Genomic DNA, 57,671 nt, shown 5'->3' on the forward strand with positions numbered 1-57,671 from the left:
CTTTTTTTTAGTGTAAAAAAATACTCATTCATATATAACATACTACTTTTCAAAAATTAAAGTAGATAGTAATCTTCTTTATCTCCAATTCTTTCGGCAATTAATCCTATACTTTCGCTTTTAAACAGTTTTAGCATTTCTGCTCTAACCGAACAAAACTCATCATGAACAGGACAAGGACGATTATTTTCGTGCGCTGACTTACAGGTATTCATACCAATCAAGCAGTTTTCAAAAACATCTAAGCCATCAATTATTTTTACAATATCTAATAAAGTAATTTCATACGCATCCAATGCTAATGTAAAACCGCCATGTGGTCCTTTATTAGAAAGTAACATTTTTTGTTTTGCTAAAGTCTGCAGAATTTTACCAAGAAAGGGTGTTGGGATATCTAAATCCTTAGATATTTGTTTGATTCCAATTTTCTTACCTTCTTCCTGGTTAATTGCCAAATAGATAACCGAACGAACAGCGTACTTACAAGTATTAGATAGCATAATAAAAGATTTACAAATGCTAAATTACACAAATATCATAAAATGCAAATAACTAATTACATTCTTTTATAAAGCAACAATACTTAAATCTTCAAATAAAGAAAATAAGTATTAATGCTTTAATATAATAGTGAAGTTATTAGCAAGGTATTTTATCAATACGTTTTTGATGTCTTCCACCTTCAAATTCTGTTTCAATAAATGCATTAACAATATCAATTGCTTCTTGCTCAGAAATAAATCGGGCAGGTAATGAACAAACATTGGCATTATTATGAGAACGAGCTAATACTGAAATTTCTTTATTCCAGCATAACGCAGCTCTAATACCTGCATGTTTATTAGCCGTCATATTAATACCATTACCACTACCACAAACGGAAATTCCTAAATCTACTTCAGTAGCTTCAACAGCAGATGCCATAGGGTGAGCAAAATCAGCATAGTCACAACTCTCTGCTGAGTTAGTTCCAAAATCAATACATTTAATTCCTTTATCACTTAAAAAATTAATTAAATGTTGTTTTAACTCAACTCCTGCGTGATCAGCAGCAAATCCAATACTTGTAATCTTCATTTTTTTTGGCAAAGATAAAAAGAAAGTTCAACTAACATCTTATTAATATTTATATACTGATGAGAAAAAGAAAGGAATCCATATAATAATAAACCTTCTTAATCTACTTGTAGTAATACATAAATACTAAGTTCATTTTATACATAATCAGTTATCAACAGATATTAGTTAATATTAGATCTAATACTACTGTTTACTAGATATATAACTATATTTTGTAGCAATATTAATAAACTGTGGATAACGTGTGATTTGATGTTAATAAAATGTGAATTCAGAAATGAGAAAAATCTAAAAAAAGATTTGCACATAAATAAAACTTATACATGCAGTACATAACAAAAGCAAGGCAAGTTAATAAGCGATTATTTTAACAACAATTTCTAACAGTATTTTAACAGCTAAACTATACTTTCAACCGATAATCTTATTAAATTTGTACGCTATTAACAACATGTTAATAACCTTAGTTAATCTTTTGGTTTTTAAGAACTAATTAAGATTTTCTAATGTTAATAGAATATTAATATCTCTGAACTAAATGTTGAACAAGCAGTTTTACAAGCATATTTTAACATTTTTGTTAACGGTATTAACAGGCTATTATAATCATTATATATTATTAGAAATCTCTCTTTTATTTAAAAATAATAATGGAATTAAAATCTGATTGGCTTAAAAATGGATTCGTAAACGAACCAATTGAGGATATAGAAAATATTGAAGAAGCGTTCTTAAAACTGAAAAAAGAAAAGAATGCAGTATTGATGGCTCACTTTTATCAGGAAGATAAAATACAAGATATAGCAGATTTTGTTGGTGATAGTTTAGCACTTGCTCAGTTTGCTGCAAAAACGGATGCTGAAATAATTATGGTTGCCGGTGTTCACTTTATGGGAGAAAGTGCTAAAATTCTGTCCCCTGAAAAAACTATTATTGTACCTGATTTAAATGCGGGTTGTAGTTTAGCGGATAGCTGCCCTCCTGATGCGTTTGAGAAATTCATTAATCAATACCCAGACCATAAAGTAGTTACTTACGTAAATACTTCGGCAGAAATTAAAGCATTATCAGATATTGTTGTTACAAGTACTAATGCTAAAGCTATTGTAGACAGTTTTCCTGAAAACGAAAAGTTAATTTTTGGACCTGATAGAAACCTTGGTAATTACATCAATAGCATTACAGGTCGGGATATGATTTTGTGGGATGGAGCTTGCCATGTACACGAGAAATTTTCATTAGAAAAAATCTTAGATATTAAGAAAGAAAATCCAGATGCTGAAATCCTTGCTCATCCAGAATGTAAGAAACAATTATTAATGGTGGCTGATCACATTGGTTCTACTGCTGCTCTTTTAAAATATTCTTCAGACAATTCCTCAAATAAATATATAGTAGCAACCGAGTCTGGTATTATACATCAAATGCGGCTTAAGAGCCCAAATAAAACATTTATACCTGCTCCTCCTAACGATTCTACTTGTGCGTGTAATGATTGCGAATTTATGCGTTTAAATACAATGAGTAAATTGTATAATGCACTAAAGTTTGGATGGCCAAATATTGAAGTAAAAGAAGATATTCGTGTTAAAGCAGTAAAGCCTATCGAACGTATGCTTGAAGTTTCAGATAAACTAGGCCTATAATTTGATAAACTTCTTAGTTATCTGCAGTAATTTTGCTTTTTTTGTAGAAGACTTCTTTTAAATCTAGAAATGGAAAATTCTAATTCGTTAAATGTCTTATTGGTAGAGGATAATGTTTTAAATCAGAAATTGATTTTTTTAAACTTATCCAAATTCGGTTATAAAATTGATATTGCTAATAATGGTAAAGAGGCTGTAGATATGGTTAAATTACGACGTTATAATTTAATTATAATGGATTTAATGATGCCTGTTATGGATGGCCTTCAGGCAACTACAGAAATACGTGCTTATGAAAAGGAACTATCCTATGCTACACCAATTATTGGTTTAACAGCTAATACTTTTGATGCAGATAGAGAAAAATGTTTAGCACATGGTATGGATGAATATATGGCTAAGCCATTTGAGTTAGATTTATTTAATACTTTGGTAAAAAATTTAGGAATCACTAAATAATTAGATGGAAGATAATTTTGATATACGTGAAGAGGGCTACCAAAATATTGAAAAAGAAGTTGATAATAAGCTACGACCTTTAAGTTTCGATGATTTTCAAGGTCAAGATAAAATAGTTGAAAATCTGAAAATATTTGTTCAAGCTGCCTCTATGCGTGGAGAAGCTTTGGATCATGTTTTACTTCATGGACCACCTGGACTTGGAAAAACAACGCTATCAAATATAATAGCAAATGAATTAAATGTCGGCTTTAAAATTACTAGTGGACCAGTACTTGATAAACCGGGTGATTTAGCTGGTATTTTAACAAATCTTGAACCTAACGATGTTTTATTTATTGATGAAATACATCGATTAAGTCCTGTAGTTGAGGAGTATTTATACTCTGCTATGGAAGATTATAGAATTGATATTTTAATAGATAAAGGGCCAGGTGCAAGAAGTATACAAATTGAATTGAACCCGTTTACCTTAGTTGGAGCAACTACTAGAAGTGGTTTATTAACCAGTCCTTTACGGGCTAGATTTGGTATTAATTGCCATTTAGAATATTACGATAATAAGGTTTTGTCAGGTATAATAAACCGTTCTTCAGGAATATTGGATACTAGTATTACGAAGGATGCATGCAATGAAATATCTGGTAGAAGTAGAGGTACACCAAGAATTGCTAATGCTCTTTTAAGGCGTGTTCGAGATTTTGCTCAGGTAAAAGGAAATGGTGATATTGAAATAGAAATTTCCAAGTTTTCGCTAGAAGCATTAAATATTGACCAACATGGTTTAGATGAAATGGATCATAAAATATTAAATACCTTGATTGATAAATTTCAAGGTGGACCTGTGGGTATTACAACTATCGGAACTGCTATTGGAGAAGATAGCGGAACGATAGAAGAAGTGTATGAACCTTTTTTAATTAAAGAAGGATTTATAAAAAGAACACCTAGAGGGAGAATGGCAACTGCATTAGCTTATAAACATTTAGGTAAAGATTCTTTTAATCAGGAACAGTTTTCTCTTTTTTAATTTTTACAGTGAGTAAAATAAAATCTTTAGCTGGAGATACCATAGTTTATGGAGGAAGTACAATATTACTTCGCTTATTAAATTGGTTATTAATGCCATATTATATCCGTACAATGGATGGTGTTCAATATGGAATTGTAACGCAAGTGTACGGGTATATTGCTATTTTATTGGTTATACTAACCTATGGTTTCGAAACTAGTTTTTTCCGATTTGCTAAAGAAAGAGAATTTTCAAAGGTTTTTACTACAGCTATTACAAGTATAGTTTCTACTAGTGCTTTGTTTGTTTTTTTAGTTGTGTTGCTCCAAGATCAATTACATATTCTTACAGATAAAAAGTTATCATCTGAATTAATAGTAATCGTTGGTATATTAGTGGCTATAGATGCTATTTCTTCTATTATTTTCGCTAAAATAAGGTATGAAGGTAAGAGTGTTAGATTTGCTCTTTTAAAGCTTATTAACATTATTATTTTAATAAGTTTTAATTTATACTTTCTTTATTGGGTACCGCGTAATTTTGGTAATAATGGTTATCGAATAGTTGATTGGTTTAGTTATTCTGGTAATCAATCATTTTTTGTATTACTATCCAATTTAATTGCTTCTTTCTCGGTTTTAATACTCATTTTACCCGACTTGTTTAAGAAATTAAGTAGTGTAGATTTCTCCTTGCTTAAACAAATGTATAAGTATTCTTACCCCATATTAATTGTTGGAATTACTGGTATGGTTAATATGCAATTAGATAAGATTTTAATTCCTGAAATGATTGGTGGAGATGAAGGTTTGAAACAACTTGCTATATATGGAGCTAATTTTAAAATTGGCGTATTAATGGCCATGTTTACACAGTCTTTCAGATTGGCATTTGAGCCCTATTTTTTCAAGGACCATAAAAAAGGTAATATACAATATGCTAATATTCTTACTTATTTTGTATTATTTGGCCTCCTAATATTTTTAGGAGTTACTTTCTTTATAGATATCATTAATCTATTATTGACACAGGAATATATTGAAGGAAATATCGTAATCCCTATTGTTTTAGTTTCGCAATTATTAAGCGGAATTTATTTTACATTATCGGTATGGTATAAAGTTACAGATAAAACGGTTTTTGGTGCTTATATGGGTATTATAGGTAGTCTTATTACGATTGGGTTAAATGTTATATTAATACCTATTTTAGGTTATGTAGGCTCTGCTATAGCCGGATTAGTTTGTTTTTCTGTTATGGTAGTATTGAGTATTTACTGGGGCAAAAAGCATAGTAATATAAGATATGATTGGAATAAGGTTTTATCTTATACTATTATAGTTGCAGTTATATATGTAGTAGGAATTAAACTAATTCCTATTTCAGGTAACCTTTTATTCGATTTAAGCTCCATTTGGTACGATATATTCTTTTATGGCATGCGTATTGGTTTAATAATTGTATTTTTAGGGTTTGTTTATTTAAAAGAGTTCAGAATAAAAAATATATAGTTTTTACATGAGTTTAGCAGTTAGAATTATAAATAAAAGCTCAAATGAGCTTCCAAAGTATGCAACCAGTTTATCTGCTGGTGTAGATTTAAGAGCCGATTTATCAGATGATATTATTTTAAAGCCTCTTCAGAGAGTTTTAATACCTACGGGTTTATTTATTGAGTTACCAGAGGGATATGAAGCTCAAATTAGACCACGTAGTGGTTTAGCGTATAAACATGGAATATCTGTATTAAATAGTCCTGGAACTATTGATGCTGACTATCGTGGTGAAATAAAAGTCATTTTAGTTAATCTTTCTAATGATGAGTTTGTTATTAAAACTGGAGAACGTATTTGCCAAATGGTAATTGCTAAACATGAAAGTGTTCAATTTGAATTGGTGGATAGTTTGGAAAATACTGAGAGAGGTAGTGGGGGATTCGGACATACAGGTAAAAAGTAGATTATATGAGATATTTAATTATATCGTTGGTTCTATTAGTAGTTATCACTAGTTGTAGTACAACAAAAAATTCAGTTAACGAAAAACAAATCTTAACGGAAAGAGTATCTGTTTTAAGTCCTCAAAATAAAAGAAAGTTTGACTATTTCTTTTATGAAGGTCAACGTCTTAAAATGAATGGGGATTTAAATAAAGCTAAAACTTATTTTATCGAGTGTTTAAAAATCGATTCTTTGAGTGGTACTTGCTATTATGAGCTTGCTAATATAGCTATATCAGGTCAGGACTTTAAAGCCGCGCAAAACTTGCTTTCTAATTCAGTAAGGCTTTCTCCTAGTAATAAATGGTATAAGATTCTTTTAGGCGATTTATATCAACAGAATAAGGACTTACCAAATTCAATTAAAATCTATAAGAGTTTGGTAGAAGAATATCCTAATAATAATGAGTATACTTATGCCTTAGCCCAACTTTACTATAATAACAAGGAGCTTGAAAATGCGGTAAAGTATTACGATAAGCTCGAAAAAAGTGTAGGTATTAATGAGGTTATTTCTATAGAAAAGGAAAAGATATATTTAGAATTAGGAAAGGAAGGATTAGCTTTTAAAGAAATTGATCAGTTAATTAAGGATAATCCTTATGAAACTAGATATTACGGATTTCTTGGTGATCTGCATTTATACAATAAGGATTTTGATAAAGCTGAAGAAAGTTATAATAAAATTTTAGAATTGGATCCTGGTAATGGATTGGGGTATTTTTCAATTGCTAATATTAAGTTACAAAATAAGGATACTTTAGGTTTTATAACTAATTTCAAAAATGGCTTAAGCGATAAAGATTTAGCTTTAGAAGTAAAATTTCAAAGACTATTACCCCTTTTAATGGGTAAAGATTTTCAATCTTATGACCCCGAAGTTATAGGTGATCTTTTTTCAACGCTAACATCAATACATAAGGACGATTCACGAAGTTTTATTTACTATGCTAATTACCTTCAAAATAATAGTAATAAGGAAGAAGCTCTTGTTCAATATAAAAAATCCCTAAAACTGGATAATTCAAATCCTGCAGTATGGCAAGATATGTTCTTTATTCAAATAGACTTAGGTAAGTTCGATGAGCTGCTAATTGATTCTAAGGAGGCATTAGTTTTTTTCCCAGATCAACCATTATTCAACTTATTTAATGCTATGGGATATATGCAAAAAGAGGAATATGCTGAAGCTAAGGTTAGTTTGGAAAGAGGTTTAGCGCATGTTGGCGATAATGTTAATTTACAAGGTCAGTTTTATTCTTATTTAGGAGATGTTGAGCATAGTTTAGATAATTCGGAACAATCTTATATATACTACGAGAAAGCTTTAAAAGTGAATGAAAATAATGTGGTTGTTTTAAATAATTATAGCTATTATTTATCGGTAGAAAACAAAGATTTAGAAAAAGCGGAAAAAATGATCTCTAAATGTATAGAATTAGAGCCTGGTAACTCTACTTATTTAGATACCTATGCATGGGTTTTGTTTAAAAGAGGTCGTTATTTTGAAGCTAAATATATTATTGAAAGGGCTATAGATAATGGAGGTAATGAAAGTGACGTTATAGTTGAGCATTTTGGTGATATCTTATATAAGAACGGAAACGTAGAGGAAGCTTTAGTTCAATGGAATAAATCCTTAGAAATGGGTAATGAATCTGAAGTTTTAAAGAAAAAAATTGAGCTAGAGTCTTATGTGGAGAATGAGTAACTATCTTGTCATTTTATTAGTATTCTTACTTGTTTCATGTAAAAGTACAGAAACAGTTAGGGTTAAAAATGTTTCTAATATTTCGGACGCACAGCTTCGTAAAGAGGTTAAAAATAATGAATTACTTTTTGATAAATTATATTTAAAGAAACTTCAATTCTCTTTTGATGATGGAAAGGATAAGAAGTCTTTTAAAGGAAGTTTCGTTGTTCAAAAGGATAGTCAAATAATAGTCTCCATTTTTATATTGATGGGAAGAGAGGTTGTTAGAGCTAAGTTAGGATTAGAGGATGTAATTATTTTAGATAAGCATAATAAGATAGCTTTACATACTGATTATAATTATTTCAGTAAGAAGTATGGTATTGATTTAGATTTTTATTCGATACAAGCTATTTTAACTAATTCACTTTTTATCTATCCTTATAGCGACGATTATTATAATGATTTAAAAAAGTATAAACATCATGTGTCAAGTGATCATTATTCTTTTAAATCAATAAAAGATAAAAGGTTAGATAGATTAACTAAACGTAGTAGAAATAATATATTGGTACATGAAATAGACATAGATCCCGAATTGTATCGTATTTTAAATGTGTTTATTAAGGATTTTGAAAATAATCACTCTATAAGTATAAATTATAATCATTTTAAAAACTATGATTCGACTATATTTCCTGAAAAGATTAATATGAAAGCTACGAAGGGAAATGCTAAGTTTGAAGTAGATTTAAAATTAAACTATTTAGAAATAAACGATGGGGGTAGTCTTCATTTTAAAATTCCTTCGAGTTATAAAAGTAAAACGCTGTAGTTTTTTTTTATTACTGTTAGCCTTTGGTATTAACCTACAAGCGCAAAATAGTAATATCGAAAAATTAAAGAATGATCGATTACAATTCGAAAGAGATATAAAAAACGCTAAAAATTTACTGGTTAAGAAGGCAAATTCTCGTAAAAGTCTGCTTAATCAAGTGAATGTATTAAACGCCCAAATTAAGGCCCAAAATAACGTTGTTTCTAGTTATAAGGAGGAAATAAATCAAATCAATAAAGTAATTTCTAGTAATACTGAAGTTTTAAAATCTCTAGAGGAAGAAATTAGAAGTATTAAAATAGGTTATGAAAAATTAGTACTTGAGGCTAATAAACAAATGGGCTCTAATTATAATGAGTTTATGATTGTTTTTAGTGCTGAATCTTTTTCAGAAGCTTATAGAAGATTTCATTTAATGAAACAATATGCTTCGTATAGAAAAAAGCAGGGTAAGGTTTTAATAGAAAGTAAAAACAAATATGATAGTATCATCGCTATTAATCGACGTATTTTAATTGAAAAGGAAACTTCTTTTAATATTTTAAATAAAGAAATAGAAAATTTAAAATTGTCTGTAGCTAATAATCACAAATTAGTTTCGAGTTTAAAGAAGGATGAAAGGTGGTTAAAAAACGATATCAAAAAAAAGGAAACAGCTTCCAAAAAATTACAAGCCAGTATCGAAAGTTTAATTAAAAATGAAGTCAAAGAAACTAATTATGCTTTCAGTAATTTTAATGAAGCTAAAGGTAAATTAAATTGGCCTGTAGTCGATGGATTAATCACTAGCTATTTTGGTGAACATAATCACTCTGTTTTAAAGGGCGTAAAAGTTAAGAACAATGGTATTGATATAGTAACTGCTAAGGATAAGGCGGTAAAATGCGTTTACGAAGGTACTGTATCTACCGTTATTGCTATCCCTGGCTATAATAAAGCTGTTATTATTAGACATGGTAAATATTTAACGGTTTACGCTAATTTAGAGAAGGTCAATGTAAAAAATGGACAGGTAATAAAAAGTAATCAAATTATTGGCGAAGTATTTGTAGAACCCAAAGAAAATAATGGAACATTGCATTTTGAAATATGGCAAGAAAATAAAAAAATTAACCCAATTGGATGGTTAAAAAAATAGTACTTTCATATTTCAAATAAAATTGTATACTTTTGAGTAACTATTTAAGTGTTTTATAGTATAAGCAAATGTAAAATACTTAGAGAAAAAATGGATTTAACTGTGGAAAAAATCGTTTTAAATTCTGATATTAAGAATATTAGCATAGTTGAGAAATTAGTAGATGATTTATCAGCTGAATATAATATTAATACGGATATATATGGCAAATTGCTTTTAGCAGTTGTTGAAGGTGTAAATAATGCCATTGTACATGGTAATAAATTGGATACTAATAAAAATGTTAACCTAGAATATCAGGTTACAGAAGATATAGTAGAATTTATTATAGCGGATGAAGGTAAAGGTTTTGATTTTACTACTATTCCAGATCCAACGTTACCTGAGAATGTTGAAAAAACTCATGGTAGAGGTATATTTTTAATGAATCATCTTGCTGATGAAATCGATTTTGAAAATGAAGGAAGCAAGGTTAAGTTAACGTTTAATTTGTAAGTGTTAAATTATAATTACGAAGATGTATCTGATTTAAAATTGGATACAAAAGTATTATCACAATGGATAAATTCCATTATAAAGCAATATAACGGTATTTCGAGTGAAGTATCGTTTATTTTTTGTTCGGACGATTATATTCTTAATATAAATAAAGAATATTTAAATCATGACTACTATACGGACATAATCACCTTTGATTACTGCGAAAATAATAGAATAAAGGGAGATATTTTTATAAGTATTGATACTGTTCTTTCAAATTCTAAAAAATACAATGTTAGTTTTTTAAATGAATTATATCGTGTGATTATACATGGTATATTACATTTGTTAGGTTTTAAAGACAAAACTGAAGAAGATAATGCCAAAATGCATCAATTAGAAGACAATGCATTAAAAGTTCTCGAAACAATTTTATAATTTATATGTTTTTTTTAGTGTAAGTAATTGGATGCATGTACCTTTGTGTCCTTATTTTAATATATATGGATTTTAATTACGATATAATTGTAGTTGGCGCTGGACATGCTGGTTGTGAGGCTGCTGCGGCTGCTGCAAATTTAGGTTCTAAAACATTGTTAATTACAATGGATATGAATAAAATAGCTCAAATGAGCTGTAATCCTGCTATAGGTGGTATAGCAAAAGGGCAGATCGTCCGCGAAATTGATGCTTTAGGGGGTGGAAGTGGTATTGTTACTGATAGGTCATCTATTCAGTTCAGGTTATTAAATAGGTCTAAAGGACCAGCTATGTGGAGTCCTAGAGCGCAATGTGATCGTATGGTTTTTTCATCTCAATGGAGATCTATTCTGGAACAAACAGATAATTTATCTTTTTGGCAAGATACGGTTGTAGATATTAATTTTGAAGCTAATACTGTTAAGTCAGTTATTACAAAAATGGGAGTTGAGTTTACTTGTAAGTCTATTATTATGACTAACGGAACATTTCTCAATGGACTGATGCACATAGGACAGGTTCAAATGGAAGGAGGCCGTATAAGTGAACCGAGTTCTTATGGTTTATCTCATAAATTGTCGGATTTTGGGTTTACTACTGATAGAATGAAAACTGGAACCCCAGCACGTATTGATGCTCGTACTATTGATTTTTCTAAATGTGAGGAACAAGGAGGCGATGATACTTTTTATAAGTTTTCCTATTTGCCTGAGGAAAAAACTAAACTTAAACAGAAGAGTTGTTGGTTAACTTATACTAATGAGGCGGTTCATGAAGAATTAAGATTAGGTTTGAATAAATCGCCTCTATATGATGGTACAATTCTAAGTATTGGACCTAGATATTGCCCGAGTATAGAGACTAAAATTGTAACTTTTGCAGATAAGGATAAACATCAGTTACATCTCGAACCTGAAGGCGAAACCACAATTGAATATTATTTAAATGGTTTTAGTAGTTCATTACCTTTAGAGGTTCAGTTAGATGCTTTAAAGAATATTCCTGGTTTAGAAAAGGCTAAGATATTTCGACCAGGTTATGCAATAGAATATGATTTTTTTGATCCTACACAATTACATCATACGCTTGAAACTAAATTGGTTTCCAATTTATATTTTGCTGGCCAAATTAATGGTACTACTGGATATGAAGAGGCAGGGGCACAAGGTTTAATGGCGGGTATAAATGCTCATCTTAAATTAAATAATAAGAAAGAATTTATTCTTGGTAGAGATGAAGCATATATAGGTGTATTAATTGATGATTTGGTTACTAAGGGTGTAGATGAACCTTATAGAATGTTTACATCTAGGGCAGAATATCGTATCTTATTAAGACAGGATGATGCGGATGTTAGGCTTACTAAAAAGAGTTTTGATTTAGGTTTAGCGAATGAGAGAAGGGTAGAATTATTAGATGAGAAGATTAAGTTTCGCGACTCGGTGATTGAATTTTTATCTACGTTTAGTATAAAACCTAAGTTTGTTAATAGTTATTTAGAGAGTGTTAATACATCACCGTTAAAGCAAGCAGTAAAACTAAAAGATGTTTTATTGCGGCCACAAGTAAATATTTTTGATTTAATTAGAAATATAGAGCCGTTTGAAAAGCATTGTGCATCTATTCCAGAAAGTAGGAAAGAGGAAATTATAGAATCGGCTGAGATATATATTAAATATCAGGGTTATATTAATCGTGAAAAGGTAATGGCGGATAAATTATCCAGGTTGGAAAATCTTGAAATTTCTGGTCGTTTTAAGTATGAAGAATTAAAAACTATTTCTACCGAAGCTAGGCAAAAACTTTCTAAAATTAATCCTAAAACAATAGGTCAAGCAAGCCGAATTTCAGGGGTTAGTCCTAGCGATATTAATGTTCTTTTAGTTTTAATGGGTAGATAAAATATCGTTCCACGTGGAACAAATATTGTATATATGAAATTACGCGGTAAGATTGTAGATATTATAAATAGTAAAATTTATAATGGAGAGGTTAGCTTTGAGAATGGTAAAATTACAAATATCATTAAAATTGATGAAGAATGTGATTCATATATTTTACCTGGTTTAATAGACAGTCATGTTCATATAGAAAGTTCTATGCTTACCCCATCTCAATTTTCTAAATTAGTTGTTCCACGTGGAACGGTTGCCGTTGTAACGGATCCACATGAAATAGCTAATGTGATGGGAGTGGATGGTGTAGATTACATGATCAATGATGCATCTAAAACACCTTTAAAATGCTTTTTTGGTGCGCCATCTTGCGTACCTGCCACTTCGTTTGAAACAAGTGGTGCTGTTATTTCTTCTAAGGAAATAGCTCAATTATTAGAGCGTAATGATATTTGGTTTTTATCTGAGATGATGAATTTTCCTGGTGTAATTTATCAGGACGAGGAAGTGTGGAACAAGATAAATGCAGCTCATAAAGCAGGTAAAAAAATAGATGGACATGCTCCTGGACTAGTAGGAGAAGATTTAAAAAAATACACCAATGCAGGTATATCTTCGGACCATGAATGCGTATCGGTAGAGGAAGCTATTGATAAAATTGAGCAGGGTGTAACAGTACAAATTAGAGAGGGAAGTGCTGCTAAAAACTTTGATGTATTATCCCCTTTATTTGAAACTCATCCTGAGAATATCATGTTGTGTACGGATGATTCTCATCCTGATGAAATCATTAATAAAGGGCATATAGATAAAATTATTCGTTTAGGTTTATCTAAAGGAATAGATATTTTTAAGCTTTTACGTGCTGCTATTTTAAAACCTATAGAGCATTATAATTTACCTGTTGGATTGCTTAGAGAAGGTGATTCTGCTGATTTGATTGTCGTTGATAACCTTTCTGATTTCAATATTCAACAAACATTTATTAATGGTGAAAAGGTATTTGAGGATGGAAAATTGCAGTTTAATGTACCACAATCGGAAACGATCAATAATTTTAATATTTCCGAAATTAAGGAAGAAGATATTATAGTTGAATATAAAGTAGGCAAGGATATAAGAGTAATTTCTGCAATGGATGGTGATCTATTAACAGATGAATTCATATGGACTCCATCCAATGATAATGGTATTATTACATCTAGTTCGGAGAAAGATATTCTAAAAATAGTTATTTTGAATCGTTATAATTCAGCTCCTCCGGTGGTAGGTTTTATAAAAAACATTGGATTAAAACAAGGGGCTATTGCTTGTAGTGTTGCTCATGATAGTCATAATTTAATTGCGGTTGGTGTTTCAGATAAAGATATTGTATCCGCCTTAAATGAAATTATTAAACATCGTGGAGGTATATCGTATGCATATAATAGTGATATAGATATTTTACCATTAGAAGTAGCTGGATTAATGACGAGCAAATCGGGTATAGAAGTAGCGAAGAAATATCAATTAATGAATGAAAAAGCTCAGCAATTTGGATCAAAATTACATGCTCCTTTTATGACATTATCTTTTATGAGTTTACTAGTGATACCTAAATTAAAGATAGGGGACAAAGGACTATTTGATGTAAGTACCTTTTCTTTTACTAATTTATACGTTTAATGGATAAACTTATCAATCCTAAAATTGAATACTTAAAAGAAAAAATTACTGTTTTGCCATCCGATCCTGGAGTGTATCAATACTTCAATAAGGATGGTAAAATTATATATGTAGGTAAAGCTAAAAATTTAAAAAAGCGTGTTTCTTCGTATTTTGTAGGTAAAGCGGATAATGGAAAAACAGCGCTTTTAGTTCGTAATATTGCCGATATACAACACATCGTTGTCAACTCCGAAGAGGATGCTTTACTGCTCGAAAATAACCTCATTAAAAAGTATCAACCCAGATACAATGTCTTATTAAAAGATGATAAATCCTTTCCATGGATTGTAGTTAAAAATGAAAACTTTCCACGCGTTTTTTCTACTCGTCATATAATTAAAGATGGAAGTCTTTATTTTGGTCCATATACTTCAGTTGGTATGGTAAGGACTTTGTTAGACTTGTTTAAAACAACTTATCCACTTCGTAATTGTAAGCTTAATTTAGCACCTCAAAAAATAGCTGAAGGCAAGTATAAAGTTTGCTTAGAATACCATTTAGGTAATTGTAAAGGACCTTGTGTTGGAGAATTTGAAGAGGATATTTATAGAGATAATATTGATGCAATAAAAAATATATTGCGTGGAAATATTAATTCGGTTATAAAATATTTAAAGGAATTAATGCTTCAATACGCAGAGGATTTTAAGTTTGAAGAAGCAGAGGAAGTAAAACAGAAGATAAAACAACTCGATACTTACCAAAGTAAATCTACCGTGGTTAGTTCTAATATTAATAATGTAGATGTTTATTCTATTATTGAGGATGAAGAATCGGGATATGTCAATTTTTTAAAGGTGGTTAATGGAGCCATTATTCAAGCGCATACTATTGAGCTTAAAAAGAAGTTGAATGAAAGTTTACCTGAATTATTATCCTTAGCTATAACTGAAATTAGAGAAAGGTTGCATAGTACTTCAAGAGAACTTATTGTACCTATTAAACCTGATACTGATTTTGAAACTATAAAATTCATCATTCCTCAAAAGGGAGATAAGAAGAAGTTATTAGAATTATCTGAACGTAATGTAAAGTATTATCGTTTAGAAAAACTAAAACAGCAGTCCATCAGAAAAAAAGAAACACGAGAAGATAGAATTTTAAATACTATGCAAAAGGATTTAAGGTTAAAGGAACAACCGAATCATATTGAGTGTTTCGATAACTCCAATATTCAAGGCAATTTTCCGGTAGCAGCTTGTGTGGTTTTTAAAAATGCAAAACCAAGCAAAAAAGATTATCGTCATTATAATATAAAAACGGTGGTTGGACCAGATGATTTTGCAAGTATGGAAGAAATCATTGAACGTAGATATACGCGCTTAATTAACGAGAATGCTTCCTTACCTAAGCTTGTTATTATTGATGGGGGAAAGGGGCAATTAGGAGCTGCTATGAAGATATTTCGTCGATTAAAGATTGATGACAAAGTAGCTGTAATTGGAATTGCTAAACGATTAGAAGAAATATTTTTTCCAGGAGATTCAGTGCCTTTATATTTAGATAAAAACTCGGAGTCGTTAAAGATAATTCAACATGCCCGTAACGAAGCGCACCGTTTTGGAATCACCTTTCATCGTAATCAACGTTCAAAGGATTTTGTAAGTTCAGAATTGGATCGTATTGATGGGATAGGAGAGAAGACTGCTCAGAAATTATTAAGTGAATTCAAATCTGTAGAGCAAATTAAAAAGCTTTCCTTAGATGATATTGAATCAAATATAGGTAAAGCTAAAGGAAGGTTAGTGTGGGATTATTTTAAGCTTTAGCACCCACAGGTTGAATATATATCATTTCAATATTCAACCTATGAGTAAGATATTTGCTACCGTCTTACGGTTAAAATAGAGCATCAATTAGCTCTTCTTGTTTTAATTCGTCCCAAGATGAAAATACTGTAAAAGTTTTTTCTTTTATAGAATCCATTTGATGTAAACTTTCTTTTAATGCCGTTTCCAACTCAAGTATTTTATCCTTGTTATTTGCATTTGATTTAAGTCTAGCCTCTAATATATTTCCTTTGTTCACATTCAAAATAACTTCGTATCTTTTGCCAGAGATAGATTTAATACGCTTTTTAAGTTCGTACTTTGGACTATAACCGAAGTTCCATTCCCAGGTTCTAAATTTGGTTTCTACTAGTTTATCTATCGTTGTATAATCATCCTTGTTAAGCTCGTATTTGTCGCAATTATAGTTAGTAATGATATATTCCGATAACTCTTCAACAAAGGTGTCTACTTCTTTATCTTGCTTTAGATGGTCGTGTATATTGGTTACTTTACTACGTACAGATTTAACAGATCTATCCTTAAACTTCATAGGATCGTTTTTTAAGGATTGCGTTAATGATCCCAGCTGACTATTAAATAGAAGTGTGCCATGATGCATTACACGGCTTTTAAAAACATGCGAAGCATTTCCACTAATCTTACATCCTTCGATTAATATATCGTTACGACCACCAAAATGAGCATTAATATTTATCGATTTTAAAAACTCAACAATGGGTGTAGTATACTTTTTAAAGTTGACCAATTCTCCTTTTGCACCTGATGTAATAAAGCAGAAATTTATATTTCCAGGATCATGAAAAACAGTTCCTCCTCCAGATAATCTTCTGACCACTGGAATTTCATTTTCAGAAACAAATTTGTAATTGATTTCAGATAGGGCATTCTGGTGTTTTCCGACGATGATAGATTTATGATTTATGTAAAGAAAGAAAATATCTTCAGTAAAATTTTTAAGCAAATATTCTTCCGTGGCTAAATTTTGATATGGATCAGTTTTTTTACTCAATATAATGCGCATGTAGCTGTATCTTTTATAAGGAAAATAATTTCATCAAATTCTCAGAGCCTTAAAATATAAATTATCTCTGTTTTATAACTTTATAACTATCAGTAATACAGGGTTTAAATGGTGTTTTACTTGAGTTATTCTTTATAGCTATAAATATTTCATTCTAGGTTAAGTTTAGGCAATTTATCCTATTTTTATCCAAACTAACAAAATTAGGCTTACTAAAGTTTAATATCTAAAAAATAAGATATTTATATAGGTATAATTATAAATTAAACATAAATATGAAAGTTGTACTTCAAAGAGTTTCTGAAGCATCAGTTACCATAAATAATAATATTAACGCTTCTATAAATACTGGACTTTTAGTTTTACTTGGAATAGTGAACGAAGATGATAAAAACGATATTGAATGGTTATGTAATAAAATAGCTAATCTTAGAATTTTTCCGGATGAAGAAGGTGTGATGAATAAATCTTTATTAGATGTGGAAGGAGAAATGATTGTAGTAAGTCAATTTACGCTTCATGCTAAAACCAAAAAAGGTAATCGACCATCCTATATAGATGCAGCCAAACCTGATGTATCTATACCGCTTTATAAGGCCTTTGTGAGTAATATGGAACAGATTATAGGAAGGAAGGTGCAAACAGGCGAATTTGGCGCTAATATGCAAGTTTCGCTGATAAATGATGGTCCAGTAACTATTATTATGGATTCAAAAAATAAGACATAAAAAAAGAGCCTGAATAAAATCAAGCTCTTTTGTCTACAATGGTAATTGTTGATTGGGTAAACTTATCTTACCATTATTTTTTACTCGTATTAAATGAGGTTTTAATATTTGTAAATTTTATTCTGAGTACAAAATTGGTTAAAATTTAGATACAGACCAAATGGTCGGTTTAGTGTTTTTATGAAAGTGCCACAAAAATAGATAGATACGATATGTATATTAATGATAATTATAGAATGAAAAATATTTTCAATAGCTAATTAATGATTTATTTTTTAATATTTGTTCTCGCTATTTTTAGTAATTCATATATAATGTAATGATTTAATGACGATACAAGAAGCGCAAAATAAAGTAGATGAATGGATTAAAACCATTGGAGTTCGTTATTTTAGTGAGTTAACTAATATGACCATCTTAACGGAAGAAGTTGGCGAATTGGCCAGGGTGATGTCTCGTAAATTTGGAGAGCAATCTTTTAAGGAAGGGGAAAAGGATAATTTAAGCGATGAAATGGCCGATGTGTTGTGGGTGTTAATTTGTTTAGCTAATCAAACAGGCGTTGACTTAACGGAAGCTTTGCAAAAAAACATTGAAAAGAAAACCAATAGAGATATAGATAGACACGCAAATAATAAAAAGCTACAATAGAATGATGCAATCAGAAAATATATTAGAGGATTATCCTATTAATTTTAAGTTGGAGAATATTCAGCAAGAAATAGAAAGTATAACAACTAAAAGTGGGGATTTAAAGGATGATGTAGACGTACTTAAGTCTATTTTTAGTTGTATTGATTTAACTACTTTAAAGGAAACAGATTCTGCCGATTCGGTGACCGCTTTTGTTCAGAAAGTAAATGATTTTAAGGATAAATATCCTTCATTACCATCAGTTGGAGCAGTATGTGTATTTCCTGTTTTTGCACCTATTATTAAGCAATACTTGAAGATAGAAGACGTACAGAAAGCAGTGGTGTCTGCAGGTTTTCCATCCTCTCAAACTTTTTTAGATTTAAAGGTATTAGAAACCAAAAAAGCGGTAGATTTTGGAGCAAACGAAATTGATGTGGTAATATCTGTTGGTGAGTTTTTAGAAGGTAATTACGAATTTGTATATGAAGAAATTCGTCAGTTAAAAGAAGCTTGTGGAGACGCTCATTTAAAGGTTATACTAGAAACAGGAGCCATTAAAGAGCCTGAGTTAATTTGGAATGCATCCATCATAGCAATAGATGCTGGAGCTGATTTTATTAAAACAAGCACAGGTAAAATTCCAACTGCAGCTACCCTAGAAGCAGCGTTTGTAATGTGTAATGCGATAAAAGCTTATCATGCTAAAACAGGCAAAAAAATTGGCTTTAAGCCTGCTGGAGGCATTGCTGAAACAACAGAATCTATTGCATACTATTCGATTGTAAAAGAAGTGTTAGGAGAAGAGTGGACCAATAATAAAATGTTTAGGATTGGAGCCAGTCGTTTAGCTAATAATCTGTTAACAGATATTTTAAAAATAGAGAATAACGCTACCGATGCGGTGAAGTTTTTCTAATAGATTAGTTCTTATAAAGAAAATGAGCTAGTCTTTATTTTCTGTGCTAAACATTCCTTTCTTATTGAAAGAAAAGAAAGCCAATACTTTAGGGATATGATCCCTTATTTTTTATCTATTTGAATAATTACAATACAATTAAATAAATGCTATCTCACTTATAAGGATAGCATTTTTTGTTTCCATACGTTCTTTTTATAAGTTTGAAGTTCATTATATTTCCTCAATGAGTGATGTTTTTAATCGGTTTAGGTCAACTGTAATTCAATCTTTCTTTTACAGTGTAGGTAATTTATTCGGTAAGTTTTCGGGCGTTATCTTATTGCCTATATACTTATTGTATTTACCGGTAGATGAATTCGGTTTATTTGCGCTATTCGAAGGTATTTTCACGCTATTTCAGGTATTTTCGGGTTTAGGCGTAAAGCTTGGTTTTGCACGTTGGTTTTGGGATGAGAAAAACACACCCAATAAAAAAAGCCTGTTTTTTACCACATTTGTGTTTAATGCCATAATATGTATCATACTTAGTGTTGTTATGTATTTTGGCTTTGATATACTTTCTCAATACTACTTTAAAACCGAAATATCTCAGCACCTAATATTGTTATTTATCGCAGGTAACTTAATTAAATTATTTACCGAGGTTCCCATGCTGTTGCTACGTTCTCAGCATAAAGCTAAAAAGCATTCGGTTATTCAGATTGCGCAGTTAGTATCGTTTGTGCTTTTTGTTTATGTGTTTTTAGCTTGGTTTAAACTCGAAATAGAAGGTATATTTTGGGCTACCATCTTATCGGCAGCACTTCAGTTGGTATTACTTTTACCGGTGATTATTAAGAATAGTGAAGCAAAGATTGAGGGTAAGATATTAAAGGATATCATTAAATATGGTTTTCCGGTTGCTTTAGGTAATATGGTGAATGTATTGTTTAATTTCACCGATAAGTATTTTATTAATATCTTCTCTAACCTTAAAAATGTAGGTAATTTTTCACTGGCGCATAAAATATCTAATATTGTTAATCTATTGGTGGTTAATGCCTTTATTAATGCCTATATGCATAGCTATTTTAAGAGTGCCGACTCCCAGGATAGTGAGCATTTTTTTAGCAAATCGTTTACTTATTTTTTGCTTGTTATTAGCTTTTGTAGTCTTTTGGTAGTGCTGTTTATAGAAGAAGCGTTTATGCTTTTTGATACAGGAAACTCAGGTTACGATAGTGCAGTTGTTATTGTACCTGTATTAACCATAGGGCTCATTTTTGGTGGTATTAGGCAAATGTTGATTCTACCCATTAATAAAGTAAAAAAGACGCGTATAATAGGCATTTTATCTATAGTGGCAGGGTTTATAAATGTTACACTTAACTATCTGTTTATCCCGCAATGGCATGCTTTAGGAGCCGCTTATGCTACAGGTATTGTGCAAATATTATCTTCGTTGGTATTGCTTTATTTCTGTATAAAATACACCACTCTTCAATTGGAGTGGAGAAGATTATTTATTCTGAGCATTAGCTTTATTGCTGCTGTTACACCCATGTATTTATATCAATTCGAAAATATATTGAGCAACATTTTATTCAAGATAGTTTTAATTATTGTGTGGGTGTTCATTATCTATTCTTCTGGGTTTCTATCAGATATAGAGCAAGATAGAATTTCTTCTTTTTGGAGTAAATGGAAACATATCTCTCAACTTAAAAACAATATTAATTCACTTAGTGATAAGGAAAAGTAGTTTTTTTGATGTTGTAAAAAGAGCCATGTTTCTATCTTTTTTTCATAAAAAGGCAACTTTATAACATATAAATCGTAATTTCAAGTGATTTGGTAAAATAGAATATGGTCGCCCTTTGGGTATTGACCACGCAATCATTGTATTTAATAATTACACTGTTATATTTTATTAAACTAAATTATCTAGATTATGAAAAGAGTTTATCTTTTTTTCCTTTTGGCCGTTTTGTGCTTTATTACTCCAACTTCTTTAAAAGCAATCGATGGTTATTTCATGTTAGGTTACGGAACAATTAGTAAAGGTATGGGAGGTACCGGAGTAGCTTATTATAAAACCTCCATTATTGCCAATAACCCTGCAGGTAGAGCTTATTTAGGCACGCAGTATAGCGTAGTAGCAAATTTAATGATGCCTAGTGTAAGTTATACGATTACCGGAATGCCAAGTGGTGCTGATAAAACCTTTCCATTAACACCAGGAACAGTTGATAGTGATATTAGTCTATTGTTTATCCCAAATATTGCGGCCAACTGGCAGTTAAATGAGAAAAGTGCTTTTGGTTTTTCTATCTCCGGAAGCGGAATTGCAACGGATTATCCTACAATTACGTTTTTTCATCCATTAACAGATGACCCAGCAGTTACTAATACGGGTGTTAATTTTATGCAGTTAAATTTTGATCCATCATACTCTTATAAAATTAGCGAAAAGCATAGTTTTGGTGTGTCTGCTATTTTAACGTATCAACGCTTTAAAGCGGATGGTTTAGCTGCATTTGGTGGATTATCAACTGCTCCAACTAAATTGACGGATAATGATTTTGATTCAGGTTTCGGCTTCGGTTTTAAAATAGGTTATATGGGTGAGGTTTTAGATGGATTACATTTAGGAGCTACCTATCAATCAAAATCGGCCGTTAGCGAATTTGAAGAATATGCAGGTTTATTTGCTGAGCAAGGTTCTTTCCACTCGCCTAGTAATTGGACCGTTGGTTTAAATTATGAGGTTTCTGATAAGGTAAAGGTGCTTTTTGATGTACAACAAATCAATTACAGTGAAGTAAAAGCTATTGGAAATCCAATGCAAAAACTTCTAGAAAGCATAGTCAATCAAACCCCTGATGGATTACTTGGTGCTGATGATGGTGCAGGATTTGGATGGGAAGACATGACTATTTTTAAAGTGGGTGGTGAATTTGCGGCCAACGAAACCCTAAAACTTAGAGCAGGAGCGGCTTTTGCTAAAGAACCTATTCCTTCATCGGAGGTAATGTTTAATATTCTGGCACCAGCCATAAATAACAACCATTTTACTTTGGGAGCTACAAAAACATTCGGAACTAAAGCGAAAGATTTAAATATAGCATTGGTATATGCACCAAAAAATACAGTTAAAGGAGCAAATCCAATGGAAGCACCTAATCAGCAAGAAATAGAATTAGAGATGGGTGTATTTGAAGTTGAATTAAGCTTAACCTTTTAAAAAATATTGCGTAGTAAAGAATGAGCCCCGAAACCCCGTTCGGGACTCTTCATGATAAGGTAGGCTCCACTAAGCAATTAGTGGAGCTTTTTTATGTCTACCTGTGCCTTTATGGTTTTAAACCAATTAATGGTTTTTCGATAAAACGAAGTATTGTAAAAACGTTTAAATTTCTCTTCAATATATGCATTAAAATCTTCACTTGGGCAAAAGTGGTAATGGCTTTTTTCTTCCAAATTCAGTTTAGAGTCATATTTAAGGCTTTTTTTCATATGGGTACCACTACCATCCACGCCGAGGTTATTAATGAAAGAAATAGTGGGATAAACGCTAGGTAAGTTATGTTTGTAGGCAGAATAATTAAAACGAATAGACCAAGAATGAATTTTTTGTTGCTGCTGCTTTAATAACATGATGGATAAATCATTTCCTCCACGGTCAAACTGATGTCTTTTATCTTTATCCAAGAAGAAATGGTTAAAATCAGAAACCTGCCAATCAGTTCGTTGCCAGTTCTGTTTCCAGGTAGCCCAACCCCAGCTGCAATTACGGTGTGCCAGATAAGTATCGTAACTATAATTTTTAGGTTTATTAATATTGGGCGAATATCCAGCTATGCTCCAAATATGATTTGGATTATAATGCTTCAGTGCCTCATTCATAAAACCCAAAAAATAGGGAGAGGTTTCTAAATCATCTTCTAAAACAATAAGTTTAGTTTTTATTTTAAATACATGATTTACACCTTCAATAATAGATTTAGCTAAACCTTTATTTGATGAATTAAAAATAGGTGTTATACTTTTGAAACCGCTTAATTTTTGTAGATAATCTCGCACATCTTCTACGGATTTTTGCTCCTCTTCATTTCTTCCATAATCCGAAAATACATACAAATCACTTTCCTTAGCCAGTAGGTTATTTTGCAAAGCTTCAACGGTACGGCGAGTGTGTTCTAATCGGTTGTATGTAAAAAGAAGTATAGGAGCTGGCATTTAGTAGTTTATATAGTTAAAAATATTGGATGTTTTTATGGCTTCTAATTGAGTGCTTATTTGTTTACTATATTGAGGTAGTTCTTTCAATAATTGGTCCGAAGCATGTATTAAACTATTAATATCAGTAGTCCGTATATCAAAGTAATAATCAGACATATTAAATGTATTCATAACATGACTATATTTATTGGCCCAGCCTAAAACTAAACAAGGTTTGCTCATTTTTAAAGCATGAATTAAGCCATGATATCGTGCCGCAATAACCATCTTCGACGATTCAAATATTTCTTGTAATTCCAATGGATTTAAATCTTCATTAACAAGTTGTACTTGCTCACTTTTTACTTGTTGATATATTAAATCACATAATGCTTTGTCATCTGAAGAATGTCTTGCAATAACTACTTTATTTTCGTTTTTAATCAGATGTTTAATTAAATTTGAAAATATTATAACGATCTCCGTTTCTGGTGTAATTCTGGTTAATTGTTTATTCGGAATAACTACAATTGAATTGGCAGAAATAGGGTAGGAGTTTTGTGTTGGTACAGACTTAAAAATATTATCCGCCTTAATTTTTTCCGATTGCAATACCAAATCAAATGAATCAATCACTTTTTTGGCATTGATCTTTTCTAGATACTTTCTACAATTGGGTTCGCGAATAAAAATGGCATCAGGATATTGTAAGTACTTTTTAATTAAAGGCCATACCACCATTTTTCTCCATCCTGTAAAGTCAAACGGACCAATAGATTGCGGCATAAACATAAATGGTACTTGATACTTTTTAGCCAGTTTTACTGGAAACAGTGTGGCATAGGTCCATATAGGTTTTTGATTGTGCGAACTCACACCGTATCCACTAATGTCCAACACTAAATCAGCCGATTTAAAATGAGTACTTATTTCTGCTTCTGCATTACTAATGGGCTTAGGTTTAACCAATAACTTAAGGATAGGAAAAGCCATTCGTAAAATAGTACGCACGTGCATATTCACTACCTGAAAAGTGTATTCTTCCTTTTTATTTCCTTTTAGAGAAGGAAAAATATCAACCATTACTATTTCGGCTTGTGGATATTTCTTCTTAAGTCCATCCACCAAACAAAACAGCATCGATTGAGCGCCTTTATTGATAAAATTACCACCGGTAATAATAATTTTCTGCATCCTGTTAATTGTATTTTCTAAGTTGCTCCAACGGTTTACGCACCGAATAAGCTAATTTACCATCTTCTGCCGCATATCCATAAGCAATCATCATAATAGGTCGTTCAAATTCGCTTAACGATAGTAGTTGACGTACTTCTTGGTCTTTTGTTTTATTTTCGGGCCAATTTAGAGGACATGAAGCAATACCCAAGTTTTCTAAGGCCAGCATAAAATTCATGGCGGCTAAACTGGCATCAATATACATTAAATGACGATCGGATAGGGAAGGAGACACGTTCATTTGTCCTACCACGGCAACCATAGCTACTAACTCATCCGAGAAGCCTGTTGTACCAGCAGGCAATTTGGCCATTTTCCGAGCTAATTCGGCATCATCAATAATCCTGAAACTAAAGGGTTGGCGATTACAACTACTCGGGGCTAATCCTGCTAATTCAACCGCTTTATCTACCAAAGTTCTATCGGGTATTTTTCCAGCTTCAAAAAATCGAACCGACTTTCTTTTTCTCACCAAGGCATCAAAAGAATTTACGTCTGCTTCAGTATTTTCTGAAACGCCAAAAGGAGCGTACGTTTTTGATGAATGCGAAATAGGAGAGAGCTGTTTAAAAATATGCTGTGCCTGATCTCTTTTGGGAGAAGACGCTGTTACCTCGAAATACTGCGTAAGAATATCGAAGGCCCATTGTATTTGCAGGTTATCGTGTTTGTTATTTACCAAGGTTTGTAGCAAAAAAACGGTTTCTTCAATATAATCCAACGCAAATATTTTACGGCGATTTTTCATGATTAAGCCCTTCTCAATACGATGAATATTTCGGCGCAGTAAAAAGAGGTTTTCTTGCTGACGATGTTGCTTTTTAAGATAGTCTCTACGTGCACCAATAAACATTTTCATTTCGCTGCCAAACGACTTAGAAAAAAGAAAATATAAATTGGGGGCGTAAGGTATTTTAAGGAGTATTGGGTAGATAAATGCATAGTGCCATTTTTCCCTGAATCTCAGGTAAGAATGGTAACTATTCTCAATAAATCTTTGCCCAAATATTTTTCGAATAATCGATTTCATTTATATTATTTGCTTTGAAATCGTAAAATTATAAAAAATGAGGGCATTATTGTGCTTTAGTTTGCAAAGGGAGTTAATAATTTGCAAAGTGAGTCGGCCTGCTTACAAAAAGAAGGAGCTCCTCAGCAAGCGGAGCCACCCCAATGTTGAACAATTATATATTTTAACTAACAATTTATTAGTTTTACAAAGTGCTTATTGCACGGATTTAAGTTACAAACTCGCGCTAGTTATAGTATTAAAAATCATGTAAATCTTGTTCATCCTGTCTAAGAGCTATATAAGCTGTAAATTTCCCTTTTACGTTCTGCCTTCTCCTTTTTCCCGTTCTTCCGTCAGTAGCCGGATAAACCATCTTACCTTTAAACCCTTCAACCTTTTCACCACCCTTTATTGAATAGAAACCTCCACTCTAAAACCAGGTTTTTTCAGGTCTTGGGGCATATTATCAAAATCCACATTCAGCGTTTTAATGGAGCTTTCTTTGCATTCTTTGGTGATGGTAAGGTAATCGTACAACAGTTTGTTTCGCTGCTCATACATGGCTTTAAATTGCTTTTCAATAGTATCCTCACCAGTTATGGCTATATACCTTTGTTCAGGGCTTAACTCAAGCGTTTCTGGCGATAGTTTATTGATGAACTTCACAAACTTCTCATCGGCATCTTTAACATCTTTCCATGTTTCAATATCGGCAGGCGTTTTTTCGGAAATGTAAAGTTGCTTCACCGATTTTTCCGCCATTAGCTTCATTTCTTCTTCAACTGCTGACTCTTGGCGGAAACTAAATACGAGGTCTTCTTTTTTAGTAAGGATATGAGCCACTTTATCTAATACCTTGCGTTGCTCTACCATCAAAGAATCCTGGGTATATTCAAAGTCAATGTGCTCCAGTTCTTCAGGGTGAGTACCAACCAATTTAGCCAAAGAAGCAAATGGTTGTGTGGCTGTTTTAGCCAAAAACTTACCAAAAGTCTTCCAAACCAAAGGCCCTAATCTAAAACCAGGTTCCGAAGGATTTCCGGTAACTGGCAACTCAAACTCTACATTGTCGTCGGCATCTTTAATTAAATACAAGGCTAATTTAAGTGGTACTTTATAAGCGGTTGTATCTTTGGAGTTTTTACCAAACTCAGGTTCACGAACTATTAAATGGTTGTTGTTCTCTAAGCTGGTTGGCGACATCTCAACCAAACAATCGTAATTAAACATACCCGAAATAATAGGGTAACCCAAGTAATATTCTGTATAAGGCGAAAAGCTATGTAAATCTAAATCATTTATTTTAGCATCGTAAAACAATTTATGCGGATTGGCTATGCTAAACTTAGTTTTTCCGCTATACTTGCCATCGTTATTAAAATCCATGCTAAACTCAATGGGGATAGAATCATTTTGTTCTTCCATCTGATACATGGCAACGTTAATGTTTTTAATGTTGTAGCTAAACGGACGATTTAAAGTGTTGTCGGCAAATAACAAATGACCGTCATTTACTACAATGGTATCTACACGATAATACAGGCTACTCGCTTCTTCTGTTTCAACACCTAAAGAATCCGCAGTTTCAGTTTCCAGTGTATCAGCCAATGTGGGTGATAAAAAGTACTCCCAATTACTCATTTCTTTATTTAAAGCAGCCGATATATAAGGTTGATCTACTTGCACCTTATCAATGGTAAAACGCATTTTATCCAGATTAATAGCATCCATGTTTGTGCTCACAGAATTGGCTGAAACAAGCAGCTCCTTTTTATTATCGATTATGGCTAAACTATCTACCTGAACCAAACCAGAAACAACAATACTATCTACTTTATTAATACTTCCATTTATTTGAATATTAGATTGTAAAAAACCCTTTAATTCAGATATATAAACGTAGTCTTTTAAATAATTAGTAAAATCATTAAGCTGTATATCTTGGGTTCCAAAATTTATTTGATAGGCCTGAGTTTGTTGGTCAATATCTGCATCTATATTTACAATACCTTGCTCACCAATCGAGAATTCAACACCCATCTTACTATTCTTGCTATTCCATGCTATTAAGGGTAGCTTTAAATTCAGATTATCAAAATCTAATAAATTATCAATTTGTTGGTCATAATATAGAAACTCACCTTTAACCAACTCAATATTACGGATAGAGAACTTAACATCACTTTCCACCTCCGTACTATCCTGAATAACTGCACTAGTATCTGCAGGAGGAATCATGCTATCAAAGTTAAATACCTCTCCATTTTGAATGATATGCACAAAGGGATTTACCAATCGTATTTGCGAAACGGCATATTCGTTGGTTAGCATTTTCCATGGATCGTAATTCACCAATAACTCATTAAAATAAACGAAGGTATCTTTTTTGTTTTCCTCGTATAGCGTAAAGTTTTTGGCTGAAACCTGCACTTTAAAGTAATTAATATGGAGCTCTTCCAGGGTTAAATTTCGTCCGATAAGTTCCTGACTATTATTAACCAGATAGTTTTTTACAAGAGTAGAAAGAAAGAATAGTGTTACAAATAGAACTAAAGTGATACCACCTAAAATAAGGTATCTTTTTTTAACTTTTGCCATTGAGTTAGTTGTTTATAGTTTTGTTTAAGAACAAATGTACAATAAATAGGTTGAATGCATGAAACAACAAGAATTACAAATTTGCAAAACCAACACAGATAATCGATTACTCAAGCGAGCACGTAATTAAATTTAACAATCTAATAAACTAATGATCTTTCTGATCTCTTTCTCCACTTTTCCTTCTCTGTTCTCCTTTATGGATTAATGTTTTATATAAAAATGCTCAAAACCATATAAAGGAATATCATGGATGTAGCAATTGTTTATTTCAGATAAATGAGGGCCTTCTTTGCATTGTAAAATAAAGGTAGATAACTCATTACGATCTCCTTCTGCATCCACTTCCACCTCTCCACCAGGTAAATTACGCACGTAGCCTTTAATGCCATTTTGTTTGGCTTTTTCCTGAACGTAATATCTATATCCAACTCCCTGAACTCTTCCGCAGATAATCATTCTAACCCTTCTCATCTTAAGTTTGTTTTTATACAATTTACGCGCAAACCTAGAATAATAAAAGGAATTAGTATATAATTTTCCAATGAATTGAATTATTTCTTTCTCTGTATATAGAGCATTTTTACTTTATCATCTAAAGGCGGAAGAAAATTCTTAAAAGCAGTTTCTAACCAGTTTGGTACGTTTGTTTTTACCAATTCAAAGGAATGATATTCTAACAGATGTTGGTTTTCTTTTTGTTTTAGTTCTGATTTCTCGATTAATAGGAGGTTGGTTTTATTAGGTTCAATTAAAGAATCTTGAAAATTATTTAAGTTTAATAGATAATACCCGTCAATATTAGTGCGGTCGTAATAAAAATCGGGAAATAAGCCTCTAATGCTTCTGTAGTTATTTCCTTCTCGTGTATAAATCAGGTTTACTTGTTTATCTGTATAATTTTTAGAAATAAACTTGGGAATTTCATTCCAGCCTCTACCTGCACTTTTGTTGGCATGCCCAATTAAAAGAATAATGTTAAAGATTAGGCAAGCATAAACCAAGAAGTTGATTATACGCATGCTTTTTTCATTGAGCTGTTTAGTAATATCCTCATATGCAATTATTATCGTAATGGGTATTAGGTATGCTAATGGAAATAAGAAACGTAATTCTTTGTGTGCTACAACTGAATGACCTAAGATAAATGGAATAATACACCAAATAAATATATTACTTGGCTGTTTAATAAGTACATAAATAGTCAGTATGGTAATTGGAAATATTAATACAATGTAATAATACCAAGGACTTACCCCGAACGATGAAGCAACATCTTCAATAATATTGGCATAAAAGTATTGCCAGGGAGTAAATACAAATTCTCCGTAAAACCATGAGTCTATTAAAGTTCCAACTAATACAATTCCAATAATAGAAGAAATGACTTTTATGGTATAGCTTAACATACTTTTTTTGTTAAAAAAAATCCATCCAATAAGCCCGGCAATTGCAAACGCAATCTGAAATCTAAACAGAAAACTAATTCCTAAAACTAATCCAATAAGCCAGGGACTTTTGTTTTTAAGTAATAATGATAAAGCCAAAAGAAAGCTTAAACCTGACCAATTTTCAGAGGTAAATCGAACGCCTATAATGGGTATAAAGAAGAATAAGTAAGTTAGAATATAAAATAATGCTTCGTTCTCTTTTTGCTTTATAAATTGAGATGCAGCTTTCGAGAAATATATCAATACAAGCAAACACGCTAGAGCAGAAATTACACGTAGAATAAATGACTGACTAAATGGGGCTGAAATATGTAAACTATTTAATGTAGTAAAAATGCCCATACAAATGGTCGATTGCAATGTTGGACGAATTCTAGCTTCATATTCCCATGCTAAATTTTCTAAAGGAGTATTACCCATTTTATAATTAGCAAACTCAATTATTTGAAAATGTTCATCCGGATTATAGTAGCCGTCATTCTTATAAGAGAAAAGCAGGTATATTAAAAATACAACAATAAAGAATAGCTTTTTATACTGAATTATTAATTGCATATGGGTAGTAAAAAGGTTGTTATTAATGTTGTAAAAATAATAATATAAGTAGTCATTTAATACCCGTACGAGTATATTGTAGATTTTTTTGCGTTAGCATGCAACTATTTAAAGAGGCTGTTGTCCTTATTATAAATTGAAACTAAAATTAATGCGCGCAATTTTCTTTTCAATGCTCAATAAACAGTTGTCTGGTTTAAACCGAGTGTAATAACCATCATACCTTTTAATGAATTAATAATTAGTAAAATGAGAAAATCCATCATTCTTATCATGGGATTGTTATGCCTTAGCGTATCATTTAATGCGCAAGAATTGTCCCAAACTATTCGCGGAAAAATAGTAGATGCAGATAATAAAATGCCTTTGATAGGAGCAGCCATAGTAATACAAGGAAGTCATCCAATTCAAGGAACGATTACAGGACTAGACGGAACTTTTAGATTAGAAAAGATACCCGTAGGTAGAGTTAATTTGCATATATCCTTTATGGGTTATGAAGATAGAATCGTATCTAACTTAACCTTGACTTCGGGTAAAGAAGTTGTTTTAAACTTAGAATTGAAGGAATCCTTACATAGCCTGAACGAGATTGTTGTAAATGGCAGCAAAAAAAAGGGCGAAACCATTAATCAGATGGCATTGATAAGTGCACAGTCATTTACAGTGGAGGAATCGGAACGTTACGCTGGTTCGTTAAGTGATCCTTCACGAATGGTAAGTTCATTTGCTGGGGTAACTAACGATCCGTCTGGTAATAACGATATTATTATCCGAGGTAATTCGCCAACGGGTTTGCTGTGGCAGATGGAGGGAGTGCCTATTCCCAACCCCAATCACTTTTCGGATGAAGGAACAACAGGTGGTCCTATCAATGCTTTAAATAGTTCTATGCTGGCTAATTCCGACTTTTTTACAGGCGCTTTTGCCCCTGAATATGGTAATGCCATGTCAGGTGTTTTTGATATTAAACTACGTACTGGTAATAACGAAAAGCGTGAAAATATCTTTGGTTTTGGTGTATTAGGAACAGATATTACCACCGAAGGTCCCATTAAAAAAGGATACGGTGGATCTTATCTGGTAAATTATAGATACTCTTCACTAAGCTTGTTAAGTAATCTTGGTTTGGTTGATTTTGATGGTATTCCGAAGTATCAAGACGCTTCGTTTAAGCTATGTCTGCCCACTAAAAAAGCAGGTTCGTTTTGTCTTTTTGGACTGGGAGGCAATAGCTCCATTGAAGAGCATGAAGAGGATAATGAAGAGGTGATCAGGAATAAAGGAAAGTATAAATCGTATATGGGTGTAATGGGAGTAAACCATATGATTTCTTTAGGTGCTTCATCTTACCTAAAATCGTCGTTAGCGGTTTCTGCCAATGGAAGTGAATACTCTGGAAGTGAGCTTGAGAATGGAAGTTTCAGGAAGGACTATGAAGGAACCTGGGATAAATCGACTGTTTATGGAAGTATAAAATATAACAACAAGTTTAGTGCAAAAAGTACCTTAAGTGCGGGACTTAATTATTCGCAGTTTTTTTATGACATGCGTGATAATGATTGGAATAGCGAAGATGAGCGATGGGAAAGATTGTTAAATTTTAAAGAAAACGAAGGATTTGTACAGAGTTATGCCAGTTGGAAATACCGTTTAAATACTGAATTAACTATGGTTACAGGTTTACACTATTCTAACTTTTTATTGAATAATGCTGATGCCCTAGAACCTCGTATGGCTTTAAAATGGCAGTTTTCACCAAAACAGAGTTTTAATTTTGGAGCAGGCATGCATAGTAAATTGGAGAGTATTACGGCATATCATGCCATTGTTACCGAAGAGGATGGAAGCACAAGTACGCCCAATAAAAATCTTGAATTGTCTAAATCGAATCATTTTGTGTTGGGTTATGAGCACCGCTTAAGTAATAATTTAAATGCCAAGCTCGAAGTTTATTATCAGCACTTATACGATATTCCTGTAGAAAATGTGGATACCAGCTATTTTTCGCTGATCAACTTAAACCATGGTTATGTAGATAAGGCTTTGGTAAATAAAGGAACTGGACAGAATTATGGAATTGAGCTTACTTTAGAGCGTTACTTTAATGATAGCTATTATTTTATGCTGACGTCTTCTTTGTATAACTCTACCTATCAATCTTTAGAAGGTGTAAAACGAAATACACGTTTTAATGGTAATTATGCCATCAACGTGCTGGGAGGCAAGGAATTTAAAGTAGGTAAAAATGGCAAAAACAATACGCTAGGTGTCAATGGTAAATTATTTTGGAACGGCGGTAGAAGATATGTTCCCTTGGATAGAGAGGCAACTATAGCTCAGGATGCAGAAGTATGGATGTACGACCAAGCTTTTGATGATAGGTTAGATCATATTTTTCAGTGTAACTTAACTATGACCTATAAAATTAATCGTAAAAAAGTGGCTCACGAATTCTTTTTAGATGTAGTGAATCTAACTAACAATCAGGCACGAATAAGCGAGTATTACAACGATTATAATCAAGAAATTGAGTATTCTACTCAGCTATCAATGTTGCCTAATTTTATGTACCGAATTTATTTTTAATGATAAGAGTTCAGGGTGTGAGTATTGATATTTTGTTAGTATCACACTCTGACTATACTGTTTCAATGGAATTATTTTTTAAAACATAATCCTTAATAGGAATATCAGCAGGAAGCCATTGTAAATCATTTATTTCCTCCAGTTTAAACCATTCAATTTCTTCATGTTCTATAACGCGCGGCAGACTGTTCTTTAAGTGGCAAATAAAAGGGTGAAGGACTACTTCTTTATCAGGGTATTGATAAGGAAAAAGGGGAAGTGGTTTTACTATATCAATTTGACAGCCCAACTCTTCTTTAATTTCTCTGATTAAGCTTTGTTGAGCGGTTTCGTTAGGTTCTATTTTTCCTCCAGGAAACTCCCAAAAACCAGCGTGCGGCATATTTTTACTTCGCTTTGCTACAAGAATTTTGTTTTGGTGCTTAATAATGGCACAAACTACATCTATCGTTTTATTATTTGAAATCATATGAGGTAAAAACAATGTTTAATATTGATTGGCTAATGAGTAACTCCCAAAATTGCCATAAAGCTAAAAATAAAGTAAATTGTGGGGCTAAAATCAACGCCTAAATAATGTCAAAAAAAGTAGTTCCCGAAAAGTGGATCCAAACCAAGGTAGCAGTTGGCTTTTCTATTATAATTGCCATTGCTGTAGTCATATTTTCCATTACATATTTTTCCGTTATATCTATTGTTCGTGTTCAAAATGAAGATTACGGGCATGAGCACGAGTTTACTTATCTCAATCAGTTAATATTCGAAATTATTGAAACAGAGGGGGTAAGTAGGGTTTATAGCATTACTGGTGATAGTGAGTATAGAGAAGAATACCAACAGCATCACGATTCGGTTTTGTCGGTTATCAATTATTTACACCTTCTATTTCCAGATAACGTTTCGCAAGGAGGTATTGATGAAATAGAAAGGCTGTATCTGCAAAAAAAGGAATTAATGGATCAGTTGGTACGTGTAAATCTTAAAAAATTAAACACGGAGACGACCCAAAATATCATTTCATCAATTCCCGATTCTTTAAATTATGAAGTAACGCAATACACCTATTCCAGTTTAAAAGTAGATTCGGCGCAGCAAGATGTAATATTAGAAGACACGGTAATATTCATTCAGCCTAATAAACAGCCCGAAAAGAAAGGGTTTTTTAGACGAATGGGCGATTTGTTTGGAAGTAGTAAAAAAGAGAATGAACCAGCTGTTGAACTAGAGGCTGTGGTGAGTAGAAAAGTAGATTCTACTGTGATGCGAGAAATTAGGCCCAACGAAAATATTGAAGAAATTAAAAGCAGAATTCAGTATGCCGAAAAACAAGAAAAGCGTATAAACATTAAGGTACAGCGACACGAGAATGAACTTATACAGTTGGATAGGCAACTGACCGATCAAATTAAAACTATTGTTAGCAACCTGCATAAAACCACCATTAAAAGAAACGAGGCTAAACGAAAAGAATTAGAGGTTTTACGTAGTGATATGGTGGATAGAATTCTACTGTTGGTGGCTACTGCTGTATTATTAATGTTAATCTTTATTTTTTGGATTAGTAGAGATATTGCTAAAAGTACCAAGCTGAAGAATGACATAATTAGAGCGAAAGATAGGGTGGATAAATTACTTAAAGTAAAGGAACAGTTTGTGGCACATATGAGCCACGAAATACGCACACCATTAACATCTATCATAGGTTTTTCCGAACAACTTTCTGAAATGCTAAAAAGCAAAGAACAGTTGCAGGTTTCTGAAAGAATTTTACTGTCTGCAGAGCATTTAAATGGATTGATAAATAACGTATTAGATACTTCGGTACTGGAGTCGGGTAATATTGCTTTTTATAAGGATAATATTGTTGCAACATCTTTTATGGATGAGCTGCATCAATTATTTGTTTTAAAGGCAGAACAAAATGGTATTAAGCTTACTCATCAGGTAGATTCTAATATAGAGGCTTTTGAATCGGATACACTGAGATTGAAGCAAGTGCTCATTAATTTAATAGGTAATGCATTAAAATTCACGCACGAAGGAGAGGTTTTTTATGAGCTGAAGTTACAAAAGGATAAGCTTATTTTTAGCGTAAAAGATACGGGTATTGGTATTCCTCGCGATAAACAGAAAACCATTTTTAAAATTTTTAACCAGGTAAATATTAGTCTTTCGCGTAAGTATGCTGGTACGGGTTTAGGCTTGTCTATCAGCCGTCAAATTATCGAAGCCATGGGTGGAGGTATTAGTGTTGAAAGTAAACCGAACGAGGGGAGTGTTTTTACTTTTGATATTCCTTATGTAAAAGGGGTTATGACTGCAGCCAATAAAACTAGTAGCGAAAAGTTTTTATTCAAGGATAAAAAGGTAATGGCAGTTGATGATGATGAAATGATTTGCCAGTTGATAGATAGTATTCTTCATAAAAAAGTAGAGAGGCTGGATGTTATCTCAACTCCAGAGCCTGCTATACAGGCCATCAATCAAGTAAATTACGATTTATTTATGATTGATTTACACATGCCAAAGGTAGATGGTTTGCAACTATTAAAGGTTATCAGAGAGAATAAAAAGCTGACTACTCCAGTGCTCTTTTTAACGGCCGATATGGTAAATTCTGAATTAAAAGAAGCCAATAAAGCAGATAATGTATGGGTGATGTCAAAGCCTTTTACCCAGAAGAAGATTATGACAAAATTAGCGCAGATATTTAATATCAAGGTAGAAGAAAAAGTTGAGGTGGTAGAAGAGTTGTCAAAAGAACTGACCGCTGAAATGAAAGAGGATAATAATCAGCTATTTAGTTTAGATGAAGTAAAATCCTTTACAGGAGACGATGATGAGTTTCTGAATTCTGTTATTCAAACCTTTATTACCAATACCGATCAAGGTATTCTAGACATGAATGAGGCGCTTGAAAAAGCCAGTCCATACCAGGTAGTTTCGGAACGAGCACATAAGTTGTTAACGGGATTTCGCCAGTTTAAAATAGAACAAGGAGTGTTGTTATTGGTAGAACTAGAAAAATCTAAATTAAGCAAACCACCTGTAAATGATCTTGTGCAAACAAAGCAAGCATTTGTAAGTCTTTGGGGAAGGGTTAGAGAAGAATTAATGGATTTTTCTAAGGTTTCACTTTAGGCAAAACCTTAGAAAAATAACCTTAGGCGTCAATTCCGTATTTATATATTTTGTTGTATAAGGTTTTTCTATCTATACCTAAAATGCGGGCTGTTTTAGCTTTATTATATTTGGTTTGTTCCAGCGTTTCAACAATCATCTCTTTTTCCGATTTCTCTTTGGCTTCTCGCAGTTGCACAGGAGCTTGTTCAAATAAAGCTGGCTGCTGAATTTCAGGGGGTAGTTCGTTCAGTGTTATTTCATTTGTTTTAGCCAATAAAACTGCCCTACGAATAACATTACGAAGTTCACGTAGATTTCCTGGCCAATCGTAGCTTAAAAATATTCTCTCCACATCAATGCTTAACAGCACATCGGTTTTATTAAATTCGGTGGATGCCATAGCCAAAAAACGATTTCCATAAATTGGAATATCTTCCTTTCTACTGCGCAATGGCAACATATTAATAGAGAATTCATTTAAGCGATGATACAGATCTTCTCTAAACTTACCACTAAATGATGTGGTTCGTAAATCCTCGTTAGTTGCTGCTATTATTCTACAATTAATAGGATATTCTTCATTGCTTCCTAAACGACGACCTTTACGCTCCTGAATGGCTCTTAGTAGTTTAACCTGAACATCGTAACTCAGGTTTCCTATCTCATCTAAAAAGATGGTTCCATCCTTAACAGCCTCAAAATGGCCTTCTTTATCTTCTAAAGCACCTGTAAACGATCCTTTTTTATGGCCAAAAAGTTCGCTGGATGCAATGTCGGTATGTAGGGCACCACAATCCACCGCCACAAATGGCTTAGTATTATGCTTGCTTAATTCATGAATACGTTGTGCAACAAACTCTTTACCTACACCACTTTCTCCTAATACTAAAACGGATAATTCAGTGGCAGATATAAGTTCTATCTGTTGGTCTACCTGTTCGGCATACCTACTAATACCTTTAATATAATTACTGGATGGAGTAGGAGGAGCCTGGTCTGGTTCGGCAGAGGCTTTAGCAACACCTCTATTGATAACGTGTAAAAGCTCGTCGGGATTAACGGGTTTGGCAATATATTCAAAAGCACCCAATTTAATGGCGCTTACTGCTACCCGAATATCAGAGTAAGCGGTGATTAAAACTACGGGTATTTTGCTGTCTTGTTTTTTTATTTCAGGAATAAGATCAAGTCCAGTTCCTGTGTCTAACCTGTAATCGGTTAAAACTATATCGAAAGATTGCTTTTGAATGGATTCAATGGCGGTGTTAAAGGTGCTCACGAAAACTGTTTTAAAGCCTTTTCGCTTTAAAAAGCCTTCTATCATTAATCCAAAAGAAGTGTCGTCGTCAACTATTAAAATTTTTGTCATTCCCGAAAATTACAAAAGCGGCTAAAATTATAAAACATCTTTTTGATGATATATATTATTAAAAATCACCTAAATAATTATGCTAAACTAGCTCACTTTAGGGCATAAAAAAAGCGAGTCAACGTTTTGACCCGCTTTAGCCTAGAACTACATTTAACTATATATGGTAACTATAATAGTCTAGAGTTAGTGGTATCGCTTAATTTTGTGTGTGTTGTGTGTTGTGTCGTTTGATACCGATACCTATTGTGTGATATGAGAAATTCTTTACTCGTAAATAACTAAACCCTGGTCTTCTACATTGGGTACTGTTACATCAGGAAGACTAGCTGTTTTTAATAGCACAAGACTTATAACCACAACTAATGATGTAATAATAAGTGCTGAGAGTTTGTTTATAAATGTCTGATCCATTGATCTAAAATTTTAATAAAGTTGTTATTCGGTAACTGTATATGTCAAAATTGTGCCATAAATGAGCTTTGAAATCATGATTTTTTCTAATGTGCTGATATTCAGTAATTATATTTGACGAATGTTTTTTATTTGGTGATGAGTGTAGAATTGATTGATAAAAAGTGTAGAAATAATTCCACACTGTGAAGCCACAAAGTGTGGAATTTACCTATGGGTACCCACTAGTTTAAATAGTCTAAACTTAAAAATAAATTATAAAACGTAAGAATAAGTTGACAAACTTAAAAATAAGTTGTACGTTTGAATTGCTGATTAACTGACTTAGTATTTCTTCCGATGGTTATAATTAAAAAACCTTAAATATATTTATGGTTTTAGGTTACATAATACACATCGGTATAATGCCAAAGTTTAATTTTAAAATGGTATTAAATGGTAACTTTAACAAAAGCAGAGGAAAAGATAATGAAGCTTCTTTGGAAGCTGGAGAAAGGATTTATTAAAGATATTATAGAAGAACTTCCAGAACCTAAACCTCCGTATAATAGTGTATCAACTATTGTTAGGGTGTTGGTGAAAAAAGAAATTGTGGGTTTTAATAAGTACGGTGGAACGTATGAGTATTATCCATTAATATCAAAAGATGAATACAGGAAGGGCCAAATGAGCAACCTGCTTAATGGGTACTTTAATAACTCTCTTTCTCAGGTAGTCAATTTCTTCTCAGAAAGTAAAAACGTAAAAATTGATGAAGTTAATGAAGCAATAAAGATGCTCGAAGAACTTAAAAATAAGAAAAATGGCTAAGTTTCTATTGTACTTGTTTGAATCGGGTTTATGCCTGACCTTGTTTTATTTAGGGTATGTTATTTTCTTTCGCAAGGAAACCTATTTTACCTTTAATCGCATTTACCTGTTGACTTCAATGGCTTTAGCCCTGCTAATGCCATTAATTCCCTTGCAGCTAGAGGCGAATGAAACGGAGTACATAAATGAAGCTCTTACTACGGTTGGAACCTTTAGAAATTATTATGAGGATTTTGTTTATCATTTTGATGCAGAGTATGATGCTCCAGTTATTAATGATACAAATCAAAACGCTATGCTCAGTCAAAGCTTTGTTAGTTCTTCAGTAAACATCATAAAACTAATATTTTATATATACATCGTAGGCCTGCTATTTTTTAGTTTACGACTCATATTTCTCCTTTATCATTTATCCACATATATCAGAAAAAATCATATTAGCGTAAGCGATGGTTTTTCTGTAGTATCCATAAAAGAAGAGGCACCATCCTTTTCCTTTTTAAAATGGATTTTTGTTAATGAGGAAAATCTTAAACCCGAGGAATTTAGGCAGGTATTGGCGCATGAAAAAGTTCATGTGCAGCACAAACATTCGGTGGATTTAATTTTGGCACATATCATTACTATGTTCCAATGGTTTAATCCGCTTACATGGCGCATACAGAAATCGCTTAAAACATGCCACGAGTATATTGCCGACAGACAGGTAATTAACCAAGGGCATGAGTTATTCGATTATCAGTCTCTATTACTGAGTCAGTTAATTAGCATTCGCTCAGTTGAGCTGGTAAACAATTTTAATTTATTATCCATTAAAAAACGAATTGCCATGATGAATAAAATAAAATCAGGAAGAATAGCGAAACTAAAGGCAGTTTTGGTTATTCCTATCATAGCGTTTGCATTTATATTTTTTGCAAACTGTACCGAATCCTTTAATGATTCAGCAGATAATACAAAGGAAAATTCAGCGACCTTAAAATCTGTGTCGATAAATCTTCCTACAGCAAATGAAGTTAAGGAGTACGATAAAAACTTTATCCTATGCACATTAACTTTAAGTAAGGATGGTTTTTATTATAATGATGCAAAGCACGATTTTGATAAAGTAGATGAATTAATTGCTTCAATTGACCTTTCCGAATACGAAGGAAACGGCAAGAAAATGACTGTTTTATTGAATATAGATAAGTCGGTTAAAATGGGCCAAATGGATCAGGTAAGACAAGCTCTTAGAAATCATAACCTATTAAAAGTTGGATATCTTGTTAAAGATGGAAAGGCTTTGTTTATGTTACTACCACCTAAAAACGCTATGTTGTTGGATGAGGATAAAATAGCCAACCTTTTTAAAATTAATCTAAAAGGAGATAAATCTACAACAGATGTAGCTGCTGATTTAACAAACTATATATACGAATATAATGATTGTGTTTTATCGTATAAGTATGATAACAGTACAACGTACGAAGAGTTTGTTGGTGTGGCGGATATGGTGTTTCATTCTATCAACAATATCAGAAGGGCTGAAGCCAAAGCAAATGGAGAAAATTTTGATACGCTGGAAGGACAAGCTCAAAAGGTATATCGTAAAAAGTATCCTATTAGGTTAGTACAAATAAACACAGATGTAGAATAAAATTAATATTAGCCTGGCAGAGGATTATCTGCTGGGCTTTTTCTAGTTTAATATGTTAATAGATGCTCATACACATAGCGCTTCAAAAGGAGTCGATTTATCCATCATTAATTGTTACCCTTCAGAAGTACAGTTAAATGACTCGTATGTCTATTCCTGTGGAATACATCCTTGGTATATTAAACCTGAAAAAACAGAAGAATGGATAAGCGGTATTGATTCTTTATGCAAGAACAATAACATTGTTGCCATTGGCGAATGTGGTTTAGATAAAAACATTGACGATTTAGAATATCAAAAAGAGGTGTTTAAAACCCAAATAAGACTTTCGGAGCAATACAAGCTTCCTTGTATTATTCATTCCGTTAAGACGCATCATTTAATACTTGAAATCAAAAAAGAGACTCGGGCGCAAATGCCTTGGTTGGTGCATGGGTTTAGTGGTTCAATCGAAACGGCTCAACAGTTCGCATCTCAAAATATTTTTATTTCTTTTGGAGAAAATTTAATCAAGCATCCGGATAAATTTAAAAAGCTGCTAAACCAAGTTGATATGGACTTTGTTTTGTTCGAAACCGATGATAGTGATGTCACTATTCAAGAGGTATATCGAGAGGCAGCTAAGCTATTAAATAAAGATTTGGCATGGCTTGAAAATAAAATAGAAATGAATTTTAATAGATTTTTGGGTAAATGAATTGGTTGGAAAGAACAGAACTGCTGTTGGGAGATGAGAAAGTAGAAGCATTATCAAATAAGAATGTATTGGTGGTTGGACTAGGTGGAGTAGGAGCCTATGCAGCCGAAATGATTGCTCGTGCTGGTATTGGTAAAATGACCATTGTAGATGGAGATACGGTAAATGCGAGTAACCGCAACCGACAATTGCCTGCTTTAATAAGTACTGATGGTAAAGAGAAAGCCGAGGTAATGGAGGCTAGATTAAAAGATATTAATGCAGCTATTCAACTTACTGTGATATCTGATTTTATTGCCGAAGAAGATTTTGCTCAATTATTGGATAATGACTTTGATTATGTGGTGGATGCTATTGATACTCTGGCGCCAAAAGTAGCCTTAATTAAAGAGGCTGTTCATCGAAAAATACCACTTATCTCATCTATGGGTGCCGGCGGAAAAATGGACCCTTCTACAATAGAAATAACAGATATCTCCAAATCCAAATACTGTAACTTAGCTCGCATGGTGCGTAAGCGCTTATACAAAGAAGGAATTAGAAAAGGAGTTACTGTGGTGTATTCCTACGAAGAAGCCAATAAAGAGGCAGTTATCAAAACCGAAGGAGAAAGAAATAAGAAAACGACGGTCGGCACAATTTCTTATATGCCAGCTATTTTTGGTTGTATGGTGGCCAGTAGGGTTATTAGGGATTTAGCCGAGGTTTAGTGTACTCATGAGGTGACTATTTAATGATATAAATAGCCACCTTGTAAATTATTTACCACTTTATATTTTCATCGATAAACGAAATTAAACTAGCGGCCATCTTTTTATTATCATCCACTCTGGGATGCCCTGATTTATTGATATACGGAAAAACATGAGTATAAATATTACTGTCATCCAGCGAATCAACAGCTTGCTGCACATAGCCTGGCCATGGTGAACCTTCTTCAGTGGCACTCATACTTCCTAACGCACAAACAATTGGCGTATTAGGGTATACTTCTCTAATGCTTGATACAAATTTTGCATAGGCATCAATTATCTTTACTGGGCTTGGAGCTTCATTTCCAAATCGATATTTGAACTGATCGTTATTGGGCAATTTAACTAACCAGCTATCATTTTGCATCAGGTTAATAACTACTAGGTTAGGAATTTTTTGAGAGAAATCCCAAATACTCAAAGAATCCAGAGGATTTAAACGGTTGTATATTTCTGGCATAATAGGGCGATCCCAACTTACCTGAATTCCTATTCCAGAACGCACCGTACAATGTATATCTGCATTAAAATGGCGAGCGGTTAAAGCTGCGTAGGTTTTATAATTATTGGTGAACGTACTATCCGGAGAGTCGCCACCTGTGTTATCCTCAATGGCATATCCGGCGGTAATGCTATTACCGTAGAATTCAATGAATTTTTCCTTTTTAGGCGATGCCTTCAGTACTTTTCCATTTTCTATTATAAACCCATTGAACTGAGTGCTTCCGGTTGGCCATTCGTTGCGTTTTACAAGTGTTATGCTATGCGCTTTACTCGAATCTAAACTATCGGCCAATACATATGTTTTTGCACCCTTATCCAGTTTAATAGGGTACTCAGCTTGTCCGTCAATAACCACATTGTAATAGTTTTCGCCGTTTTGGTCAGTTAAGGTAGCCGATATACAACAGCCCTTAAAATTCATGCTAACCGATGATGCACTCCAGTATAATTCTGGAGAATTAGGATTTTCAAAGTTAATTCTGCCAACATAGCTAAGTTCTGAATTGCTAGGTTCTACTTTTACAATACTCGGTTGACATCCTGTAATAAGGGCAATTAGTAATAATAAAATGGATATGTTTTTCATTTGATGGTAGTATGTTTTTGGTTTTTATTTTATTTCTAATCCACTGTAGCCACATTTGACTCTGGCAAAATATGGTTTATTGGGGAATTGGTTATTGAATAAATAATCTAATAATTGCTCTTCTCTAGGAGTCTCTATTTTTTCATTGTAATTACATCGTCTATCGTGGTAAATTATCATCTTATCATATAGAATATATGATGAACCTCCTTTAGAAAAAACTTTCCAGTAAAGGTCATTGTTCCAGACGGTACTATTTTCGCTAAGTTTAGATTCGGAGTTTAATATTCTATTAAATTGCTGTTGAGCAGAAATAGAATCTTTAAATAGTAGAAAATCAAATGATAAATATTTTAAATAGGATTTTAGCTCTGTCAGATTCAAAGCTTTTGGACCATAACCAAATCCGATTTCGGGAAATATAAGTGCTGTGTCTGAATTGTAATCATACTCCTCTTCAATTAGAACTGACCAATCCTTTAAAGTATCAACCTTAGTAATGCTAGTAATTACATAGATACTGTCAATAAATTTAACTATTTCTTCAACGGTCTTAGTTTCATTGTATGCAATTATTTTAGCGACAGTGTCAATATTCTTCTCTTTAAAATGATTTTTATTTTTATCCTTTTTATTGGAGCAACTTGCTAAAATAAGAAGTAAAAGAAGGATCAGATATTGGTTCATTGTACAGCATTTTAAATAATATAATCCACACAAGATCTTGATTCAAGTATTGGACGGATAATTCCTCCAACTGCAACGTGATCTGGGTGTTTGGCGTAAATATCCAAGTCTTCTAAAGAATCTACATCCACGGTTAAAGCAATATCAAAAGCTTCAGCTGGATTTGCATTTAAGCCGACTTGAAGTGATATGATTTCACTTATTTTGGCAGGAAGGGCATCTAGTGCATCTTTAATTTCATTTAGTTTTTCAGTTTTAGCCACTTCCGATTCAAATGGCTGTAGCTTGAATAAAACTATGTGTCTAATCATCGTATTTTTATTTAATGTTTACTTTTGTTCTGCTTATCTTTACAAAGATAAGATTTAAACAGTTTATTGAAAAAGACTAAAAGATAAACCCAAGCACATGTTAGTAATTGGTATTGCAGGCGGAACAGGTTCTGGAAAAACAACCGTAGTTAGAAAGATAATTGAGCAGTTACCGCCTGGCGAAGTGACTGTACTTCCGCAGGATTCGTATTATAGAGATAATGCAAATATCTCGTTGGAGGAGAGGCAGAAAATTAATTTTGATCATCCCAATAGTATTGAGTTTGAATTGTTGAGAGAGCACCTAAAACAGCTGAAAGAATGTAAAACCATTCAACAACCTACCTACTCATACTTAACCTGTACACGAGGAGAAGAAACCATTCCTGTAAAGCCTACCAAGGTGGTTATAGTAGAAGGGATATTGATATTAGGCAATAAAGAGTTGAGGGATTTAATGGACTTGCGCATTTTTGTTGATGCAGATGCCGACGATCGTTTAGCAAGAGTAATTTCACGTGATATTATTGAGCGCGGACGCGATGTTTCGCAGGTGCTGGAGCGTTACGAAAAAACAGTAAAACCAAGTCACTTACAGTTTATTGAACCAACAAAGCGTTATGCCAACCTTATTGTTCCTCAAGGCGGAAATAACACAGTAGCCATCAACCTTTTAAAACAATATATTGAGCAAAATCTGGAATTAGCTTAAACCTTAAAATACTAAATTATGCAAGAGAATTTACATCCTGAGAATATTCTATTTATAGATATTGAAACAGTTCCGCAGCATCCTAGTTACAGCGATGTTGATGAGAATTTGCAAAAGTTGTGGGATAAAAAAGCCCAGTACTTTTTAAAAGATGAAGAAACGCCTGCGGATATATACCAAAGAGCAGGCATTTATGCTGAGTTTGGCAAAATAGTTTGTATTTCGGCAGGAGTAATTCATCATGTACAAGGTGAAATGCATTTTAAGGTAAAGAGTTTTGCCAACGATGATGAAAAGCAGCTTTTGATGGAGTTCAGAGATATGTTGGAGAATTTTATGAGCAAAGGTCCTGATAAGAATTTATGTGGACATAACGCCAAGGAATTCGACTTTCCATATATCGCACGGCGTATGCTCATTAATGGTTTAAAGCTACCTCAGGCACTTAATATTGCAGGTAAAAAACCATGGGAAATTAAGTTTTTAGATACGCTTGACCTATGGAAATTTGGCGACTATAAACATTATACTTCGCTTAATTTACTAACTACAATATTTAATATTCCTTCTCCAAAAGATGATATTGATGGAAGTCAGGTAGCGGATGTTTACTATAAAGAAAACGACCTGGAGCGAATTGCCATTTACTGCGAAAAAGATGTATTAGCCACTGCACAGCTTTTACTAAGGTTAATGGGCAAGCCATTGATAGAAGAGGATTATTTTGAAAGGGTGATTTAAGTGTGAAGTAAGTTTATAGTCATGTTAATGGTATTCTGAAGGATTATAAATAAAGGAGGTACCAATGTTTTGGAATAAACTGAAGAAGAATAAAGCTTTTGCAAAGATTGAACTCACAGATTTGGGACTTCAAGTATCCTATTATGATGAAATAACAAAAGTTTTTTGGGATGAAATAATTATTTTAAAAGCATTCAAGATTGATAATTTGGTAGTGGATGATATTTGTTTAGAAATTCAAACCGACAATAAGGTTGTTGTTGTATCAGAAGAGTTTGAAGGTTGGAGTGAATTATTGATCAAGATATTAGATAAATTCCCTATGATCTCTAAGGATTGGGAAAGCAATATTGCTTTTCCACCATTCGAAAGAAAGGAGATGGAATTGTATAATGCAAGTCGAGAGTAAATATACTCAGTATTAAAAATTACAAGAATTATCAATTTAGTGTTAGAGTAGATATTAAAGTTTTATTCTTTAATAAGCTATCTTAGGGCTATACTCCAATAATAAATTTATAACCAAGACTATAACTAATGGAAGAAACCAAAAAACTCTATTCTCAAACATCTATTGCAATTGCAACTTATTTTGGAGGACCTGCAGCAGCTGGTTATTTAGTAAAAAAGAATTATGAATCATTTAGTCAGGAGGATAGTGGAAAAAAAGCCTTTCTAATAGGTATTTTTTCTACTCTGTTGATATTTGCTGGTTTATTTTCCTTGCCAGAACATATTGTGGATAAAGTCCCTAATGTAGTAATACCTGCAATATACACAGGGATTATATATCTAATTGTAGAAAGACTTCAAGGGCAATGGCTTAAGGAACATAAAGAATCTGAGGGTAAATTCCAAAGTGGATGGAAAGCAGCAGGAATCGGAGTAATTTTTATGGTTATAGTTTTTGCAGTAATAATGCTTGTTGCTTTTATTTCAGGAGACTTATCAAACCAAGATTTTGATGCTAAGGTATATGATGCTGGGATTGAAGAATTTTCTAAAAATGAAAACCAATCGCTGAAAGTCTTTAGTATTGTTGATAATGAAGAGCCACAAACATTAATAAAGGAATTAAATAAGGGAATTGTTTTATGGGAAGAGAATAGGACAATAATAACGAACCTTAATACTATTGAAAACCTTCCAGTAGAATTATTAGAACAAAATAAAATCTTGCTAAATTATTGTGAACTAAGAATAGAACACTATGATTTAATAGTAAGAGCGTTGACGGAAGAGACCGATAAATATGCAGTTGAAATAGAGAAATTAGGTGTAGAAATTAATCAAATAATTGATAATCTTTAAAGTTGAATATAACTATTTACCTGATGAATAGTTCTCTTTGATTCACCACAAAAGAATACAGATAGCAAAAATGAAAAATACTTACATATACATTGGAGTATCAATAATACTGGCATTAATAGGGTTTATAACGGGGCCACAGTTTATTAAAATCTCAATTCAACAATTAGATTTAAATAACGTTGATATTGTTTGGCGAACCATGCGAGGACAGTTTTTACAAAATTTTATTTTTAGCATAGCAATTGGGCTATTACCATTTTTACATCTGATATCAACTAAATTGTCAAAGGCAGATTCGATGGTTAAAAAGTATGTTTCTATTGGAGTTATTCTTATTATAGGAATTGTTTGTTGGCAGTTAAGAATTTTTCAGTTGAACACGATATTTGATTCGTATAATCAATTTGAATCGAGCGAAGATATTACCAATCAATACTCCGCTGAAGATTTGAAATTAGGGTATTATTTAATTTATGGATTCATCATCGGTTTTTTAATGAATACAATTGTACTTAGAATGGTAAATAGAAGAAGTACTGATTATTAAAACTGAAGAGCGGAATAGCATATGAAATTATAAAAAAGATGCTAGTTTGCTATTTTTGTTGATGTTGAAGAGTTGAAGTTAACTTTATAAAAAAAACTTGTCCTATTGAAATAAGACAAGTTTTTCATTTTATTTTTTACTTCCACTTAATACTACAACCGATTGCTTTAGTAAAATCTACCTTTACCGTTTTGCCTTCTAGTAGGTTATTAACAGCATTTTCAATATGTTTTTCCTTTACAGCAGAGGCGTTTTGGGTGTTGTCATCAATAGCGCCAATATATCTTACAAATAGCTCACTACCTTTTTTCTGTAGTACAAAGGCATGTGGAGTTCGGGTTGCACCATAAGCTTTACCTATCTCTTGCGATTCATCATATAAATAAGGAAACGTAAAACCTTTTTCAGCCGATCGCTCTTTCATTTTTTCAAAAGAATCTGAAGGATAAGCTTCTGCATCGTTTGAGCTTATTGCAATAACAGGGTATCCTTTTGTTTTATACTTTTTATCCAAGGCTATAATTCTATCCTCGTATGCAACAGAATAAGGACAGTGATTGCAAGTAAATATTACAATAAAACCTTTAGCCTGATCATAATTGCTTAATGAAACAATTTTATCATCAATATTCTTTAATTTAAAATCGATGGCTTTATCTCCTGGCGAATATCCCTTGGAAAAAACACTTAATGATAACAGCAGGGAGAATGCAGTAATAATTAGCTTTTTCATGTCTCTAAAATTTTATGTTGATTGTTAATGATTGTCGATTATAGTTTAGATTGGATTTTGGTATACAGTTCATCGTAAGATAATTGACCCTCATGAAAGGCTCTGTCCTCTTTTTTGTAGATAATGGTAGCTGGAATACCTCCACTCCAATCTTTATTGACTAAATCAATCCATGAATTACCATCAGGATCGTTTAATAACACCACCTCTTCATAAACGTGATGTTTTTTCATAAAAGGAATTAAGCGTGATGTTTTATGACTGGCAAAATCTAGGCTCACAAACAAAAACTTAACTTTTTCTTGTTTTAGTTCTTCTGCCGTTTGTAAAAAGTGAGGAAGCTCTTCAATACATGGTTTACACCAAGTAGCCCAAAAATTTACTACATAAACAGTGTCAGTATTTTTATTTAAATACGGCTTTAGCTCCTTAAAATTTAGCTCTTTTACTTCTTGAGCAAATGTGATATTACCAAGGCTAAAGAGTATAAAAAGAAAAAAGATATAATGCTTCTTCATAATAAAAGTCTTTAATTATTATAAAAGAAACAATAAGTAGAGTAATCAGTTCAAATTGCTGATTATTAAATATTTTGTATATAAGGAGTAGTTCTAAAAATAAGTTTGTTTACAATAGATTTTAGCTTGAACTATATTTCAAGAAAATACTTTAGGGTTTTAATAAACAACTCTGTTTGTTCAGCATGTAACCAATGGCCTGCGTTTGGTATATCGGCCAATTGAGCAGAAGGAAAGTATTTGCGCATCTGTTGCATATCTTCATCTTGCACATATGGCGACTTGGCACCACGAATCATGATAACCGTTTTTTCTTCAGGAAATTCAGGATTAGCTTCAAATTCGCTAACACCATCCATCAATTCATCTAAATGGGTAGAGATGGCATTCAAATTTAATTTCCAAAATAGCTTTTTATCTTCACCGCGACCAATGTTCTTCAGTAAAAAAGAACGTACCATATCATTGGGTATACGCTCTTTCAGTATTTTATCAACCGAACTTCTGGAAGCATGTTCCGAAGGATTAACCGACAATAAAGCATCTATAATGGTACGATGGTCGTTGGTAATGTGAGCGTAATTACTAAAGTTGTTATATGATTTAGGAGCAATATCTAATACCACCAATTTATCCACTAATGTGGGATTTTGCAGTGCAAAAGCCATGGCTGTTTTTCCACCCATAGAGTGTCCCATAATAATGGCTTTATCTAGTTGCTTTTGCTGCATAAAGTCTTTTAAATCCTGTGCCATTACACCGTAATTCATCTCCTGGCTATGTGGCGACATACCATGATTTCGCTGATCGATAATAAATATCTTGAATTTATCCTCTAATAAACGAGCTATACTTAGCCAATTATCCGACGAACCATATAATCCATGTATGATGATGAGATTTTGATCTCCTTGTCCTAGCTCACGATAGAAAAGTTTCATGCTCTTAAATTCAAAAAAAACGGTTCTCCATTACCCCTTGGAGCAACAAAGAACCGTTATATATTTTAGTAATAATACTATTTAACTAGTTGTTGCTTATATAGCTGTATTGTTTTCTCCAGCCCCATATATAGTGCATCGCAAATTAATGCATGACCAATAGATACTTCTGCTAAATACGGAATGTTTTGTGAAAAGAACTTCAGGTTTTCCAAACTTAAATCGTGACCTGCGTTTATTTTTAAACCCGCTTTTTTAGCAATCTCTGCAGCTGCCACAAAAGGAGCAACTGCTGCATCTCTGTCCTTAACAAAATCAGTAGCATATGGTTCTGTGTAAAGCTCTATTCTATCCGTATTGGTATGTGCTGCAGCAGCCACATTATCTAAATCGGTATCAATAAAAATAGAAGTACGAATACCCGCCTCGTTAAACTCAGCAATTACATCTTGTAAAAACGATTTGTTTTTAATTGTGTCCCAACCTGCGTTAGAAGTCAGTGCTTCAGGAGGATCGGGCACAAGCGTAACTTGATGAGGTCGAGCTTTTTTTACCAAATCGATAAAGTCGCTCGATGGATATCCTTCTATATTAAACTCGGTTTTTATAACGGGCACAATATCAAAAACATCCTGATAGCGGATATGTCTTTCATCTGGTCTAGGATGAACAGTAACACCATCGCCACCAAAATTTTGTACATCAATAGCTGCCTTTAAAACATTAGGTTCTGTACCTCCACGCGAGTTACGAAGGGTGGCTATCTTATTTATATTTACACTTAACTTAGTCATTCTAATTTATTTTGTCATCATACACAGCGAGTTAGTCTAAAACTCAGAAATAAACCAATTAATCATTTGATTGTTTCATTTTATGAGACTAAATTTAATCCTGTGTCTTATAAAAAAAGGAGAAAATTAAATATCTCTCCTCGGCACAAAGTTAAGAGTATTTCTTGAAACTGTTATATGTTAGCGAAAGATTTGATATCAGATATAGTTCCTTCTTTAAGAACTTCCGACACGGGCTTAGATGCCCTAAATTGGATGGAGGTTTTTAGGGTCTCTCATTTGCCTATTGTGAATAACAAACAATTTTTGGGTTTAGTTAGCGATACCGATATTTATGACCTGAATAAACCTGAGGAACCATTAGGTAATCATGAGTTATCTCTTACTACGCCTTATGTTTTTGACAACCAGCATATTTATACTGTCATTGAGCTAGTTTCGCGCTTACAATTAACTGTTATACCTGTATTGCAGAGAAACAACGAATACATTGGCTTGATTACGCAGGCTGATTTATTAAAGAATTTTGCCGACTTAATTGCTGTGCATACTCCTGGAGGAATTGTGGAGATTGAAGTTCCATCTTACGATTATTCGCTCACAGAAATAGCTAGAATCATTGAAGATGCCGACACCAAACCACTGAGTTTTTACATGAGTCAGGATGTAATTAATGATGTATTAAAGATTACTATTAAGCTTAATAGAGAAGATATATCACCTGTTCTTAGCGCCTTTGATAGATATGATTATAAGGTGACCGCCTCATATTCAGAAAACGATAGTGTTGATGAAATTGTGAAGAAGAATTATGATGCCTTAATAAGGTATTTGAGCGTATAGAAATTATACACTGTGTAGTTGGATATTAATTGGTTAAATAAAAAAGTTAACTTATCGCTGTTTTGTTTTTTTTGTTTTTGTATATGCCACTTGCACCTGCATGCAAATAATAAAACCGTAGCAATTGACCTTTCCAAGGCCGAGGATACCCTTGTGGTGAAAAAAATATACATAGTAGGTAACGAAAAGACCAAAGACAAGATAATTTTAAACGAGCTTCTTTTCAAGGAAAATCAAGGTATTTCTACCAGCCAGCTGTATTCTATGGTCGGCAAATCTCGCCAAAATTTAAAAAACACCTCTCTCTTTAATTTTGTATATCTCAACTATTGGCTTTTATCCAATCATGAAATTGCCATTGAAGTAAAAGTGGACGAACGTTGGTATTTGTGGGCTCTACCTATTTTTGAACAAGGCGACAGAAACTTTAGCTCCTTTGTTGAAAGTGGTGATTGGAGTAGAGTGAATTATGGGTTATACCTAAAACAGGAAAACTTTAGAGGAATGAATGAGCTCATTAAGCTAAAGCTACAGATGGGCTTTAATAATGAAATTGAACTGAGCTATCGGTCAGCAGATTATAACAATAGGCTGAGTTGGGGAACCGTGATGGACTACAATACCAATAATCAGGTTTCTTACAATATTGTCAATAATCAACCTATCAATATTAAACACGAGCATGCTGCCATTCAGCAACGATGGTCAGCTAAGTTATTTTTAAATTACCGTCGTAATTTCGTTCACAGGCACTCTTTTTCAATTGGTTATAATGCCTACCACGTAAAGGATACTTTGGCCAGTTTAAATCCTAATTATTTACTGAATGGCAATACTTCTTTAGTTTATTTATCGCTGGGTTATCGATACAATCACGATAAACGCGATAATAGGCCATATCCTTTAAAAGGACATTTAGTTCAAGCATCAGTATTGCAAAGTGGTTTGGGTGTAATTTCCGATGAGTATGCTAATTTTTCGGTGAAACTTGGTTTTGAGCAATATGGAAATATTAATGGGCGATTTTATTACGGTTGGAATATTGGAGGGACTTTAAATACAGCAGAAGAAAGACCTTTTGTGACTAAATCCGATTTAGGTTTTAAGGATTTTTTAAATGGCTACGAATACAATGTTATTGAAGGAGGTACATTTGGCTATAGTAAGCAAAAAGTTTCTTTTGAGTTAATTCCAACTAAAACGGCATATCTAAACTTTATCAATTTAAATCAATTCTCTAAATTTCATTATGCACTATATTTAAAAGCATTTGTTGATGGAGGATATGTATATAATAAACAGCCACAAATAGGAAATAACTTAAGTAATACATTTATGTATAGTTTTGGATTAGGTGTTGATTTGGTGACCTATTACGATAAAGTATTATCCGTAAATTATTCGGTGAACAAGCAAGGCTTGGGAGGTTTTTATATTCATTTAGATATGCCTATGTAAGTTTAGGGTAAATAGTCTATTTTTGTGAGTAAATTCACAATTATGATTGAATCCACCAGAGGAATTGTTTTAAACTATACCCGATACGCTGAAACTAGTATTGTATCGCATATTTATACAGAACAATTCGGGCTTCAATCGTATATGATTAATCAAGTACGAAGTCGCAAAAACAAGGGTAAAACTGTTTTTCTTCAACCTCTTACATTACTCGATTTAGAAGTTTATCATTCTGAGAAGAAAACAATACATCGAATTAAAGATTTTAAAGTAAGTATGCCTTTTATGCAAGTGCCATTTGAGGCTGTAAGGCGTGGTTTAGCATTTTTTATTGCAGAGGTATTGAACAAGGCACTAAAGCAAGAAGATAAGGCGGTAGAAGGTTTGTTTGATTTTTTGCATCAATCCATTTCTATATTAGATGGTAATTTACCAGGCGTTCATAATTTTCATCTGTTTTTACTATTCAGATTAACGCGACTGTTAGGTTTTTATCCACATTTTAAAGATTCAGATAATTGCAAGTTTTTTGATTTAAAAACGGGTATGTTTCAAGTCACAGAGCCAGTGAGTCAGGAATACATGAATTATGTAGAAACAATGATTCTTTTTCAGCTACAAAATATCGGTATTGATGAACTCGATCAACTAACTTTATGCAGCGAAGATCGGAGCTCATTTATTGATAAAATGCTGCAGTATTACCACCTTCATTTATCAGGGTTTTCAAATATTAAATCCTTTGAAGTCCTCAAGGAAGTTTTCCGGTAGTAAAATAATAACAGGTGTTTACCTAAGAATAAACTATTTCTATGGGAAACCCTTATAATATCAGAAAAACTTTTGTAAATTGTATATCGCTCGTAGTTGTGAGGCTATAAATAATAATAGCAGATCCTGAAAAATAGGTGTTTACCACTGCTGTAATGCGACTCTTTTTTTGCGAACCAAACTGTTTTATTAGACCTAATAATTGTAATGATATCACTTAACCTAGAAAATATAACTTCTCCTAAAGCAATTGTAGAATATGCTCGGGAATCTTCTTGTTTAAACTTAGCCGAAAGTCATTCGGAAATGAGTTGTAATAAGGAGCTTGAGGACTTGGTGAGTAAATATATTTTGCCTTATGCAAATATGTCCTCTCCAAAGTTTGGTTTACCAGATTTAAGGAATGCCATCGCGAGTAAAATTGAAAAATTATACGACCATTCTTATAATTCAGATACTGAATTAACGATAACTGCTGGCGTTAAGCAAAGCGTTTTCTGCACTATTTTGGCTTTGTTGAAAGAAGGCGATGAGGTATTGGTATTTGAACCAGCTCACAAAAGTTATGAAGAAGCCATTAAGTTGGCTGGTGCGCGTCCTGTATACGTTTCGTTGGAGGCTCCTAAATTTGTGGTTAACTGGGAAGATGTTCAAAAGTTAATTACTACGAAAACGCGGATGATTATTGTTAATTCACCGCATTTTCCATCAGGTTCTACTATGTCGGAATTAGATATGATTCGGCTACAGAAAATTTTAAATGGAACCAATATTGTGGTGGTCAGTGATGAGTCCTTTGAGCATATGGTTTTTGATGCAGAAATGCATCAGAGTGTAGCCTTGTATCCGTTGCTGAGAGAACGAAGTGTAATCGTATCATCGTTTAATGAAACGTTGAATATTCCCAATTGGCATATTGGATACTGTATTGCTTCGGAAAAATTAATGAAGCAGATTCGAAAAGTGGTATCTATAGTTGGAGAGGGGATTAACTTGCCTTACCAAATGGCCATTGCCGATTATTTAAAAGACCATAGTAATTTTAGTGAGTTGTCTACATTTTATCAGAAAAAGCGAGATTTATTTTTTTTTCATATTGAAGATTCAAAGGTAAAGGCAATCCCTTGTAAAGGTTCCTATTTTCAATTGATTACAATAGAGGGCGTTGCGGATAAAACAGATTTAGCCTTGGCTATCCGATTAATGGAGGAACAAAATTTGGCTACTGTGCCTATTAGCTTTTACTATCACGAAAATAGCAAGAAAAAATATCTTAGAGTTAATATTTCTGTTGCAGATGAGGTTTTAGTTGAAGCTGCCTCCAGATTAAAAAAGGTATAGCACCACCCTGTGATTATTTATGCTGCAAAAATGCTGACTAATTGTATTTTAAGTGCGATTGGTCGAATTCACAATTATTATAATTAAGTTTGTTATAATAATAATGTCTTAAGAATAAACCTGTATGATTTTAGCCCTAATCAAACCCAAAATATGGTGTTTGTTATTATTGATCTTACTTATTCATCCATCTCAAATGGTTGTTGGGCAGACCATATCACGAGATGTTTTCTTAAACGACTCCATATCACAGCAGATTAAGCTAGCAAAAAGTGACACAACTATGATGTATGGTCTCCTGAAAAGTATCAGAAGACATCGTAGGTCATTAAAAAAATATTACAAGCCTTTATTGGTAATCTATGTTGGGCTTTCTAAGGATGTTGGATATAGATATGGCGAGATGAAATCGTTGGATATTTTAGGATTGCAAGAGCGTTACGATGAGAATTATGATAAATCTATCAGTCTTCATAATGAGTCTCTTCAAATCGCGTTGCAGTTAAAGGACTCTTCACAATTATGCTACAATTATAATAATTTAGGACAGGCTTATCGCAAGCAAGATTTAAATGAGTTAGCCATCAAATATTTTTATCTGGCTTTAGAAATGTATGAACATAAAGGTATGACTCGCCAAGCGTCTTATACGCACAATACGTTAGGAGCCACTTATTTTGCGCAAGATGAATACGATAAGTCAGCTTATCATTTAAATGTATCTTTGAATTTAGCCATAGATAATAAGGATAAAAGAACGATGTCGTATAATTACGGTTCCTTGGGTGAAATAATGCTGAAACAGAATAAAGGGGATGAAGCCTTAGCTTATTTTAAAAAGGCTTTAAAGATAAAGGAGGAATTGAATTACGATAAGGGAATGGCCGTAACCTATCATTTAATGGGTGAAGCCTGGTTTATGAAGAAGAATTATCCTGTCTCTATTCTTTGGTTTCAAAAGGCAATTAAAATTCATGAAAAGTATAATACACAACGTTACTTATCCCATTGTTATGCATTTTTGGGAAAAATAAGCTTAGCGAAGAATGAATTAAATAATTCAACTAAATATTTAGATAAAGCTGATCAATGTGCAGAAAATGTGCATTCTATTGAAAATTTAATATTGATTGGTGATGCTAAAGTAGAATTGTTAGGGAAGCAAAATAGATGGGAAAAAGCTATGCAAATAATGGCTAATACAAATAGCCTTAGAGATAGTATTAGAATGGCCCGATATCAAAAGGAAATTCAAACATTGGAAATAGGATATCAAACGGAGCAAAAGGAACAGCAAATTGAGATACTGTCGGCAGAAAACCAAATTAAAAATCAACGACTTCGACTGGGGATTGCTATTATTGTTATTCTGGTTTTGGGTTTAGCTTTTGCTTATTCAGTAATCGTTTCTCGCAAACGAACGACAAAACTAAAAGAGGAAAAATTACAACAGCAGTTGTTGAAATCGCAAATGAATCCTCACTTTATATTTAACGCTTTGGCTAGTATCCAGAATTATATGTATCGTAATGATCCAAAGAAAGCGGCTCGATTTATGGGTAATTTTGCTTCGTTGGCTCGTTCTATATTAAATAATTCTAGTGCAGATTATATTAGTTTAGAGGAGGAAATTAATACACTACAAAATTATTTGGAGTTAGAGCAGATGAGAGGGAATGGTTCATTTTCTTATAGCCTAAATTATGATGATGATTTAGAAACTGAGTTTATTCAAATACCTCCAATGTTATTGCAACCTTTTATCGAAAATGCCATTAAACATGGTGTTAAAGATATGGATTCAGGAGGTCTTATCGAGTTGAATATATTGGATAAAGAAGATTTACTTTATGTAGAAGTTGAGGATAATGGAGTAGGTATTAAATCTTCGGAAAACAGAAAAAATAATGGTCATGTTTCTATGGCTACTAGTATATTTAAACAACGGATTAGTATTTTAAAAAGTAATTACCCTAATTTACCTGAACCTGAAATGATTGATTTGAGTAATGAAGGGGGTAGGGGAACTTTGGTAAAAGTGTATTTACCTATTTTAAACGAATAGTAGTATGATTTCGGCGGTAATAATTGACGATGAAAAGGATTTAAGAGCTCTTAATGCCTCAATGATTAAAGATAATTTTCCCGACATTAATATTGTTGGTGAGGCTGACTCTGTTGATGGTGGGGTGAAATTGATTCAAGATACTAAACCAGATATTGTACTATTAGATATTGAAATAAAGGGAGGTACTGGGTTTAATATTCTGCAAAAATTACATCCTTATAATTTTAAGCTGATTTTTATTACAGCCTTTAATGAGTTTGCCATTAAGGCCATTAAGTTTAGTGCCATGGATTATATCCTAAAGCCAGTAAATGAGTACGAGTTTATTGAGGCTATTAAAAGAGTAGTGGAGCAAATTTCGGTGGCAGATAATCCTGTGCAATACAATAATTTTTTATCGCATTACGAGAAAAAAACGCAAACCAGAAAATTAGTTTTGCGCACAGCAGAGGCTTTACATTTAGTGGATGTGAAAGATATTATTTATTGTAAAAGTGACAATAGCTATACTACTTTTTACTTAAACAATGCCAATCATGTAATGGTATCTAAATCGATGAAGGAATACGCTTCTATTCTGGAGGAATACGAGTTTGTACGTCCACATCAATCGTTTTTGGTAAATCTAAAATACATTAGTAAAATTGATAAAAGTGATGGTGGTTTTATCATCTTATCCAATGGGAAAGAAATACCGGTATCATCTAGGCGTAAACAGCCTCTAATTCAGATTCTAGAACAATCGTGCTAAAGCTTTCTTTAAATTCATCGATAGAGAGTTTGTTCATGCGCCTATTATGGTTTTAGTATGCTTTTTTCTATAATATCACTCT

General features: G+C 32.8%; 55 protein-coding genes (1 of these 55 cut by a window edge). 36 read left to right on the forward strand and 19 right to left on the reverse strand.

Annotated elements, in window-relative coordinates; genetic code table 11:
* Window positions 1-60 carry the 3' portion of a VanZ family protein gene (locus tag A8L32_RS09950; RefSeq protein WP_143525060.1) on the forward strand. It extends 336 nt beyond the left edge of the window, so the window shows 60 of its 396 coding nt (coding positions 337-396); its start codon lies off the left edge, out of view; its stop codon occupies window positions 58-60.
* Here A8L32_RS09950 and A8L32_RS09955 read toward each other — a convergent pair.
* Complete coding sequence (locus A8L32_RS09955) at window positions 57-500, reverse strand: RrF2 family transcriptional regulator (protein WP_066630294.1); 444 nt, start codon at window positions 498-500, stop codon at window positions 57-59. The genes A8L32_RS09950 and A8L32_RS09955 overlap by 4 nt on opposite strands.
* Window positions 501-639: 139 nt before the next feature.
* Window positions 640-1,077, reverse strand: a complete 438-nt coding sequence (gene rpiB, locus A8L32_RS09960; RefSeq protein WP_066630296.1) for a ribose 5-phosphate isomerase B — start codon at window positions 1,075-1,077, stop codon at window positions 640-642.
* Window positions 1,078-1,730: 653 nt separating this feature from the next.
* On the opposite strand from rpiB, the gene nadA reads away from it, so the two are divergent.
* The 13 genes from nadA to uvrC all read left to right on the forward strand — a co-directional run bounded on the left by nadA (window position 1,731) and on the right by uvrC (window position 16,196).
* Window positions 1,731-2,726 (forward strand): quinolinate synthase NadA, encoded by a 996-nt coding sequence (gene nadA, locus A8L32_RS09965; protein ID WP_066630298.1) that lies wholly within the window; start codon window positions 1,731-1,733, stop codon window positions 2,724-2,726.
* A 69-nt stretch (window positions 2,727-2,795) separates the two neighbouring features.
* The gene (locus A8L32_RS09970; protein ID WP_066630300.1) at window positions 2,796-3,185 is read left to right on the forward strand and encodes a response regulator; all 390 of its coding nucleotides are present in this window, start codon (window positions 2,796-2,798) and stop codon (window positions 3,183-3,185) included.
* A 4-nt stretch (window positions 3,186-3,189) separates the two neighbouring features.
* Window positions 3,190-4,215, forward strand: a complete 1,026-nt coding sequence (gene ruvB, locus A8L32_RS09975) for a Holliday junction branch migration DNA helicase RuvB (protein ID WP_066630302.1) — start codon at window positions 3,190-3,192, stop codon at window positions 4,213-4,215.
* 8 nt (window positions 4,216-4,223) lie between these two features.
* Window positions 4,224-5,708 (forward strand): lipopolysaccharide biosynthesis protein, encoded by a 1,485-nt coding sequence (locus A8L32_RS09980; protein ID WP_066630304.1) that lies wholly within the window; start codon window positions 4,224-4,226, stop codon window positions 5,706-5,708.
* 7 nt (window positions 5,709-5,715) lie between these two features.
* Window positions 5,716-6,156 (forward strand): dUTP diphosphatase, encoded by a 441-nt coding sequence (gene dut / locus A8L32_RS09985; protein WP_066630310.1) that lies wholly within the window; start codon window positions 5,716-5,718, stop codon window positions 6,154-6,156.
* 5 nt (window positions 6,157-6,161) lie between these two features.
* Window positions 6,162-7,907, forward strand: coding sequence for a tetratricopeptide repeat protein (locus A8L32_RS09990; RefSeq protein WP_066630312.1), 1,746 nt, complete (start codon window positions 6,162-6,164; stop codon window positions 7,905-7,907).
* Window positions 7,900-8,724, forward strand: a complete 825-nt coding sequence (locus A8L32_RS09995) for a DUF4292 domain-containing protein (protein ID WP_066630314.1) — start codon at window positions 7,900-7,902, stop codon at window positions 8,722-8,724. The genes A8L32_RS09990 and A8L32_RS09995 overlap by 8 nt, the downstream gene beginning before the upstream one ends.
* Window positions 8,669-9,865, forward strand: a complete 1,197-nt coding sequence (locus A8L32_RS10000; protein WP_066630316.1) for a murein hydrolase activator EnvC family protein — start codon at window positions 8,669-8,671, stop codon at window positions 9,863-9,865. The genes A8L32_RS09995 and A8L32_RS10000 overlap by 56 nt, the downstream gene beginning before the upstream one ends.
* A gap of 90 nt (window positions 9,866-9,955) precedes the next feature.
* On the forward strand, window positions 9,956-10,360 hold the full coding sequence (locus A8L32_RS10005) for an ATP-binding protein (protein ID WP_066630317.1): 405 nt from the start codon (window positions 9,956-9,958) through the stop codon (window positions 10,358-10,360).
* Window positions 10,361-10,399: 39 nt separating this feature from the next.
* Complete coding sequence (ybeY, locus tag A8L32_RS10010; protein WP_233145478.1) at window positions 10,400-10,783, forward strand: rRNA maturation RNase YbeY; 384 nt, start codon at window positions 10,400-10,402, stop codon at window positions 10,781-10,783.
* A 65-nt stretch (window positions 10,784-10,848) separates the two neighbouring features.
* Window positions 10,849-12,726, forward strand: a complete 1,878-nt coding sequence (gene mnmG, locus A8L32_RS10015; RefSeq protein WP_066630319.1) for a tRNA uridine-5-carboxymethylaminomethyl(34) synthesis enzyme MnmG — start codon at window positions 10,849-10,851, stop codon at window positions 12,724-12,726.
* A 33-nt stretch (window positions 12,727-12,759) separates the two neighbouring features.
* On the forward strand, window positions 12,760-14,385 hold the full coding sequence (gene ade / locus A8L32_RS10020) for an adenine deaminase (RefSeq protein ID WP_066630321.1): 1,626 nt from the start codon (window positions 12,760-12,762) through the stop codon (window positions 14,383-14,385).
* Entirely contained in the window at window positions 14,385-16,196 is a 1,812-nt protein-coding gene (gene uvrC, locus A8L32_RS10025; RefSeq protein ID WP_066630324.1) for an excinuclease ABC subunit UvrC, read from the forward strand. The genes ade and uvrC overlap by 1 nt, the downstream gene beginning before the upstream one ends.
* 70 nt (window positions 16,197-16,266) lie before the next feature.
* Here the strand turns inward: uvrC and A8L32_RS10030 are convergent, their stop codons facing one another.
* Window positions 16,267-17,241 carry a lipoate--protein ligase family protein gene (locus A8L32_RS10030; RefSeq protein ID WP_066630326.1) on the reverse strand — a complete coding sequence of 325 codons (975 nt, stop codon included), beginning with the start codon at window positions 17,239-17,241 and terminating at the stop codon, window positions 16,267-16,269.
* Between the two features lie 275 nt (window positions 17,242-17,516).
* On the opposite strand from A8L32_RS10030, the gene dtd reads away from it, so the two are divergent.
* The 5 genes from dtd (at window position 17,517) to A8L32_RS10055 (ending at window position 22,747) form a co-directional block, all read left to right on the forward strand.
* Entirely contained in the window at window positions 17,517-17,969 is a 453-nt protein-coding gene (gene dtd / locus A8L32_RS10035; protein WP_066630327.1) for a D-aminoacyl-tRNA deacylase, read from the forward strand.
* Window positions 17,970-18,296: 327 nt separating this feature from the next.
* Window positions 18,297-18,620 (forward strand): nucleotide pyrophosphohydrolase, encoded by a 324-nt coding sequence (locus A8L32_RS10040; protein ID WP_066630330.1) that lies wholly within the window; start codon window positions 18,297-18,299, stop codon window positions 18,618-18,620.
* Window position 18,621: 1 nt separating this feature from the next.
* Entirely contained in the window at window positions 18,622-19,521 is a 900-nt protein-coding gene (gene deoC / locus A8L32_RS10045) for a deoxyribose-phosphate aldolase (RefSeq protein ID WP_066630332.1), read from the forward strand.
* Between the two features lie 226 nt (window positions 19,522-19,747).
* Window positions 19,748-21,265, forward strand: coding sequence for a lipopolysaccharide biosynthesis protein (locus A8L32_RS10050; RefSeq protein ID WP_066630334.1), 1,518 nt, complete (start codon window positions 19,748-19,750; stop codon window positions 21,263-21,265).
* 189 nt (window positions 21,266-21,454) lie between these two features.
* Window positions 21,455-22,747 (forward strand): OmpP1/FadL family transporter, encoded by a 1,293-nt coding sequence (locus A8L32_RS10055; RefSeq protein ID WP_066630335.1) that lies wholly within the window; start codon window positions 21,455-21,457, stop codon window positions 22,745-22,747.
* A gap of 77 nt (window positions 22,748-22,824) precedes the next feature.
* Here the strand turns inward: A8L32_RS10055 and A8L32_RS10060 are convergent, their stop codons facing one another.
* The 6 genes from A8L32_RS10060 to A8L32_RS10085 form a co-directional block, all read right to left on the reverse strand.
* Window positions 22,825-23,742, reverse strand: a complete 918-nt coding sequence (locus A8L32_RS10060) for a glycosyltransferase family protein (protein ID WP_066630337.1) — start codon at window positions 23,740-23,742, stop codon at window positions 22,825-22,827.
* Window positions 23,743-24,918, reverse strand: coding sequence for a polysaccharide pyruvyl transferase family protein (locus A8L32_RS10065; RefSeq protein ID WP_066630338.1), 1,176 nt, complete (start codon window positions 24,916-24,918; stop codon window positions 23,743-23,745).
* 4 nt (window positions 24,919-24,922) lie between these two features.
* Complete coding sequence (locus A8L32_RS10070; protein WP_083631256.1) at window positions 24,923-25,990, reverse strand: nitroreductase family protein; 1,068 nt, start codon at window positions 25,988-25,990, stop codon at window positions 24,923-24,925.
* Between the two features lie 390 nt (window positions 25,991-26,380).
* Window positions 26,381-28,570 (reverse strand): DUF748 domain-containing protein, encoded by a 2,190-nt coding sequence (locus A8L32_RS10075; RefSeq protein WP_066630340.1) that lies wholly within the window; start codon window positions 28,568-28,570, stop codon window positions 26,381-26,383.
* 204 nt (window positions 28,571-28,774) lie between these two features.
* Window positions 28,775-29,044, reverse strand: coding sequence for an acylphosphatase (locus tag A8L32_RS10080; protein WP_066630342.1), 270 nt, complete (start codon window positions 29,042-29,044; stop codon window positions 28,775-28,777).
* An 80-nt stretch (window positions 29,045-29,124) separates the two neighbouring features.
* Window positions 29,125-30,576, reverse strand: coding sequence for a glycosyltransferase family protein (locus A8L32_RS10085; protein WP_066630347.1), 1,452 nt, complete (start codon window positions 30,574-30,576; stop codon window positions 29,125-29,127).
* 249 nt (window positions 30,577-30,825) lie between these two features.
* On the opposite strand from A8L32_RS10085, the gene A8L32_RS10090 reads away from it, so the two are divergent.
* Window positions 30,826-33,165 carry a TonB-dependent receptor gene (locus A8L32_RS10090; protein WP_066630349.1) on the forward strand — a complete coding sequence of 780 codons (2,340 nt, stop codon included), beginning with the start codon at window positions 30,826-30,828 and terminating at the stop codon, window positions 33,163-33,165.
* A gap of 52 nt (window positions 33,166-33,217) precedes the next feature.
* On the opposite strand, the gene A8L32_RS10095 is transcribed toward A8L32_RS10090, so the two are convergent.
* Window positions 33,218-33,634 (reverse strand): (deoxy)nucleoside triphosphate pyrophosphohydrolase, encoded by a 417-nt coding sequence (locus A8L32_RS10095; protein ID WP_066630350.1) that lies wholly within the window; start codon window positions 33,632-33,634, stop codon window positions 33,218-33,220.
* A gap of 107 nt (window positions 33,635-33,741) precedes the next feature.
* On the opposite strand from A8L32_RS10095, the gene A8L32_RS10100 reads away from it, so the two are divergent.
* Window positions 33,742-36,306 (forward strand): hybrid sensor histidine kinase/response regulator, encoded by a 2,565-nt coding sequence (locus A8L32_RS10100; RefSeq protein WP_066630351.1) that lies wholly within the window; start codon window positions 33,742-33,744, stop codon window positions 36,304-36,306.
* 22 nt (window positions 36,307-36,328) lie between these two features.
* On the opposite strand, the gene A8L32_RS10105 is transcribed toward A8L32_RS10100, so the two are convergent.
* Together A8L32_RS10105 and A8L32_RS23525 are read right to left on the reverse strand one after the other, a co-directional pair.
* Window positions 36,329-37,657, reverse strand: coding sequence for a sigma-54-dependent transcriptional regulator (locus A8L32_RS10105; RefSeq protein ID WP_066630353.1), 1,329 nt, complete (start codon window positions 37,655-37,657; stop codon window positions 36,329-36,331).
* Window positions 37,658-37,924: 267 nt separating this feature from the next.
* Complete coding sequence (locus tag A8L32_RS23525; protein WP_158027222.1) at window positions 37,925-38,071, reverse strand: hypothetical protein; 147 nt, start codon at window positions 38,069-38,071, stop codon at window positions 37,925-37,927.
* A 435-nt stretch (window positions 38,072-38,506) separates the two neighbouring features.
* Here A8L32_RS23525 and A8L32_RS10110 point away from each other — a divergent pair, with 435 nt between their 5' ends.
* From A8L32_RS10110 to A8L32_RS10125, 4 genes are read left to right on the forward strand one after another with little or no spacing between them, the layout of a single operon-like run.
* Window positions 38,507-38,881, forward strand: coding sequence for a BlaI/MecI/CopY family transcriptional regulator (locus A8L32_RS10110; protein WP_066630354.1), 375 nt, complete (start codon window positions 38,507-38,509; stop codon window positions 38,879-38,881).
* The gene (locus A8L32_RS10115; RefSeq protein WP_066630355.1) at window positions 38,874-40,520 is read left to right on the forward strand and encodes a M56 family metallopeptidase; all 1,647 of its coding nucleotides are present in this window, start codon (window positions 38,874-38,876) and stop codon (window positions 40,518-40,520) included. Before A8L32_RS10110 ends, A8L32_RS10115 begins: the two co-directional genes overlap by 8 nt.
* Window positions 40,521-40,572: 52 nt before the next feature.
* The gene (locus A8L32_RS10120; RefSeq protein WP_066630357.1) at window positions 40,573-41,217 is read left to right on the forward strand and encodes a TatD family hydrolase; all 645 of its coding nucleotides are present in this window, start codon (window positions 40,573-40,575) and stop codon (window positions 41,215-41,217) included.
* On the forward strand, window positions 41,214-41,927 hold the full coding sequence (locus A8L32_RS10125; protein ID WP_066630358.1) for a tRNA threonylcarbamoyladenosine dehydratase: 714 nt from the start codon (window positions 41,214-41,216) through the stop codon (window positions 41,925-41,927). The genes A8L32_RS10120 and A8L32_RS10125 overlap by 4 nt, the downstream gene beginning before the upstream one ends.
* 52 nt (window positions 41,928-41,979) lie before the next feature.
* Here the strand turns inward: A8L32_RS10125 and A8L32_RS10130 are convergent, their stop codons facing one another.
* From A8L32_RS10130 to A8L32_RS10140, 3 genes are read right to left on the reverse strand one after another with little or no spacing between them, the layout of a single operon-like run.
* On the reverse strand, window positions 41,980-43,059 hold the full coding sequence (locus A8L32_RS10130) for an SGNH/GDSL hydrolase family protein (protein ID WP_066630359.1): 1,080 nt from the start codon (window positions 43,057-43,059) through the stop codon (window positions 41,980-41,982).
* Between the two features lie 24 nt (window positions 43,060-43,083).
* Window positions 43,084-43,746 carry a hypothetical protein gene (locus A8L32_RS10135; protein WP_066630360.1) on the reverse strand — a complete coding sequence of 221 codons (663 nt, stop codon included), beginning with the start codon at window positions 43,744-43,746 and terminating at the stop codon, window positions 43,084-43,086.
* 11 nt (window positions 43,747-43,757) lie between these two features.
* Window positions 43,758-44,057 carry a Dabb family protein gene (locus tag A8L32_RS10140; RefSeq protein WP_066630362.1) on the reverse strand — a complete coding sequence of 100 codons (300 nt, stop codon included), beginning with the start codon at window positions 44,055-44,057 and terminating at the stop codon, window positions 43,758-43,760.
* A gap of 97 nt (window positions 44,058-44,154) precedes the next feature.
* Here A8L32_RS10140 and udk point away from each other — a divergent pair, with 97 nt between their 5' ends.
* The 5 genes from udk to A8L32_RS10165 all read left to right on the forward strand — a co-directional run bounded on the left by udk (window position 44,155) and on the right by A8L32_RS10165 (window position 47,371).
* Entirely contained in the window at window positions 44,155-44,769 is a 615-nt protein-coding gene (gene udk / locus A8L32_RS10145; RefSeq protein WP_066630364.1) for a uridine kinase, read from the forward strand.
* 18 nt (window positions 44,770-44,787) lie between these two features.
* A complete protein-coding gene (locus A8L32_RS10150; protein ID WP_066630365.1) occupies window positions 44,788-45,510 on the forward strand; it encodes a 3'-5' exonuclease in 723 nt (240 codons plus the stop codon).
* Between the two features lie 64 nt (window positions 45,511-45,574).
* Window positions 45,575-45,919: a hypothetical protein gene (locus A8L32_RS10155; RefSeq protein ID WP_066630366.1), complete on the forward strand. Its 345-nt coding sequence runs from the start codon at window positions 45,575-45,577 to the stop codon at window positions 45,917-45,919.
* Window positions 45,920-46,047: 128 nt separating this feature from the next.
* Window positions 46,048-46,821, forward strand: a complete 774-nt coding sequence (locus A8L32_RS10160; protein WP_066630368.1) for a hypothetical protein — start codon at window positions 46,048-46,050, stop codon at window positions 46,819-46,821.
* Between the two features lie 70 nt (window positions 46,822-46,891).
* A complete protein-coding gene (locus tag A8L32_RS10165; RefSeq protein ID WP_066630370.1) occupies window positions 46,892-47,371 on the forward strand; it encodes a hypothetical protein in 480 nt (159 codons plus the stop codon).
* Between the two features lie 136 nt (window positions 47,372-47,507).
* Here the strand turns inward: A8L32_RS10165 and A8L32_RS10170 are convergent, their stop codons facing one another.
* The 4 genes from A8L32_RS10170 to A8L32_RS10185 form a co-directional block, all read right to left on the reverse strand.
* Window positions 47,508-48,104 (reverse strand): thioredoxin family protein, encoded by a 597-nt coding sequence (locus A8L32_RS10170; protein ID WP_066630371.1) that lies wholly within the window; start codon window positions 48,102-48,104, stop codon window positions 47,508-47,510.
* A gap of 38 nt (window positions 48,105-48,142) precedes the next feature.
* Window positions 48,143-48,622, reverse strand: a complete 480-nt coding sequence (locus A8L32_RS10175) for a TlpA family protein disulfide reductase (protein ID WP_066630373.1) — start codon at window positions 48,620-48,622, stop codon at window positions 48,143-48,145.
* A 131-nt stretch (window positions 48,623-48,753) separates the two neighbouring features.
* The gene (locus A8L32_RS10180; RefSeq protein ID WP_066630375.1) at window positions 48,754-49,563 is read right to left on the reverse strand and encodes an alpha/beta fold hydrolase; all 810 of its coding nucleotides are present in this window, start codon (window positions 49,561-49,563) and stop codon (window positions 48,754-48,756) included.
* A gap of 77 nt (window positions 49,564-49,640) precedes the next feature.
* A complete protein-coding gene (locus A8L32_RS10185) occupies window positions 49,641-50,357 on the reverse strand; it encodes a pyridoxine 5'-phosphate synthase (RefSeq protein ID WP_066630377.1) in 717 nt (238 codons plus the stop codon).
* A gap of 177 nt (window positions 50,358-50,534) precedes the next feature.
* Between A8L32_RS10185 and A8L32_RS10190 the strand changes: the two genes are divergently transcribed.
* From A8L32_RS10190 to A8L32_RS10215, 6 genes are all read left to right on the forward strand, one after another.
* Window positions 50,535-51,200: a CBS domain-containing protein gene (locus A8L32_RS10190; RefSeq protein WP_066630378.1), complete on the forward strand. Its 666-nt coding sequence runs from the start codon at window positions 50,535-50,537 to the stop codon at window positions 51,198-51,200.
* Window positions 51,201-51,356: 156 nt separating this feature from the next.
* On the forward strand, window positions 51,357-52,658 hold the full coding sequence (locus A8L32_RS10195) for a BamA/TamA family outer membrane protein (protein ID WP_143525061.1): 1,302 nt from the start codon (window positions 51,357-51,359) through the stop codon (window positions 52,656-52,658).
* 24 nt (window positions 52,659-52,682) lie between these two features.
* A complete protein-coding gene (recO, locus tag A8L32_RS10200; protein ID WP_158027223.1) occupies window positions 52,683-53,429 on the forward strand; it encodes a DNA repair protein RecO in 747 nt (248 codons plus the stop codon).
* A gap of 207 nt (window positions 53,430-53,636) precedes the next feature.
* Complete coding sequence (locus A8L32_RS10205; protein ID WP_066630383.1) at window positions 53,637-54,770, forward strand: aminotransferase class I/II-fold pyridoxal phosphate-dependent enzyme; 1,134 nt, start codon at window positions 53,637-53,639, stop codon at window positions 54,768-54,770.
* Window positions 54,771-54,894: 124 nt separating this feature from the next.
* Window positions 54,895-56,835, forward strand: coding sequence for a tetratricopeptide repeat-containing sensor histidine kinase (locus A8L32_RS10210; protein ID WP_066630384.1), 1,941 nt, complete (start codon window positions 54,895-54,897; stop codon window positions 56,833-56,835).
* A 4-nt stretch (window positions 56,836-56,839) separates the two neighbouring features.
* A complete protein-coding gene (locus A8L32_RS10215; RefSeq protein ID WP_066630386.1) occupies window positions 56,840-57,589 on the forward strand; it encodes a LytR/AlgR family response regulator transcription factor in 750 nt (249 codons plus the stop codon).
* Window positions 57,590-57,671: the final 82 nt, after the last annotated feature.

Source organism: Labilibacter marinus (assembly GCF_001659685.2).
GTDB lineage: Bacteria > Bacteroidota > Bacteroidia > Bacteroidales > Marinilabiliaceae > Saccharicrinis > Saccharicrinis marinus.

What these genes read in the sequence shown, in the direction of transcription:
- mnmG (WP_066630319.1), top strand. Translation starts at nt 10,849, where the DNA reads ATGGATTTTAATTACGATATAATTGTAGTTGGCGCTGGACATGCTGGT.
- A8L32_RS10160 (WP_066630368.1), top strand. Translation starts at nt 46,048, where the DNA reads ATGGAAGAAACCAAAAAACTCTATTCTCAAACATCTATTGCAATTGCA.
- A8L32_RS10000 (WP_066630316.1), top strand. Translation starts at nt 8,669, where the DNA reads ATGGGGGTAGTCTTCATTTTAAAATTCCTTCGAGTTATAAAAGTAAAA.
- A8L32_RS10115 (WP_066630355.1), top strand. Translation starts at nt 38,874, where the DNA reads ATGGCTAAGTTTCTATTGTACTTGTTTGAATCGGGTTTATGCCTGACC.
- A8L32_RS10060 (WP_066630337.1), bottom strand. Translation starts at nt 23,742, where the DNA reads ATGCCAGCTCCTATACTTCTTTTTACATACAACCGATTAGAACACACT.
- A8L32_RS09990 (WP_066630312.1), top strand. Translation starts at nt 6,162, where the DNA reads ATGAGATATTTAATTATATCGTTGGTTCTATTAGTAGTTATCACTAGT.
- A8L32_RS10135 (WP_066630360.1), bottom strand. Translation starts at nt 43,746, where the DNA reads ATGAACCAATATCTGATCCTTCTTTTACTTCTTATTTTAGCAAGTTGC.
- A8L32_RS10155 (WP_066630366.1), top strand. Translation starts at nt 45,575, where the DNA reads ATGTTTTGGAATAAACTGAAGAAGAATAAAGCTTTTGCAAAGATTGAA.
- A8L32_RS09970 (WP_066630300.1), top strand. Translation starts at nt 2,796, where the DNA reads ATGGAAAATTCTAATTCGTTAAATGTCTTATTGGTAGAGGATAATGTT.
- A8L32_RS10140 (WP_066630362.1), bottom strand. Translation starts at nt 44,057, where the DNA reads ATGATTAGACACATAGTTTTATTCAAGCTACAGCCATTTGAATCGGAA.
- A8L32_RS10075 (WP_066630340.1), bottom strand. Translation starts at nt 28,570, where the DNA reads ATGGCAAAAGTTAAAAAAAGATACCTTATTTTAGGTGGTATCACTTTA.
- A8L32_RS10150 (WP_066630365.1), top strand. Translation starts at nt 44,788, where the DNA reads ATGCAAGAGAATTTACATCCTGAGAATATTCTATTTATAGATATTGAA.
- A8L32_RS10170 (WP_066630371.1), bottom strand. Translation starts at nt 48,104, where the DNA reads ATGAAAAAGCTAATTATTACTGCATTCTCCCTGCTGTTATCATTAAGT.
- A8L32_RS09995 (WP_066630314.1), top strand. Translation starts at nt 7,900, where the DNA reads ATGAGTAACTATCTTGTCATTTTATTAGTATTCTTACTTGTTTCATGT.
- dtd (WP_066630327.1), top strand. Translation starts at nt 17,517, where the DNA reads ATGAAAGTTGTACTTCAAAGAGTTTCTGAAGCATCAGTTACCATAAAT.
- nadA (WP_066630298.1), top strand. Translation starts at nt 1,731, where the DNA reads ATGGAATTAAAATCTGATTGGCTTAAAAATGGATTCGTAAACGAACCA.
- uvrC (WP_066630324.1), top strand. Translation starts at nt 14,385, where the DNA reads ATGGATAAACTTATCAATCCTAAAATTGAATACTTAAAAGAAAAAATT.
- A8L32_RS10180 (WP_066630375.1), bottom strand. Translation starts at nt 49,563, where the DNA reads ATGAAACTTTTCTATCGTGAGCTAGGACAAGGAGATCAAAATCTCATC.
- A8L32_RS10120 (WP_066630357.1), top strand. Translation starts at nt 40,573, where the DNA reads ATGTTAATAGATGCTCATACACATAGCGCTTCAAAAGGAGTCGATTTA.
- A8L32_RS10090 (WP_066630349.1), top strand. Translation starts at nt 30,826, where the DNA reads ATGAGAAAATCCATCATTCTTATCATGGGATTGTTATGCCTTAGCGTA.
- ruvB (WP_066630302.1), top strand. Translation starts at nt 3,190, where the DNA reads ATGGAAGATAATTTTGATATACGTGAAGAGGGCTACCAAAATATTGAA.
- udk (WP_066630364.1), top strand. Translation starts at nt 44,155, where the DNA reads ATGTTAGTAATTGGTATTGCAGGCGGAACAGGTTCTGGAAAAACAACC.
- A8L32_RS10205 (WP_066630383.1), top strand. Translation starts at nt 53,637, where the DNA reads ATGATATCACTTAACCTAGAAAATATAACTTCTCCTAAAGCAATTGTA.
- A8L32_RS10065 (WP_066630338.1), bottom strand. Translation starts at nt 24,918, where the DNA reads ATGCAGAAAATTATTATTACCGGTGGTAATTTTATCAATAAAGGCGCT.
- A8L32_RS10085 (WP_066630347.1), bottom strand. Translation starts at nt 30,576, where the DNA reads ATGCAATTAATAATTCAGTATAAAAAGCTATTCTTTATTGTTGTATTT.
- A8L32_RS09955 (WP_066630294.1), bottom strand. Translation starts at nt 500, where the DNA reads ATGCTATCTAATACTTGTAAGTACGCTGTTCGTTCGGTTATCTATTTG.
- A8L32_RS10190 (WP_066630378.1), top strand. Translation starts at nt 50,535, where the DNA reads ATGTTAGCGAAAGATTTGATATCAGATATAGTTCCTTCTTTAAGAACT.
- A8L32_RS10100 (WP_066630351.1), top strand. Translation starts at nt 33,742, where the DNA reads ATGTCAAAAAAAGTAGTTCCCGAAAAGTGGATCCAAACCAAGGTAGCA.
- A8L32_RS10095 (WP_066630350.1), bottom strand. Translation starts at nt 33,634, where the DNA reads ATGATTTCAAATAATAAAACGATAGATGTAGTTTGTGCCATTATTAAG.
- A8L32_RS10165 (WP_066630370.1), top strand. Translation starts at nt 46,892, where the DNA reads ATGAAAAATACTTACATATACATTGGAGTATCAATAATACTGGCATTA.
- A8L32_RS10210 (WP_066630384.1), top strand. Translation starts at nt 54,895, where the DNA reads ATGATTTTAGCCCTAATCAAACCCAAAATATGGTGTTTGTTATTATTG.
- deoC (WP_066630332.1), top strand. Translation starts at nt 18,622, where the DNA reads ATGATGCAATCAGAAAATATATTAGAGGATTATCCTATTAATTTTAAG.
- A8L32_RS10110 (WP_066630354.1), top strand. Translation starts at nt 38,507, where the DNA reads ATGGTAACTTTAACAAAAGCAGAGGAAAAGATAATGAAGCTTCTTTGG.
- ade (WP_066630321.1), top strand. Translation starts at nt 12,760, where the DNA reads ATGAAATTACGCGGTAAGATTGTAGATATTATAAATAGTAAAATTTAT.
- A8L32_RS23525 (WP_158027222.1), bottom strand. Translation starts at nt 38,071, where the DNA reads ATGGATCAGACATTTATAAACAAACTCTCAGCACTTATTATTACATCA.
- A8L32_RS10125 (WP_066630358.1), top strand. Translation starts at nt 41,214, where the DNA reads ATGAATTGGTTGGAAAGAACAGAACTGCTGTTGGGAGATGAGAAAGTA.
- A8L32_RS10030 (WP_066630326.1), bottom strand. Translation starts at nt 17,241, where the DNA reads ATGCGCATTATATTGAGTAAAAAAACTGATCCATATCAAAATTTAGCC.
- dut (WP_066630310.1), top strand. Translation starts at nt 5,716, where the DNA reads ATGAGTTTAGCAGTTAGAATTATAAATAAAAGCTCAAATGAGCTTCCA.
- rpiB (WP_066630296.1), bottom strand. Translation starts at nt 1,077, where the DNA reads ATGAAGATTACAAGTATTGGATTTGCTGCTGATCACGCAGGAGTTGAG.
- A8L32_RS10105 (WP_066630353.1), bottom strand. Translation starts at nt 37,657, where the DNA reads ATGACAAAAATTTTAATAGTTGACGACGACACTTCTTTTGGATTAATG.
- A8L32_RS10080 (WP_066630342.1), bottom strand. Translation starts at nt 29,044, where the DNA reads ATGAGAAGGGTTAGAATGATTATCTGCGGAAGAGTTCAGGGAGTTGGA.
- A8L32_RS10130 (WP_066630359.1), bottom strand. Translation starts at nt 43,059, where the DNA reads ATGAAAAACATATCCATTTTATTATTACTAATTGCCCTTATTACAGGA.
- A8L32_RS10185 (WP_066630377.1), bottom strand. Translation starts at nt 50,357, where the DNA reads ATGACTAAGTTAAGTGTAAATATAAATAAGATAGCCACCCTTCGTAAC.
- A8L32_RS10215 (WP_066630386.1), top strand. Translation starts at nt 56,840, where the DNA reads ATGATTTCGGCGGTAATAATTGACGATGAAAAGGATTTAAGAGCTCTT.
- A8L32_RS10050 (WP_066630334.1), top strand. Translation starts at nt 19,748, where the DNA reads ATGAGTGATGTTTTTAATCGGTTTAGGTCAACTGTAATTCAATCTTTC.
- A8L32_RS10070 (WP_083631256.1), bottom strand. Translation starts at nt 25,990, where the DNA reads ATGAAATCGATTATTCGAAAAATATTTGGGCAAAGATTTATTGAGAAT.
- A8L32_RS10175 (WP_066630373.1), bottom strand. Translation starts at nt 48,622, where the DNA reads ATGAAGAAGCATTATATCTTTTTTCTTTTTATACTCTTTAGCCTTGGT.
- A8L32_RS10040 (WP_066630330.1), top strand. Translation starts at nt 18,297, where the DNA reads ATGACGATACAAGAAGCGCAAAATAAAGTAGATGAATGGATTAAAACC.
- A8L32_RS10055 (WP_066630335.1), top strand. Translation starts at nt 21,455, where the DNA reads ATGAAAAGAGTTTATCTTTTTTTCCTTTTGGCCGTTTTGTGCTTTATT.
- A8L32_RS10005 (WP_066630317.1), top strand. Translation starts at nt 9,956, where the DNA reads ATGGATTTAACTGTGGAAAAAATCGTTTTAAATTCTGATATTAAGAAT.